At 65.1% G+C, this 57,671-nt stretch carries 51 protein-coding genes (2 of these 51 only partly in view); 11 read left to right on the forward strand and 40 right to left on the reverse strand.

Annotation, left to right across the window (positions count from 1 at the left end):
* From gatA to guaB1, 5 genes are all read right to left on the reverse strand, one after another.
* Positions 1-672, reverse strand: partial view of an Asp-tRNA(Asn)/Glu-tRNA(Gln) amidotransferase subunit GatA gene (gene gatA, locus G557_RS0103960; protein ID WP_028245031.1) — the 5' end (the start) only. Its footprint begins 870 nt before the window's first position; the window shows 672 of its 1,542 coding nt (coding positions 1-672); its start codon is at positions 670-672; the stop codon falls past the left edge of the window.
* A gap of 57 nt (positions 673-729) precedes the next feature.
* Complete coding sequence (gene gatC, locus G557_RS0103965; RefSeq protein ID WP_028245032.1) at positions 730-1,026, reverse strand: Asp-tRNA(Asn)/Glu-tRNA(Gln) amidotransferase subunit GatC; 297 nt, start codon at positions 1,024-1,026, stop codon at positions 730-732.
* Positions 1,027-1,070: 44 nt separating this feature from the next.
* Positions 1,071-2,123: a hemolysin family protein gene (locus G557_RS0103970; RefSeq protein ID WP_028245033.1), complete on the reverse strand. Its 1,053-nt coding sequence runs from the start codon at positions 2,121-2,123 to the stop codon at positions 1,071-1,073.
* Positions 2,123-3,487, reverse strand: a complete 1,365-nt coding sequence (locus G557_RS11585; protein WP_036961087.1) for a hemolysin family protein — start codon at positions 3,485-3,487, stop codon at positions 2,123-2,125. The genes G557_RS0103970 and G557_RS11585 overlap by 1 nt, the downstream gene beginning before the upstream one ends.
* A 70-nt stretch (positions 3,488-3,557) precedes the next feature.
* On the reverse strand, positions 3,558-4,997 hold the full coding sequence (gene guaB1, locus G557_RS0103980; protein WP_028245034.1) for a GMP reductase: 1,440 nt from the start codon (positions 4,995-4,997) through the stop codon (positions 3,558-3,560).
* A 125-nt stretch (positions 4,998-5,122) separates the two neighbouring features.
* Here guaB1 and G557_RS0103985 point away from each other — a divergent pair, with 125 nt between their 5' ends.
* Positions 5,123-8,965, forward strand: a complete 3,843-nt coding sequence (locus tag G557_RS0103985) for a multifunctional oxoglutarate decarboxylase/oxoglutarate dehydrogenase thiamine pyrophosphate-binding subunit/dihydrolipoyllysine-residue succinyltransferase subunit (protein ID WP_084626985.1) — start codon at positions 5,123-5,125, stop codon at positions 8,963-8,965.
* Positions 8,966-9,134: 169 nt separating this feature from the next.
* Here G557_RS0103985 and G557_RS0103990 read toward each other — a convergent pair whose 3' ends face one another.
* Together G557_RS0103990 and G557_RS11590 are read right to left on the reverse strand one after the other, a co-directional pair.
* Complete coding sequence (locus G557_RS0103990; RefSeq protein WP_028245036.1) at positions 9,135-9,374, reverse strand: hypothetical protein; 240 nt, start codon at positions 9,372-9,374, stop codon at positions 9,135-9,137.
* A 1-nt stretch (position 9,375) separates the two neighbouring features.
* Positions 9,376-10,032, reverse strand: a complete 657-nt coding sequence (locus tag G557_RS11590; protein ID WP_051224482.1) for a sigma-70 family RNA polymerase sigma factor — start codon at positions 10,030-10,032, stop codon at positions 9,376-9,378.
* A 102-nt stretch (positions 10,033-10,134) separates the two neighbouring features.
* Here G557_RS11590 and aroA point away from each other — a divergent pair, with 102 nt between their 5' ends.
* The 4 genes from aroA to G557_RS11600 all read left to right on the forward strand — a co-directional run bounded on the left by aroA (position 10,135) and on the right by G557_RS11600 (position 14,743).
* Positions 10,135-11,502: a 3-phosphoshikimate 1-carboxyvinyltransferase gene (aroA, locus tag G557_RS11595; RefSeq protein ID WP_051224485.1), complete on the forward strand. Its 1,368-nt coding sequence runs from the start codon at positions 10,135-10,137 to the stop codon at positions 11,500-11,502.
* Entirely contained in the window at positions 11,499-12,554 is a 1,056-nt protein-coding gene (gene rsgA, locus G557_RS0104005; protein ID WP_245542764.1) for a ribosome small subunit-dependent GTPase A, read from the forward strand. Before aroA ends, rsgA begins: the two co-directional genes overlap by 4 nt.
* A gap of 35 nt (positions 12,555-12,589) precedes the next feature.
* A complete protein-coding gene (locus G557_RS0104010; RefSeq protein ID WP_028245038.1) occupies positions 12,590-13,396 on the forward strand; it encodes an inositol monophosphatase family protein in 807 nt (268 codons plus the stop codon).
* A 135-nt stretch (positions 13,397-13,531) separates the two neighbouring features.
* Positions 13,532-14,743, forward strand: coding sequence for a DUF4192 family protein (locus tag G557_RS11600; protein WP_036961097.1), 1,212 nt, complete (start codon positions 13,532-13,534; stop codon positions 14,741-14,743).
* On the opposite strand, the gene G557_RS0104020 is transcribed toward G557_RS11600, so the two are convergent.
* The 7 genes from G557_RS0104020 to G557_RS0104050 form a co-directional block, all read right to left on the reverse strand.
* Entirely contained in the window at positions 14,733-15,596 is an 864-nt protein-coding gene (locus tag G557_RS0104020; protein ID WP_028245039.1) for an NAD(P)H-hydrate dehydratase, read from the reverse strand. The genes G557_RS11600 and G557_RS0104020 overlap by 11 nt on opposite strands.
* A gap of 2 nt (positions 15,597-15,598) precedes the next feature.
* Positions 15,599-16,942 (reverse strand): M18 family aminopeptidase, encoded by a 1,344-nt coding sequence (locus tag G557_RS0104025; RefSeq protein WP_028245040.1) that lies wholly within the window; start codon positions 16,940-16,942, stop codon positions 15,599-15,601.
* Positions 16,943-16,953: 11 nt separating this feature from the next.
* The gene (ligA, locus tag G557_RS11605; protein WP_051224488.1) at positions 16,954-19,236 is read right to left on the reverse strand and encodes an NAD-dependent DNA ligase LigA; all 2,283 of its coding nucleotides are present in this window, start codon (positions 19,234-19,236) and stop codon (positions 16,954-16,956) included.
* A gap of 5 nt (positions 19,237-19,241) precedes the next feature.
* A complete protein-coding gene (mnmA, locus tag G557_RS0104035) occupies positions 19,242-20,348 on the reverse strand; it encodes a tRNA 2-thiouridine(34) synthase MnmA (protein ID WP_028245041.1) in 1,107 nt (368 codons plus the stop codon).
* 82 nt (positions 20,349-20,430) lie between these two features.
* On the reverse strand, positions 20,431-21,618 hold the full coding sequence (locus G557_RS0104040; RefSeq protein WP_028245042.1) for a cysteine desulfurase family protein: 1,188 nt from the start codon (positions 21,616-21,618) through the stop codon (positions 20,431-20,433).
* A gap of 10 nt (positions 21,619-21,628) precedes the next feature.
* Entirely contained in the window at positions 21,629-22,498 is an 870-nt protein-coding gene (locus G557_RS11610) for a tetratricopeptide repeat protein (RefSeq protein WP_051224490.1), read from the reverse strand.
* Positions 22,495-24,216 (reverse strand): DUF8094 domain-containing protein, encoded by a 1,722-nt coding sequence (locus G557_RS0104050; protein ID WP_028245043.1) that lies wholly within the window; start codon positions 24,214-24,216, stop codon positions 22,495-22,497. The genes G557_RS11610 and G557_RS0104050 overlap by 4 nt, the downstream gene beginning before the upstream one ends.
* Positions 24,217-24,333: 117 nt before the next feature.
* Here G557_RS0104050 and G557_RS11615 point away from each other — a divergent pair, with 117 nt between their 5' ends.
* Complete coding sequence (locus G557_RS11615; RefSeq protein WP_051224493.1) at positions 24,334-25,545, forward strand: AI-2E family transporter; 1,212 nt, start codon at positions 24,334-24,336, stop codon at positions 25,543-25,545.
* A 7-nt stretch (positions 25,546-25,552) separates the two neighbouring features.
* Here the strand turns inward: G557_RS11615 and G557_RS0104060 are convergent, their stop codons facing one another.
* The 9 genes from G557_RS0104060 to rpsB all read right to left on the reverse strand — a co-directional run bounded on the left by G557_RS0104060 (position 25,553) and on the right by rpsB (position 32,114).
* Complete coding sequence (locus G557_RS0104060; protein WP_425414030.1) at positions 25,553-26,305, reverse strand: alpha/beta hydrolase; 753 nt, start codon at positions 26,303-26,305, stop codon at positions 25,553-25,555.
* Positions 26,272-26,877 (reverse strand): aggregation-promoting factor C-terminal-like domain-containing protein, encoded by a 606-nt coding sequence (locus G557_RS14280; protein WP_084626986.1) that lies wholly within the window; start codon positions 26,875-26,877, stop codon positions 26,272-26,274. The genes G557_RS0104060 and G557_RS14280 overlap by 34 nt, the downstream gene beginning before the upstream one ends.
* A gap of 5 nt (positions 26,878-26,882) precedes the next feature.
* A complete protein-coding gene (locus G557_RS14355) occupies positions 26,883-27,449 on the reverse strand; it encodes a transglycosylase family protein (protein ID WP_051224496.1) in 567 nt (188 codons plus the stop codon).
* 57 nt (positions 27,450-27,506) lie between these two features.
* Positions 27,507-28,049 carry a DivIVA domain-containing protein gene (locus G557_RS0104075; RefSeq protein ID WP_028245045.1) on the reverse strand — a complete coding sequence of 181 codons (543 nt, stop codon included), beginning with the start codon at positions 28,047-28,049 and terminating at the stop codon, positions 27,507-27,509.
* 35 nt (positions 28,050-28,084) lie between these two features.
* Complete coding sequence (locus tag G557_RS11630) at positions 28,085-29,002, reverse strand: phosphatidate cytidylyltransferase (RefSeq protein WP_036961106.1); 918 nt, start codon at positions 29,000-29,002, stop codon at positions 28,085-28,087.
* 20 nt (positions 29,003-29,022) lie between these two features.
* A complete protein-coding gene (gene frr, locus G557_RS0104085; RefSeq protein WP_028245046.1) occupies positions 29,023-29,577 on the reverse strand; it encodes a ribosome recycling factor in 555 nt (184 codons plus the stop codon).
* A 25-nt stretch (positions 29,578-29,602) separates the two neighbouring features.
* Positions 29,603-30,322: a UMP kinase gene (gene pyrH / locus G557_RS0104090; RefSeq protein WP_028245047.1), complete on the reverse strand. Its 720-nt coding sequence runs from the start codon at positions 30,320-30,322 to the stop codon at positions 29,603-29,605.
* A gap of 109 nt (positions 30,323-30,431) precedes the next feature.
* Positions 30,432-31,259, reverse strand: a complete 828-nt coding sequence (gene tsf / locus G557_RS0104100) for a translation elongation factor Ts (RefSeq protein ID WP_028245048.1) — start codon at positions 31,257-31,259, stop codon at positions 30,432-30,434.
* Between the two features lie 27 nt (positions 31,260-31,286).
* On the reverse strand, positions 31,287-32,114 hold the full coding sequence (rpsB, locus tag G557_RS0104105; RefSeq protein WP_028245049.1) for a 30S ribosomal protein S2: 828 nt from the start codon (positions 32,112-32,114) through the stop codon (positions 31,287-31,289).
* A 368-nt stretch (positions 32,115-32,482) separates the two neighbouring features.
* Here rpsB and G557_RS11635 point away from each other — a divergent pair, with 368 nt between their 5' ends.
* Positions 32,483-33,007 carry a M23 family metallopeptidase gene (locus G557_RS11635; RefSeq protein ID WP_051224499.1) on the forward strand — a complete coding sequence of 175 codons (525 nt, stop codon included), beginning with the start codon at positions 32,483-32,485 and terminating at the stop codon, positions 33,005-33,007.
* On the opposite strand, the gene G557_RS0104115 is transcribed toward G557_RS11635, so the two are convergent.
* The 12 genes from G557_RS0104115 to rpsP all read right to left on the reverse strand — a co-directional run bounded on the left by G557_RS0104115 (position 32,992) and on the right by rpsP (position 41,719).
* Entirely contained in the window at positions 32,992-33,921 is a 930-nt protein-coding gene (locus tag G557_RS0104115) for a tyrosine recombinase XerC (protein WP_342662180.1), read from the reverse strand. The genes G557_RS11635 and G557_RS0104115 overlap by 16 nt on opposite strands.
* 22 nt (positions 33,922-33,943) lie before the next feature.
* Positions 33,944-35,185 carry a DNA-processing protein DprA gene (gene dprA, locus G557_RS11640; protein ID WP_156877070.1) on the reverse strand — a complete coding sequence of 414 codons (1,242 nt, stop codon included), beginning with the start codon at positions 35,183-35,185 and terminating at the stop codon, positions 33,944-33,946.
* Complete coding sequence (locus G557_RS0104125; protein WP_028245051.1) at positions 35,182-36,714, reverse strand: YifB family Mg chelatase-like AAA ATPase; 1,533 nt, start codon at positions 36,712-36,714, stop codon at positions 35,182-35,184. The genes dprA and G557_RS0104125 overlap by 4 nt, the downstream gene beginning before the upstream one ends.
* Positions 36,711-37,148: a YraN family protein gene (locus G557_RS0104130; protein WP_084626988.1), complete on the reverse strand. Its 438-nt coding sequence runs from the start codon at positions 37,146-37,148 to the stop codon at positions 36,711-36,713. The genes G557_RS0104125 and G557_RS0104130 overlap by 4 nt, the downstream gene beginning before the upstream one ends.
* Positions 37,149-37,270: 122 nt before the next feature.
* Positions 37,271-37,597 carry a DUF2469 family protein gene (locus G557_RS0104135; protein WP_028245053.1) on the reverse strand — a complete coding sequence of 109 codons (327 nt, stop codon included), beginning with the start codon at positions 37,595-37,597 and terminating at the stop codon, positions 37,271-37,273.
* A 7-nt stretch (positions 37,598-37,604) separates the two neighbouring features.
* Positions 37,605-38,288 (reverse strand): ribonuclease HII, encoded by a 684-nt coding sequence (locus G557_RS0104140; protein ID WP_028245054.1) that lies wholly within the window; start codon positions 38,286-38,288, stop codon positions 37,605-37,607.
* Positions 38,285-39,109 carry a signal peptidase I gene (lepB, locus tag G557_RS11645; RefSeq protein WP_084626989.1) on the reverse strand — a complete coding sequence of 275 codons (825 nt, stop codon included), beginning with the start codon at positions 39,107-39,109 and terminating at the stop codon, positions 38,285-38,287. The genes G557_RS0104140 and lepB overlap by 4 nt, the downstream gene beginning before the upstream one ends.
* A gap of 96 nt (positions 39,110-39,205) precedes the next feature.
* Positions 39,206-39,550, reverse strand: a complete 345-nt coding sequence (rplS, locus tag G557_RS0104150) for a 50S ribosomal protein L19 (RefSeq protein WP_028245055.1) — start codon at positions 39,548-39,550, stop codon at positions 39,206-39,208.
* A 137-nt stretch (positions 39,551-39,687) separates the two neighbouring features.
* On the reverse strand, positions 39,688-40,404 hold the full coding sequence (gene trmD / locus G557_RS0104155) for a tRNA (guanosine(37)-N1)-methyltransferase TrmD (protein WP_028245056.1): 717 nt from the start codon (positions 40,402-40,404) through the stop codon (positions 39,688-39,690).
* Between the two features lie 3 nt (positions 40,405-40,407).
* Positions 40,408-41,070, reverse strand: a complete 663-nt coding sequence (gene rimM / locus G557_RS11650) for a ribosome maturation factor RimM (RefSeq protein WP_084626990.1) — start codon at positions 41,068-41,070, stop codon at positions 40,408-40,410.
* Positions 41,070-41,306 (reverse strand): RNA-binding protein, encoded by a 237-nt coding sequence (locus G557_RS0104165; RefSeq protein ID WP_028245057.1) that lies wholly within the window; start codon positions 41,304-41,306, stop codon positions 41,070-41,072. Before G557_RS0104165 ends, rimM begins: the two co-directional genes overlap by 1 nt.
* Before the next feature lie 2 nt (positions 41,307-41,308).
* Entirely contained in the window at positions 41,309-41,719 is a 411-nt protein-coding gene (gene rpsP, locus G557_RS0104170; RefSeq protein ID WP_028245058.1) for a 30S ribosomal protein S16, read from the reverse strand.
* 190 nt (positions 41,720-41,909) lie between these two features.
* On the opposite strand from rpsP, the gene G557_RS0104175 reads away from it, so the two are divergent.
* Positions 41,910-43,043: a glutamate--cysteine ligase gene (locus G557_RS0104175; protein WP_028245059.1), complete on the forward strand. Its 1,134-nt coding sequence runs from the start codon at positions 41,910-41,912 to the stop codon at positions 43,041-43,043.
* Between the two features lie 16 nt (positions 43,044-43,059).
* Here the strand turns inward: G557_RS0104175 and ffh are convergent, their stop codons facing one another.
* Both ffh and G557_RS0104185 read right to left on the reverse strand, forming a co-directional pair.
* Positions 43,060-44,631: a signal recognition particle protein gene (gene ffh / locus G557_RS0104180; protein ID WP_028245060.1), complete on the reverse strand. Its 1,572-nt coding sequence runs from the start codon at positions 44,629-44,631 to the stop codon at positions 43,060-43,062.
* A gap of 76 nt (positions 44,632-44,707) precedes the next feature.
* Positions 44,708-45,856, reverse strand: coding sequence for a 6-phosphofructokinase (locus G557_RS0104185; RefSeq protein WP_211220515.1), 1,149 nt, complete (start codon positions 45,854-45,856; stop codon positions 44,708-44,710).
* A gap of 208 nt (positions 45,857-46,064) precedes the next feature.
* Between G557_RS0104185 and G557_RS0104190 the strand changes: the two genes are divergently transcribed.
* A complete protein-coding gene (locus tag G557_RS0104190; RefSeq protein WP_028245062.1) occupies positions 46,065-46,958 on the forward strand; it encodes an HhH-GPD family protein in 894 nt (297 codons plus the stop codon).
* Between the two features lie 21 nt (positions 46,959-46,979).
* Here G557_RS0104190 and ftsY read toward each other — a convergent pair whose 3' ends face one another.
* Both ftsY and smc read right to left on the reverse strand, forming a co-directional pair.
* A complete protein-coding gene (ftsY, locus tag G557_RS0104195; protein WP_028245063.1) occupies positions 46,980-47,876 on the reverse strand; it encodes a signal recognition particle-docking protein FtsY in 897 nt (298 codons plus the stop codon).
* Complete coding sequence (smc, locus tag G557_RS11655; protein ID WP_051224506.1) at positions 47,876-51,523, reverse strand: chromosome segregation protein SMC; 3,648 nt, start codon at positions 51,521-51,523, stop codon at positions 47,876-47,878. Before smc ends, ftsY begins: the two co-directional genes overlap by 1 nt.
* A 142-nt stretch (positions 51,524-51,665) precedes the next feature.
* Between smc and G557_RS11660 the strand changes: the two genes are divergently transcribed.
* On the forward strand, positions 51,666-56,315 hold the full coding sequence (locus G557_RS11660) for a type VII secretion EssC family protein (protein WP_084626991.1): 4,650 nt from the start codon (positions 51,666-51,668) through the stop codon (positions 56,313-56,315).
* Positions 56,316-56,324: 9 nt separating this feature from the next.
* On the opposite strand, the gene G557_RS14290 is transcribed toward G557_RS11660, so the two are convergent.
* The gene (locus tag G557_RS14290; protein ID WP_084626992.1) at positions 56,325-57,344 is read right to left on the reverse strand and encodes a TIGR00730 family Rossman fold protein; all 1,020 of its coding nucleotides are present in this window, start codon (positions 57,342-57,344) and stop codon (positions 56,325-56,327) included.
* Between the two features lie 81 nt (positions 57,345-57,425).
* Between G557_RS14290 and ypfJ the strand changes: the two genes are divergently transcribed.
* Positions 57,426-57,671 carry the beginning of a KPN_02809 family neutral zinc metallopeptidase gene (ypfJ, locus tag G557_RS0104215; RefSeq protein ID WP_028245064.1) on the forward strand. 645 nt of this gene lie beyond the right edge of the window, so 246 of the gene's 891 nt are visible here — the first part of the coding sequence; it begins with the start codon at positions 57,426-57,428; the stop codon falls past the right edge of the window.

Raw genomic sequence — 57,671 nt, forward strand, 5'->3', positions numbered from 1 at the left:
GGTGTCGAGCACGTTGCGAGCCACCGGGCCAATCTGGTCAAGCGACGAGGCCAAGGCGATCGCCCCCCAGCGTGAGACGCCGCCATACGTGGGCTTGACGCCAACCGTGCCGGTGACGGCTGCGGGCTGACGGATCGAGCCGCCCGTGTCGCTGCCGGTGGCCAGCGGAGCCTCGAAGGCTGCCACGGCCGCAGCCGAGCCGCCGCCCGAACCACCCGGAATACGGTCGGTGCTCCACGGGTTGTGCGTGGGGCCATATGCCGAGTGCTCGGTCGACGAGCCCATGGCGAACTCGTCCATGTTGGTCTTGCCCAGCAGCACAAGGTCATTGGCGCGCAGGCGCTCGACCACGGTCGAGTCGTAGGGCGGCACCCAGCCCTCGAGGATGCGCGAGCCCGAGGTGGTGGGCTGGTCTTTGGTGGTCAGCACGTCTTTGACGGCCACCGGCACGCCGGCGAGCTCAGACAGCTGCTCGCCTGCGGCCCGACGACGGTCGACGTCGGCTGCGGCGGCCAGTGCGGCCTCGCCATTGACGTGCAGGAAGGCATGAATGTCACCCTCGACAGCGGCGATGCGGTCGAGGTGCGCCTGCGTGGCCTCGACCGAGCTCACCTCGCCGCTGGTGATCGCGGTGGCGAGCTCTGCGGCTCGCAGTCTGGTCAGATCTGTCATCGTTTTTCTGGACTCTCTCAGTCAGTGAGTAAAAGGTGCGTGCACAGCGGCGAGCGCTCAGCCTTCGCCAAGAATCGAAGGCACGCGGAACGAGTTGCCCGAGCGGTCGGGTGCATCGGCGAGGGCCTCATCTGGAGTGAGGGTCTCGCCCACCACGTCGGGGCGGAACACATTGGTCAGCGGGATCGGATGGCTGGTGGCCGGTACATCTGGGGTGGCGACCTCGTTCACCGCCTCGACCGCATGCAGAATCTGCCCCAGCTGCGGGGTCAGGTGTTCGAGCTCTTGTTCTGTGAGTGCGATGCGAGCCAGGCTCGCCAGATGCGCGACCTCGTCGCGGGTGATCTCTGCCATGCGCCCTAGTCTAGCGAACCGCTCTGGCCATCGCCGGGCAACACTCAGTGCTGTTCTGGCGCCTCACGCTGCGTGCCGTCGTGCACCTCACCCACCAGCACCTCGATGATGTCTTCAAAAAACAACGCACCCGTGGTGTCTCCGTCGGCGTCGGCCACCCGAGCCACATGCGCACCCTGACGTTGCATCAGCGTCAGCGCATCTTCGAGCTCGGTGTCGAAGCCCACGCTGATCAGCGGGCGCAGCCGACCGGCCGGTATGGGCCGGTCGTGCTGGTCGCTCGGCAGATCGAGCACGTCTTTCAGGTGCACATAGCCCAGCAGCTCGCCCGAGGCATCAGCCACCAGGTATCGAGAAAACCCGTATTCTGCCACGGCGTCTTCGAGATCGTCTGGAGTGCTGGGCGCAGCCAACGTGCGCAGATCGGCCAACGGCACCGCGACATCCTGCGCAGTCTTCTCGGTGAACTCAAACGTGTTGCCCAACGTGCCAGCGCGATCGGCGAGGGTGCCCTCTTTGGTCGATTCGGCCACGATAGAGGCGACCTGATCAAGGGTGAACGCCGTGCTGGCCGCGTGCTCGGGCTTGACTCCGAACATCAGCAGCACCAGGTCGGCGCCCTTGTTCAGCAGCCAAATCACCGGCTTGAAGATCTTGTCAAAGCCGACCAGCGGGGGCGCGAGCAGCAGCACAGCGCGATCAGGCACCGAGAAGGCGATGTTCTTCGGCACCATCTCGCCGAACACCACGTGCAAGAACGACACCAGCACGAGCGTGATCACGAAGGCGGCCACTGAGGTGATCGCGTCGTTCAGCCCCAGCCAGTGCAGCGGGTATTCGAGCAGATGGTGGATGGCCGGCTCTGAGACGTTCAGAATCAGCAGTGAGCAGATGGTGATGCCCAGCTGCGTGGCGGCCAGCATGAGCGTGGCATGTTCCATCGCCCAAAGCGCGGTGCGGGCACGCTTGTTGCCTGCTTCGGCCAGTGGTTCGATCTGCGAGCGCTTGGCGGCGATCACGGCGAACTCGGCACCCACGAAGAAGGCGTTGCCGGCCAGCAGCACGACCAGCCAGATCAGCCCGGCGAAGTCACCCATCAGCGCTCACCTCCTTCGGTCGCGGCACCGTCATCGGTGGCGATACGATGCTCCGCGATCTCGAGCACGTCGGCAGGGGTGAAACGCACCCGGTCGACGCGGCGGCCGTCCATGCGCACCACCACGAAGGAGCCCACGCCCGGCTCGTCAAACCGGTCGCCGACCTCGGGTACGCGACCCAGGCGATCCATCACGAAGCCGCCGAGCGTGTCGTAGGCGCCGTCTTCGGGAATCTCGACGCCAGCCTGATCGACCAGCTCGTCGGGGCGCAGCAGACCAGGCAGCAGCCACTGACCGCCACGCAGCCGCACCACTCCGACGCGCAGGCGGTCGTGTTCGTCGGCCACCTCGCCCACGATCTCTTCGACCAGGTCTTCGAGGGTGACGATGCCAGCCACGCCACCGTACTCGTCGACGACCACTGCCATCTGCAGACTGCGGCCGCGCAGCTCGCCCAACAGGGTGTCGAGCGGCATGGTCTCGGGCACCTTTGCGATGTCAACCATCAGCTGGCGCACCGTGGTACCAGACCGCTGGGCGCGCGCAATGCCCACGGCCTGTTTGACGTGCACCAGACCGACGATGTCGTCAGAGTCAGTGCCGGTGACCGGAAAGCGGGAGAACCCGGTGCGCCGGGTCAGCGCGATCACGTCGAGCGCCGTGTCGTCGGCCGCCACATCGGTGACTCGGGGCCGGGGCGTCATCACGTCGCCGGCGGTGAGTTCAGAGAAGTCGAGCGTTTTGGTGAGCAGGGTCGCGGTCTGCGAGTCGAGGCTGCCGGCCAGTGCCGCGCGTTTGACCAGCGACGAGAGTTCTTCGGCGCTGCGGGCAGAAGACAGCTCTTCTTGCGGTTCGATGCCGAAGCGGTGCAGCACCAGGTTGCTGGTGTCGTTGAGCAGCAGCACCACCGGCTTGAACACCGTGGTGAACACCAACTGCGGCGGCACCACCAGTTTGGCCACGGGCAGCGGCCTGGCCAACGCGAAGTTCTTGGGCACCAGCTCGCCGATCAGCATCGAGAGCACGGTGGCCACGACAACCGCGATGATGCTGGCGACTGTGGTCGCCCACGGTTCGGGCAGGTGAATGTACTCGAACAGCGGGGCCATGAAGGATGACAGCGCAGGTTCGAGGGTATAGCCGGCCAACAGCGTGGTCAGGGTGATGCCCAGCTGCGCACTCGAGAGATGGGTGGAGGTGTGCTTCAGCGCACCGATGATGCGCTTGAGCCCCTTCTCACCCCGCTGCTGCCGCGACTCAAGTTCGGCTCGATCGATGTTGACGAGGCTGAATTCGGCGGCGACGAAGATGCCAGTGCCGAAGGTGAGCAGCAGACCGATGCCCAACAGAATGAAATCGTTCACAGGTGGTGGCCCTCACAGGGTGTGGTGAGGGCCCGGATACTCGGCGCGGGGTCGTCCATGGTCATCGATGCTACCAGCTCTCGGGCAGCGCACGCCCCTCCTCATAGCCGGCAGCCGACTGAATGCCGACCGTCGCCCGCTCGCGGAACTCGGCCAGGGTGCCGGCGCCGGCGTAGGTGGCGGCAGAGCGCACCCCAGCGGTGATCTGATCGAGGATGTCTTCGGCCGACGGCGTCAACGGATCGATGTAGAGCTTGGAGTCGGAGATGCCCTCAGAGAAGATGGCCTTGCGCGCCTGCTCGAGCGGGCTCAGTTTTGCGAAGCGCCCGGCCACGGCCTTCGACGAGGCCATGCCGTAGTTGCGCTTGAAGAGCCGGCCACTCGCATCGCGCTCCACCTCGCCCGGCGACTCGACGGTGCCGGCCAGCCACGAGCCGATCATCACCGCATTGGCACCGGCCGCGAGTGCGAGCGCGACGTCGCGGGGGTACCGCACCCCGCCATCCGCCCAGACGCCTGCACCAATTTCACGGGCGGTGCGGGCCGCTTCGAGCACTGCCGAGAACTGCGGTCGCCCGACGGCAGTCATCATGCGAGTGGTGCACATGGCACCGGGCCCCACGCCGACCTTGACCAGGTTCGCCCCGGACGACACGAGATCTTCAACGCCCTGGGCAGTGACCACGTTGCCGGCGACGACCGCGTGATCGTCAGAGACCTCGCGCACCTGGCGCAGCGCATCGAGCATCTGGTGCTGGTGGCCGTGGGCAGTGTCGACGACGAGCACGTCGACACCGGCCTCGATGAGTCGGTGCGCGCGCCCGGCCACGTCGCCGTTGATGCCGATTGCCGCCGCCACACGCAGACGCCCCTGCGCGTCAAGGTTCGGGGTGTAGACAGTCGAGCGCATCGCCTGCTTCTGGCTGACGGTGCCGAGCACCTGATCGCCATCAAGCACGGCCGCAACCTCGATATCGGCCTCATGCAGGCGGTTGAACAGGGTGGCGTTGTCAGGCACCTCAGACAGCTGCAGCACAGGTTGGTCACCATGCACCAGATCGCCCAGGCGGGCATCGTCGAGCGACCGCGCGAGCACCCGGGCGGGCAGCACGCCCACGAGCTCGCCGCCCTCGCGCTGCACGACGAAGGCGTGGCCTTCAGCAGGCGGCAGGATGCGCCGGGCCTCGGCCACCGTCAGATCGGGGTCGACCACAAATGGCGACTGAAACCGGGGAGACCGCTGCTTGACCCACTGCGCCGAGGCCACCAAGGCATCGTCATCGAGGTCTTGGGGCAGCACGCCGAGCCCGCCGCGGCGTGCCATGGCTGCGGCCAGTCGAGGCCCGGTCACGGCGTTCATGTTCGCCGAGACAATGGGCATGGTCATGCCGGTGACGTCGCCGGTGGCCAGATCGACGCGCAGTCGAGAGCCGACCTCGGAGCTATTTGGCACGAGAAAGACATCGGAATACGTCAGATCGTATTGAGGAGTCGCATCGTAGAAACGCATACCTTTCACGGTACTGCATGAGGCCTGCGACACCTGTCGGAGAACTCGGGCAATGTGGTCACAGGCCCTTTTCAGAACCGTTAGGCTGTTTCGAGTCGACATTTCGATGAAGAGAGGCGATCGTCTTGGCCACCAATGGATCAGACTCGTTCGACCCCCAGTCGTTCGGGGCGAATGAATGGCTCGTGGAGCAGGTTTACGAGCAGTATCTGAAAGACCCCAACAGTGTAGAGAAGGAGTGGCTGCCCGTCATCGAGCGCTACCAGGCCTCAGCCGGTGGTTCCACTCCCGCCGCAGCTACCACGCCCGCGGCATCGACCAGCGCTGCCCCTGCCGCCGCTGCGGCCAGCGACGAGGCAAACGCTGACGGCGATCTGCACTCCACCCCACACGTGGGTCCAGTGCCTCCGGTGCGTGGCGATCTGCCCACTGCCTCTCCCCTGCCGACGGCATCCATTCCGATCGTCGGCGACCTGCCCGTCGCCAAAACGACCAATTTCGCACCAGCGCCCACGCCCATCCCGGCTGATCGCAACACCCAACTGGCCGAGCCGGTGCCACCGGCACCCGTCGACGAGACACTGCAGCCCACGGTGACCCCGCTGCGCGGCCTGCCCAAGACGCTCGCGCGCAACATGGACGAGTCGCTCACCGTGCCCACCGCCACCAGCGTGCGGTCTATTCCGGCGAAGGTGCTCATCGACAACCGCATCGTGATCAACAACCACCTCAAACGCTCACTCGGTGGCAAGGTGTCGTTCACCCAGATCATCGGCTGGGCTCTGGTGCAGGCGCTCAAGCAGTTCCCCAGCCAGAACGTCTACTACGACGTGATCGACGGCAAGCCCTCAGTCGTCGCTCCCGCGCACATCAATCTCGGCATCGCGGTCGACGTGCCCAAGAAAGACGGCACCCGTGCACTGCTGGTGCCCGGCATCAAACATGCCGAGACACTCGACTTCGAGCAATTCCTGACCGCATACGACGAAATCGTCGACAAGGCTCGCAACAACAAGCTGACCGCCGACGACTTCGCCGGTGTCACCATCTCGCTGACCAACCCCGGCGGCATCGGCACCGTGCACTCGGTGCCCCGTCTGATGAAGGGCCAGGGCACCATCATCGGCGCCGGCGCCCTCAACTACCCCGCCGAGTACCAGGGCGCCAGCGCGTACACGCTCGCCAAGCTGGGCGTCTCGAAGGTCATCACTCTGACCTCCACCTACGATCACCGCGTGATCCAGGGTGCTGGCTCGGGTGAGTTCCTGAAGATCGTGCACGAGCTGCTGCTCGGCCAGCGCGGCTTCTACGACGACATCTTCGAATCGCTGCGTCTGCCCTACGAGCCGGTGCGCTGGGTGCCCGACATCTCGGTCAACCCTTCAGACGAGGTCGACAAGGCCGCTCGCGTTCAGCAGCTGATTCATGCGTATCGTGTGCGTGGCCATCTGATCGCCAATATCGATCCGCTTGAGTACCACCAGCGCAAGCATCCTGACCTCGACATTCTCAATCACGGCCTGACCCACTGGGATCTCGACCGCGAGTTCGTCACCGGTGGCATCACTGGCCGGCGCACCAACACACTGCGCAACATCCTCGGGCAGCTGCGCGACAGCTACTGCCGCACGGTGGGCGTCGAATACATGCACATTCAAGACCCCGAACAGCGCCAGTGGCTGCAAGACGAGCTGGAGAAGCCCTACGCAAAGCCCGGGCACGACACGCAGCTGCACATTCTCGGCAAGCTCAATCAGGCCGAGGCGTTCGAGACCTTCCTGCAGACGAAGTTCGTCGGCCAGAAGCGCTTCTCGCTCGAGGGCAGTGAATCGCTGATCGCGCTGCTCGACGAGGTGCTGCAGCGTGCCGCCGCCGACGACCTCGACGAGGTCGGCATCGGCATGGCCCACCGTGGCCGTCTCAACGTGCTCACCAACATCGCCGGCAAAACCTACGGCCAGGTGTTCCGCGAGTTCGAGGGCACCCAGCCCACCCAGACCGGCTCAGGCGACGTCAAGTACCACCTCGGCACCGAGGGGGTGTTCGACGCCGCCGACGGTCGCAAGATCAAGGTGTATCTCGCCGCCAACCCCTCACACCTCGAGGTGGTCAACACAGTGCTCGAGGGCATTGTGCGCGCCAAGCAAGACGCGAAGCCCGAGAAGAGCTTCAGCGTGCTGCCCGTGCTGGTGCACGGTGACGCGGCCTTCGCTGGTCAGGGCTCGGTCTACGAGACCCTGCAGATGTCGCAGCTGCGCGGCTACCGCACCGGCGGCACCATCCACGTCATCGTCAACAACCAGATCGGCTTCACAACCAAGCCCTACGACGCCCGCACCTCGGTGTACCCCACCGATGTGGGTCGCACCATTCAGGCGCCGATCTTCCATGTCAACGGCGACGACCCCGAGGCCGTCGTACGCGTTGCCGATCTGGCCTACCGCTACCGCCAGCACTTCCACGTCGACGTGCTCATCGACCTCGTCTCGTACCGCCGCCGCGGCCACAACGAGGGCGACGACCCGTCGATGACTCAGCCGCTGATGTACGGCATCATCGAGTCCAAGCGCTCTGTGCGCGCTCTCTACACCGAGGCCTTGGTCGGCCGCGGCGACATCACCCAAGAGGAGTACGACAAGGCTCACGCCGACTTCCACGCCGAGCTCGAACGTGCATTCGCCGAGACGCATGCCGCGCAGGCCGAGCCGAGCCAGGCGGCAGGTGGGTCGAGAGACCGTGCCGTGGCCGACATCCAGCTGCCTGAAGCACAGCAGCACGAAGCCGCCGCCGCCGAGCTGGCCTCGTCGCAGCGGTCCACGAGTATTCCGCAGGCGCTCGTCGAGCGCATCGGTGACGCCCACGTGGCCATCCCCGAGGGCTTCACGGTGCATCCCAAGCTGCTGCGTGTGCTCAAGAAGCGCCAGGAGATGTCGCGCAACGGTCACATCGACTGGGCGTTCGGCGAGCTGCTGGCCTTCGGATCGCTGCTGGTGCAGGGTGTACCGGTGCGCTTCACCGGCCAAGACAGCAGACGTGGCACGTTCGTGCAGCGACACGCGGTACTGCACGACCAGAAGAACGGCCAAGAGTGGTTCCCGCTGCTCAACCTCGCCAATGAGCAGGCCAAATTCTGGATCTACGACTCACTGCTCAGCGAGTTTGCCGTGATGGCCTTCGAATACGGCTACTCGGTCGAGAACACCAAGGCGCTGACGCTCTGGGAGGGTCAGTTCGGTGACTTCGCCAACGGTGCTCAGACCGTCATCGACGAGTTCATCAGCTCGGCCGAACAGAAGTGGGCGCAGCGCTCCGGCCTCGTGCTGCTGCTGCCCCACGGCTACGAGGGTCAGGGCCCCGACCACTCGTCGGCGCGCATCGAGCGGTACCTGACGCTCGCGGCTGAGAACAACCTGATCATCGCCGAGCCGTCGAACCCCGCCTCGCACTTCCACCTGCTGCGGCGTCAGGCCTTTACCCGCCCCCAGCACCCGCTGGTGGTGGTCACTCCCAAGTCGATGTTGCGTCTGAAGACTGCCGTGAGCCCGGTCGAAGACTTCACACACGGCCAGTTCGAGCCGGTGCTCGACGAGAGCCGCACCATCGACAAGTCGGGTGTGCGCAAGGTCGTGCTGGTCGCCGGCAAACTCTACTGGGAGCTGCTCGGCGAACTCGAGAAGTCGGGCGACACCTCGGTGGCGCTGGTTCGTCTCGAGCAGTACTACCCGCTGCCTGCTGAACAGCTGCTCAGCGTGCTGGGTTCGTATCCGGCCGATGCCGAGCTGGTCTGGGCGCAAGACGAGCCCGAGAACCAGGGTGCCTGGCCGTTCTTGGCCATACATCTGCGCCAGGTGCTCGGTGACCGCCAGCTGAATGTGGTCTCCCGCCCCGAGGCCGCTTCACCGGCCACTGGCTCGCAGAAGCGCCACAAGCAAGAGCAGGCTGATCTGGTGGCAGCAGCTATCGGCTGATCGTCACAGTGATCACGAGGCCCGTCGGCTCACCAGCCGGCGGGCTTCGCTGTGTCTGGAGTGCAGCACACAAATTCCGCAGGGCCGACGCAATAATGCCAGCAGTGCACCGGGGCGTCGTGCAGACATTGCGTCGCGCCCAGCCGCCCGAGCTGCAGACGCTGAATGGTCAGCGCAGTTCGCGCAGCCGAGCCAGCACGAGCGCCTTCAGCTGCTCTGGGGCACGCTCGCGGCAGCCGCGGATGACCACCTGGCGCAGCACCGACTCAAGCTGGGCGTCGCTGATCTCGCCGAACTCTTCGGCAGTGCTGGCGGGGTTGACCGTCAGCTCTGCCTGCACAGAGGTCTCGACGATCTCGTAGACCTCAACACACTCGGGCTCGACCTGGTCGTCGAAGTGCTCGCTCATGTCAGCCCCGCTTTCTGAGCTTGGCCGCCGGTTCGGGCTGAGGTTTGCCGGCATACTCTGCCAACGCCTTGCGCAAGAGTTTGCGGCCTCGATGCAGCCGAGACATCACGGTGCCGATCGGGGTCTTCATGATGTCGGCGATCTCTTGGTACGAGAACCCCTCGACATCAGCCAACAGCACCGCGAGCCGAAAGTCTTCGGGCAGATCTTGCAGCGCCTGCTTGACCTGCGAATCGGGCATGCGATCGAGAGCCTCGATCTCAGCCGAGCGAGCCGTGGTCGCCGTGGTGGATTCGGCCGCGCCAATCTGCCACTCTTCGAGCGCGTCGATGCTCTCGGTGCCCTTGGTGCGCTGCTTCTTGCGATAGGTGTTGATGTAGGTGTTGGTCAGGATGCGGTACATCCAGGCTTTGAGATTTGTGCCCTGCGTAAATGAGTCGAAGGCCTGAAAAGCCTTGGCATAGGTCTCTTGCACCAAATCTTGTGCGTCTGCGGGGTTGCGCGTCATGCGCATGGCCACACCGTAAAGCTGATCGATCAGCGGCAGCGCCTGCTGCTCGAACAGGTCGCGTTTCGCGTCTGCGGCGCGCTCAACCGCCGCGGGCTCGTGGGGAGCCTGCTCCGCGGAGGGCGTGCGCTCGGGGTCGACGTCTGTCATCGCAGTCAAGTCTACCGACCCAGTGTCGCCCGGGCGGGGCGGGCACAGTGTGCAGCCAGAACTCATGTTCGCCTCCCTTGCAGCCGATACACTTAACAACCGATGCTGATCCGACGCTATTCCTCAGACCACGACGGTTCGAATGCGCAGGGCGACGACCGCCCAGCCTGGGTCGCCCCCACCGTCGAGGCACCCGTGCGCGGCCGAGTCGTGGTGCCGGGCTCCAAGTCTCTGACCAACCGCGAGCTGCTGCTCTCTGCGCTGGCCGATTCTCCCTCGCTGCTGCGCGCACCGCTGCATTCGCGCGACAGTGCGCTGATGACGGATGCCCTGCGCCAGTTGGGTGCCACGGTCACCCCGGTCGGCGAGCACGCCGAAGATCTGCAGATCGATCCGATTGACGACGTGCACGGCAGCGTCTCGATCGACTGCGGCCTCGCCGGCACCGTGATGCGCTTCGTGCCGCCGGTCGCAGCACTCGCGACCGGGCCAGTCAGTTTCGACGGCGACCCGCACGCCCGGCTGCGCCCAATGCGCCCGGTGATCGAGGCGCTGCGCCAGCTCGGTGTTGACATCGCCGATGACGGTCGCGGTGCCCTGCCGTTTACGGTACACGGGGCCGGCCGCGTTGCCGGTGGCCATGTGCGCATCGATGCCTCGGGCTCAAGTCAGTTCATCTCGGCCCTGCTGCTGGCGGCACCACGCTTCGACGATGTCACCGTCATCGAACACGTCGGCGATACCCTGCCGAGTCTGCCGCACATCGAGATGACCGTGGCCACCCTGCATGAGCGTGGGGTGCGCGTCGAGCGCACCGGTGACACCCAATGGACCATTTGGCCGGGCCCCATCGCCGGCCGCGACATCCGGCTCGAACCCGACCTGTCGAACGCAGCGCCATTTCTGGCTGCGGCGCTGGTCACCGGCGGCGAAGTCACCATCGACGGCTGGCCGGAGCACACCACACAGGTCGGCGCACTGCTGCCCGAGCTGCTGGCCGCGTTCGGCGCCGAGAGCAGCTTCGACGGCGGCGACCTGACCCTGCATGGCACGGGTGCGCTGCACGGCGCCGACCTCGATCTCTCCGCCGCCGGCGAGCTCGCCCCGACCCTCGCCGCAGTGGCCGCCCTAACCGACTCCCCCACCACTCTGCGCGGCATCGCGCATCTGCGCGGGCACGAGACCGACCGTCTCGCGGCGCTCGAGAGCGACATCAACGGCCTCGGCGGCAACGTGAGCCAAACCGCCGACGGCCTGGTCATCCACCCGGCCGAACTGCACGGCGGCAGCTGGCGGGCATTCGCCGACCACCGCATGGCTACCGCCGGCGCGATCATCGGTCTGCGCATACCCGGTGTCGAGATCGACGACATCGATTCGACCGGCAAGACCCTGCCCGATTTCCCCGGCATGTGGGCGCGCCTGCTGCGCCCGGCCAACAGCACCATGAGCTGGAGCCTGCCCGAGTGATCAGCCCAGCCGACGACGAACGCGACGCAGCGAGCCTGCGCACCCGGGCATCCGACTGGGAAGACTGGGACGAGTCAGCGGTGCGCACCCGGCCGAACCCCAAGGCCAACCGCCCACGCAGCAAGCGCCGCCCGGCTCACGATGATGCGCAGGAGGCACTGGTCACCGCAGTCGATCGCGGCCGGTACCAGCTGCACGTGTTGGGCTCTGGAGCAGCCGTCACCGCCGCGCGAGCTCGTGAGCTGCGCCGCACCCAGATCGTCACCGGCGACCGGGTGTCGGCAGTGGGTGATCTCAGCGGGGCCGAGGGCAGTCTGGCCCGCATCGTGAGCGTGCTGCCCCGCACCACCGTGCTGCGCCGTTCGGCCGACGACACCGACACCTTCGAGCGCATCGTGGTGGCCAATGCCGATCGCCTGCTGATCGTGGTCGCAGCAGCCGAGCCAGAACCCAGCCTGGGATTCATCGACCGCTGCATCGTGGCTGCGCTCGACGCCGGCATCGAACCTGTCGTTGTGGTCACCAAAACCGACTTGGCATCGTCGCAGCTGGTGCGCGATCATCTCTCGGCGCTCGAGGTGCGAGTAATCGACAGCAGCTTGGCGCATCCTGCCGCCGAAGCTGTGCGCGAGGTCACCCTCGACCATGTCGCGGTGCTGGTGGGACACTCTGGCGTGGGCAAGTCGACGCTGCTGAACGCTGTGGCCCCCGAAGCCGGGCGCGCCACCGGGCACGTCAACGCGGTCACCGGGCGGGGCCGACACACCTCGTCTTCGGCGCTGGCCATCGCCGTGCACGCCGCAGCGAACGACCGCACCGGCTGGCTGATCGACACCCCCGGTGTGCGCTCGTTCGGGCTGGGGCACGTGCAGGCCGATCACATTTTCACGGCTTTTCCTGATCTGGTCGAGCTGGTGCCGCTGGTCGAACGCACTCCCCTGGCCGAGCTCGACGCCGACGCTTTGGCCCAGCGCGTCGCCCCCGAGCTGCATGCCCGCGTGGCATCGCTCGTGCGTATGCTGCGCAATGCCGCCCAACGCGCGCAGTACTGAGCCAGCCGCACCCGCCCGGCGACTACGCTGGAGGCATGTCGTTCTCTCTGTCTGAAGACCTCGCTTTCGCCCGTTCGCTGGCCGACGCCGCTGACGCGGTGACCACCGCGCGATTTCGGGTCGACGATCTCGACGTCAATCGCAAGGCCGACGACTCTGAGGTCACCGACGCCGACTTGGCCTGTGAACGTCAACTGCGCGAGCTGATCGCGGCGGCACGCCCTGATGACACGGTCTACGGCGAGGAGTACGGCGGTCAGCGCGAACCCGGCCGCGCCTGGATCGTCGACCCCATCGACGGCACCGGCAACTACTTTCGCGGCGTACCGATTTACGCCACACTGATCGCTCTCGTCGTTGACGGTGTGCCGGTGGTCGGCGTGGTCAGCGCACCGCTGCTGGCCCGCCGATGGTGGGCTGCCACTGGCCTCGGGGCGTTCGGCGCGTTCAACGGATCGGCGCCCCGGGCGCTTCACGTGTCGGCCACCGAACGCCTCGCCGACGGCTTCGTCAGCGTGGGCAGTCTGCGCGATCAATGGGATCTCACCGGCGACGGCGACGCTGCCCTGCGCCTGATGCGCCTGGCACATCGCTCGCGCATGCTCGGCGACTTTCTGCCGTACATGTTGGTGGCCGACGGGTCGGTCGACGCTGTGGCCGAACCTGATCTCAAACCGTATGACATGGCCGCGCTCGTGCCCATCGTCACTGAGGCCGGGGGCCGATTCACCGACTTCGCAGGTGAACCCACCATCTGGACCGGTACAGCCATCGCCAGCAACGGCGTGCTGCACGACGAAGTGCGCTCGGTCATCCGCGGGCAGGATGCCCCACTCGCCTGATCGGTGACCCTGCGTCGACATTCGCCGCAGGATGCGGCATGGGCAAGTTTTCCACAGGCGCAGATTGCAGGCTGATCTGTCCACAGGCACCCGTTTTCGGTGGTGGCTGGGTGCTCTCGCCATCAGACTCGGGGCATGAACACCTCTGCACACACCGTCCTTCGCCCGTCATCTTCTCAGCAATTTCTGGCTTTAGTGCCCGCGCTCTGCGGTTTTCTGCCCAAGAACAGCATCGTTGTCGTGATGTTCGCCACCGACCCGCACACTCGTCGGCAGCGCAGTCGCGGCACGTTTCGCGTCGACCTGCCCAAAACGCACACGCCTCGAGAGTGCGCCAATCTGATCGATGGGCTCACCACTCTGCTACGCCGCCTCGACAACGTCGAAGCCGTGGCACCGGTCATCTACACCGATCACCGCTTCGCCGATCAGCCACAGTCAAGCATTCCCTGGCGGGGGCTGTGGCCGTCGTTGCAGAGCCGACTGCGCGGCATCGGGCTGATCGTCACCGATATGTGCTGCGTGGCTGCCGACGGCTGGGCCAGTTACCTTGATGACGACGTGCCACCCGGTGGGCGTCCGCTGAGTGACATCGATCACGATCCGCTGCGCTTCGAGGCGCAGATGACCCTCAACGAGCCGCTGACCGATCTCGACGAGGTCGCCACGCTGCCCGCACCTGACCCCGATCTCGTGACCCGGCTCGAGTCAGACCTCGACCAAGCGCTGCAGCCATATCAATCGGCTCGCACCATCAGTGACGTGCTCGGCACGCCCAACGACCCCACGTCTGTCGCTGAGTCTGTCGAATCGGCAGCAGCATTGGCTCATTCCAATGCCGGTGATGTGGCAGACGATGCCAAGCGCCAGCGTCGCCTCAGCGACGATGTGCTGCTTGCTGCGGCGATGCAGGTCGGCATCGTGCGAGAACTGGTACTGATCCACGCGGCTTTCGGCTCGCAGCTGTCTCGCTTGGTGATCGAATGTGCAGTTGGGTTGCAGCTGCCGCTGCCGCCCGTGAGCGCCACCTCTACTCCGCTCGAGCGAGAGTCTCCCGTTCGGGTGTGCGCGCCCATCATCAGGGGCGAGGTGGTGGTCGTGCCGCAACGAGAGCACCTCCATAAGCTGATCGACCGGCTACGGCCGATCTGCGCTGCTCTGCCTCCCGAGCTGCGCTGCGGGCCACAGGCGGCACTCGCCTGGCTCTATTGGGCGCTGGGCCTCACCAGCGTCGCTTGGGCGCATATTGGCCAAGCACGTGAACTCGATCCCGATCATCACCTGCTGACGTTGATCGCCCAGCAGTGTGAACGCGGAGCGCTGCCCAGCTGGGCGGCTAAGCCCTGAGGTCAGCTCGGCTCGCCGCTTCGGTCAGGGCAAACGGAATCGCCTGCGCCAGCTGCACCGGGGTGAACGGATGCGGCGTGTGTCGCCCCGCTTGCCCGTGCAACCATGCACCTGTGGCAGCGGCATCGATCAGCAGATCAGCGGTTGGTGTATGGTCTGCTGCCAGCCCGGCCAGCACGGCACCGATCGCCCCGGTGAGCACATCGCCGGTGCCGGCAGTCGCATGCCACGGCGTGCCCGAGTGCACGGCGACTGTGCGCGTTCCGTCGCTGATCAGCGTCTGTGCCCCCTTGAGCAACACCACCGAGTGAGTCGCCGCCGCGAGATCACGCACAGCGCCGACACGGTCGGTCTGCAGTCGATCGGCAGACGCATCGACGTCGAAGCGAGCAGCAGTGCGGGCAAACTCACCAGCATGCGGGGTGAGCACCCAATGGTGCGCATTGGCCGTCACCGTGGCGGGCTCGACCAGAGCCAACGCTCCGGCGTCAACGACCGCGGGCCGAACGTCATCGTTGAGCATGGTGCGCGCCTGCTGCAGCGTCTGTGCACTGGCCTGTGCCACGTCGATGCCCGAGCCGATCGCCCAAGCGTCAGTGCGCCCGGCCGTGACCACGGTCTCGGGGGCACGGGCGAGCACGACGTCACACACCGCTCGATCACCCAGATAGCGCAGCATACCCAATCCGGTGTGCAGCGCCCCCAGCGAGCTGAGCACTGCTGCCCCCGGAAACGTCGCCGAGCCGGTCAGCAGCCCCAACACGCCACGTGAGTATTTATGATCGTCGGCCTTCGGCCAGCGATACGTGCGCGCAACATCCCCCGCGCCCCAGGTGTGCACATCGTGCCCCATGATCACTCCTGCCCTTCGACAAAGAACGCCGCGATGATGCGCGAGAATGCCTGCAGATCGCCCAGGTGCACGAGCTCTCGCGCTGAGTGCATCGACAGCAGCCCCACACCGACGTCGAGGGTGCGCAACCCCAACCTCGTCGAGGCAATCGGCCCGATAGTCGAGCCGCACGGCACCGAGTTATTCGACACGAAGGTCTGCACGTCAACCCCGGCACGCTGGGCCAGGCCCGACCAGAGGGCCGCACCCGCGCCATCCGTCGCGTAGCGCTGCTGCGCGTTGACCTTCAGCAGCGGCCCCCGACCAGGCTGCGGCTGATGCTCTGGATCGTGGCGCTGTGCGTAGTTCGGATGCACCAAGTGACCAGCGTCGGCAGAGATCAGCCAAGAGTCGGCCTGCGCCCGCAGCCGCTGCTCGTCGGTGGCGCCAAGCGCCGTCTGCAGCCGCTCGAGCACCTCTTCGAGCAACGGCCCACCGGCACCGGTTCGCGTCTGCGACCCGACTTCTTCGTGATCGAATGCGGCGAAGACGATCACTGGTGCGGCTTTTGGTGCGGCAGCATCGGCAGCGGGTGCGACAAGCAGACGCTGGCCACGCGCACCGCCAGCCACCGCGGCCAGGGCCGCCATTCCGGCGTAGACCGAGGTGAGGTTGTCGAGCCGCCCCGCGGCCAACAGCTGCTCTTTTGAGCCAAGCAGCTGCGAGGGCTGTGTGTCGAAGAACATCAGGTCGTGGCCGGTCACCTCGCCTGGTTCGAGCCCAGCGCGCACGGCAAGGTAGTCGATCAGGTCGAGGTCGGGGTCATCGAACGAGGCACCGAGGATCGGCTCAGTGTGCTGCTGCCGGTCGAGAGCGACCCCGTCGTTGATCGATCGATCGAGGTGCACAGCGAGATTCGCAATGCGCGCCAGTGCACCCGTGCGCACCAAGTGCGCCTGGCCACTTCGGTCGAATACGCGTCCGGCGACACCCAAATCACGGTCGAGCCACGTGTTCAGAATCGGACCACCATAAACCTCGACTCCGCCAACTGTCCAGCCAGCTCGGGTATGCGTCGGCTGCGGCTTGAGTTTGAATCCCGGCGAGTCGGTGTGCGCGCCCAACACGTGGAGCGGCGAGGTGGGGCCAGCGGCGGCTGGCACCACCCAAGCGACCACTGCGCCATCGCGCACCAACACGTAACGGCCGGGCGCTTTGGGCCACTCGTCCCGTTCGTCGAGCTGCGCGAACCCGGCAGCGCGCAATCGTTGAGCCACCGCTGCCGCAGCATGATACGAAGTGGGCGACTGCGCCAAAAACGCTCGGAACCCGTCGCTGAAGGCCTCAAGGCCAGGTCGTGTGCTCACTTGCTGCTCCCTCACTGCTGTTGGCCGTCTGCTGCCGGGTCAGCCGACTGCGCGGCCACCTGAGCAACAACCCCCTGTGGGTCGGCGAGAAACTCTGCGAAGCGCTCGGCGGCCACCAGTGGCACACCCAGCTGCTCGGCTTTGGCGAGCTTCGAACCCGCACCGTCACCGTAGACCACGGCAAACGTCTTCTTCGACACGCTCGATGCCGCTTTCGCGCCAAGTGCGATGACTGCCTCCTGCGCAGATTCGCGTGTGTGGCCCGGCACTGTGCCTGTGACCACCACGCTGAGGCCTGCCAGCGGCTTCGGTACGTCGTCTGCAGCTGCCTCGGCGTCGCCCCACACCACGCCAGCCGAGGTCCAGCGGTCGATGATTTCTTGGTGCCAGTCGACGGTGAACCACTCGATCAGCGCCTCGGCGATTACTGGGCCCACCCCATCGACCTCGGCCAGCTGGGCGACATCTGCCGAGCGGATCGCCTCGAGCGAGCGGAAGGCCTGCGCCAGCGAACGCGCGGCCACCGGGCCGACATGGCGGATGTTCAATGCGACTAACAAGCGCCACAGCGGGCGAGTCTTCGCGGCCTCGATGTTGGCCAGCATCTTGTGGGCCAGTTCAGAGGGCACCGCGAACTCATCGCCGTCGAACGGCCCGTCGGGCACGTGCTCTGGGTCGTCTCGGCGGCGCAGCCGTCGGAAGGGCGTACGGATGTCGGGCTCGCCCTCGTCGGTGAGCTTCGGCAGACCAGTCTCAGGGTCGGTCACCTGCACACGCACCGGAAACAGGTCTGCCAACTGCAGATCGAACAGGCCGGCCTCGGTGGTCAGCGGAGGGTGTGCTGGTGCCAGCGGATGCGTCAAAGCCACCGCCGCGACCTCGCCCAGCCCTTCGATGTCGAGCCCTGCCCGCGAAGCCAGATGCTCGATGCGGCCGGCGACCTGTGCCGGGCACGAGCGCGTGTTCGGGCAGCGCACGTCGATCTCGCCGGGCTTCGAGGGTGCCAGCCTCGCCCCGCACTCTGGGCAGTGCTCGGGCATCACGAACGCCCGCTCGGTGCCGTCGCGCAGCTCAGTCACCGGCCCGAGGATCTCGGGAATGACATCGCCCGCTTTGCGCAGCACCACCGTGTCGCCGATCAGCACCCCTTTGGCCTTGACGATCTCTTGATTGTGCAGGGTTGCCTGCCGCACGGTCGAACCGGCCACGTGCACCGCTTCGACCACGGCATACGGCGTGACCCGGCCGGTGCGCCCGACCCCGACGCGAATGTCGAGCAGTTTCGTGTTGACCTGCTCTGGCGGGTATTTATAGGCCACTGCCCACCGCGGCGCGCGCGACGTGGCGCCGAGTTGCGAATGCAGTGCGAGCTCGTCGACCTTGACCACCACGCCGTCGATCTCATGCTCGATTTGCGCACGCTCGGCGCCGTTGCGATCGATGAATGCGTGCACTTGTTCGAGCGAATCGAGCACACGATTGTGCTTGGAGACCGGCAGACCCCACTCGGCGAACAGCTGATAGATCTCCGACTGCCGGCGCACCGGTGCATCTGGCCACGCTCCGAGCCCGTGCACCAGCATCGTCAGCGGCCGTTCGGCGGTGACCCGCGGGTCTTTCTGCCGCAACGAGCCGCTCGCCGCATTGCGGGGGTTCGCGAACGTCTTGCGCCCGGCATCCGCCAGACGCGTGTTCAGCGCATGAAAATCGGCGACGTTGAAGAACACCTCACCGCGAACTTCTACCACGTCAGGATGCCCGGTGCCGGCCAGCTCGAACGGCACGGCCGAAATCGTGCGCACGTTCTCTGTGACATCTTCGCCGACCACCCCATCGCCGCGGGTCGCCGCGCTGACCAGCCGGCCGTGTTCGTAGCGCAGGTTGATGGCCAGACCGTCGATCTTCAGCTCGGTCAGGTAGTGAAAATGGGTGTCGCCCAGAGCGCGCTGCGTGCGCAGCGCCCACCCATCGAGCTCTTCGATGCTGAAGACGTCGTCGAGGCTCAGCATGCGCTCGGCGTGCGTGACCGGAGCGAAACTCGACCGGTCTGCGGCTCCGCCTACGGTGAGCGTCGGCGAGTCTTGGCTCTGCAGATCGGGGTACTGTCGCTCCAGCGCGGCGAGGCGGTGCTGAAGATCGTCGTACTCTTCGTCGCTGACCAGTGAGGTGTTGCGCTCGTAGTAGGCGTCACGCAGCTCGAGAATGCGATCGGTCAGCTGCCTGACCTGCTCGGCAGCCTGGGCATGATCGAGGGGCACGGCCGCTGCGAGGTCGACGTCTGAGGAATCGGTCATGACGTCTATTGTGCCAGTGCTGGCTCGGCCGCGACGGTGCGGTCAATGGTGACCTGACCGAGCACGCGATCGCCGAGGTAGAGCACCGCAGACTGTCCCGGGGCCACACCAAGCAACGGATCGACCAGAGTGATCACCGTCTCGCCCTCGACGGCCCGCACATGCGCGGGCACGGGATCTCCGTGCGCGCGCACCTGCACCTCGACATCGAGCCCCTCGGCAACCTCAGCCGGAGGTGCCCCGCACCACGACTGTCTCGCGCCAACGATCTCACGCACGGCCAGCGCCTCTTTGGGGCCGACCACCACTTCGTGGGTGACGGGGCGCACCTCGAGCACATAGCGCGGGCGACCGTCAGGAGCTGGGCGGCCGATCGACAGACCACGCCGCTGCCCCACCGTATAGGTCTGGGCGCCCTGATGGTGCCCCAGCACGTTGCCCTCACGGTCGACGATCTCGCCCGGTGTGAGATCGACCTTCTCTGACAGCCACCCGGGGGTGTCTCCGTCTGAGATGAAGCAGATGTCATAGCTGTCTGGCTTGCTCGCCGTTTCGAGCCCGCGCCGCGCCGCCTCGGCTCGCACTAAGTCTTTCGAGGGGGTGTCACCCAGCGGAAACAGCGCATGATCGAGCTGCTCTCCGGTGAGCACCCCGAGCACGTACGACTGGTCTTTGGCCCACGCCGCCGCGCGATGCAGCTGCTTGCGCCCGTCGACGGTGACCACCTTGGCATAGTGCCCGGTGCACACCGCGTCGAACCCCAGCGCCAGGGCCTTCTCGAGCAGCGCTGCGAACTTGATGCGCTCATTGCAGCGCAGGCAGGGGTTCGGGGTGCGCCCGGCGGCATACTCCGCGATGAAGTCGTCGACCACGTCTTCTTTGAAGCGCTCTGAAAAATCCCACACGTAGAACGGGATGCCGAGGTGGGCACAGACCCGCTGCGCGTCGGAGGAATCTTCGATGGTGCAGCATCCGCGCGAACCAGTGCGCAGGGTACCGGGCATGCGCGACAGCGCCAAATGCACGCCGACCACCTCGTGCCCGGCCTCGACCATGCGCGCAGCCGCCACCGACGAGTCAACGCCGCCGCTCATCGCTGCAAGTACTCTCATGAATGCCGCCTGTTCATCGCCCCCAGTGTAGTCCGCACATCCCGAGCCGCACAGACCCCGAGCACACGATCTCGGGCACTGCTCAGAAATGCCTCGGCACGCGGGCGCTCATGCCCGCGGCATGTGCTCGCGCGTAGACCTCGGGCAGCACCTCGAGCACCCGATCGACGTCTGCCTCGGTGGTGGTTTCGCCGAGGCTGAACCGCAACGCCGAGCGCGCATCCTCTGCGCTGAAGCCCATCGCCTCGAGCACGTGGCTCGGCTGCGGCACACCTGCCGTGCAGGCAGAACCTGTCGAGGCGCTGACGCCGAACTGATCGAGCAGAAACAACAGCGAATCGCCCTCGCAGCCTGGAAACACCGCGTGGGCATTGGCTGGCAGATGCTCGGTGGCGTGCCCCGTGACCACGGCCTCGGGCACTGTCGCATGGATGCCCGACACCAGCCGGTCGCGCAGCTCGCGCAGGTGGGCGGCTCGCTCGGGCAGCCCGGCCATCGCGTGCTCAGCGGCAACGCCGAATGCGGCGATCGACGGTGCGTCGAGTGTGCCGCTGCGCACCTTGCGCTCTTGGCCCCCGCCATGCAGCAGTGGCACCGCCTGCTGTGTGCGCGTCAGCAGCAGAGCGCCGGTGCCGCCGGGCCCGCCGATTTTGTGCGCCGAGACGCTCAGTGCAGTGACGCCGGCGGCATGCATGTCGATCAGCACCTGGCCATAGGCCGACACGGCGTCGACGTGCACGGGGATCGATGCCGCCGCCGCGAGAGCGCAGACACGCTCAATCGGCTGCACAGTGCCCACCTCGTTATTGGCCCAGAGCACACTGATCAGCGCGATGCGTGCACCCTCACGAACGATTTCGCCCGCCAGCCAGTCGAGGTCGAGTCGGGCCTGATGATCGATCGGCGCCAAGCGCAATTCGGCGCCCTGTGCCTCGGCCAGCCAGCGAGCTGCCTCGAGCGACGCATGGTGTTCACCATCGGCGACGATCACGATCGGGCGCTGCCCACCGGCTGCTCTGGCCCAGTAGATGCCTTTGATGGCCTGGTTGATCGACTCTGTGCCGCCCGAGGTGAAAATGACCTCGGCAGGGTCGGCGCCGAGCGATGCGGCAACTTGACGCCGAGCGGTCTCGACAACGGCACGCACGCGCTGCCCTGCCGCGTGCACCGACGAAGGATTGCCCACGATCTGCGCAGCCTGCACATAGGCGTCGAGCGCGGCGGGCAGCATCGGCGCCGTGGCCGCATTGTCAAAATAGCCAGCGGTCATGAGCGCTGGCTCAGAACAGCAGATTGGCGAGGCGACGCCGGGCGTCGATCACGATCGGCTCGGTGGGCCCGGCCAGATCGAACAAGTCGATCAAACGCTTCTGCAGCGCGGCACGAGCGTCATCGTCGCTCCACAGTGCAGGGGCGAGCAGCGTGTCGAACGCCTGTTGCACTTCGCCTGCTGCCCAGTGGCGATCGGCGCTGTCGAGTGCCTGCTCAAGCGGGGTATCGCCGTGCGAGCCCTCGCCGAGCCGGCGCAGCAGCTGTGCCTGCAGCAGCCCCTGCCCGGCGATCTCGTCGCGTGGGCTGTCATTGAGGATGGCCTGGTACAGCTGCTCGGCACGCTCGGCATCGCCTGCGGTCAGGGCGTCTTCTGCCTCTTGCTGCTGCGGGGTGAGCGCAGGCTCGGCGTCATCGGCTGCGTTCGCGTCGTCAACCGGGATGACCTCGTTGACGCCCTGCTGCGCCGCGACCTGCAGCACCTGATCGAGCACCGGCGCGATCTGCGCCTCAGAGACATCGCCTTCGAACAGCGGCACCGGCTGACCGGCGATCACCGCGATGGTGGTCGGCAGCACCTGCACGCGAAAGGCCTGAGCGATCTGCGGATGCGCGCTGGCATCGACCAGAGCCAGCAGCAGTCGACCGCGATAGCCGTCGACCAGTCGAGTCAGCGCCTCGACATGGGCGAACGAGGTCGGCTCACCCGCAGTCAGCGCGAAGATGACCGGGGTTCGGCGCGACCGTTCAACCGCGGCCGGAAAGGTCTGTTCGTCGACGCTGATCCGCAGCAGCGAGCTCGTCGAGGCAGCAGCGCCGCCCGAAGAAAACTCGTCAAGTCGCACAGCGCCGTGCTCGGAGGGCACATGCTGATCCGTCATTCCAACTCCTTGATCGATGAAAGCACCCAGGAGAAGCCGACCAGCTGAATCTGCTGATCGCCAGACTTTGGCACGGTGAACGCCAGGCTCGTCGAGTAAGTGCGCTCAAGGCCCTTGCTCGTCTCAGATTTGCCCAGCACAGCCGCATCTTCTGCCGGGAGGTCTTTGATGACGCCGTTCGATTCTTTGGGCTTGATCGTCCAAGTCTCGTCGAGTGAGATGACAACGAGGCCATCGCCATCCGCTGTGGTCATCGCCACCGGATCACTCTGTCCCTGCCCATAGTTGACCGTCAGCGTGGCGTTGTCGGCAAAGCCCTCGGTGGCGTTCTGGTCAGCCACTGCCTGACGACGCTGTGCAATGAACTGGAACGAATCGTCGAGGTTGAACTTCGCGGCGTACGCAGAATCTGGGCCGTTTGCCAACACGTCGCCGAACTGCTCGCCCAACAGCTTGGGTGCGACGCTCAGCTGCGTGGTGTCATCACCGAGCACGTTGGAGCCGAGCACATCACTGGGCATGTCAGGCAGGGACGAAACGTGCGAGAGCACCGACAGCACTTTGTAATTCTCACGTGCGGTCGCCTGCTGCAGCACCATCAGGGTGGGTTGGGCATCATCTGCGGCGCCCTTGACGCCGACGATCACGGTGCGTGGAAAGTCGCTGCCGGTCTGTGGCAGAAACAGCGGCACCTGATCGGCAACGATCGGATCGATGGCCGTCTTGTCGGCGTACTTCGACTTCAGGTCGTAGTATCCGACGCGGCTGGCATACGCCTCGCCAGCGAATCGCTGCGAGAGTGTGTCAGCGCTCAGTGCTGCATCGGCGGTATCAGAGACGCTCACGATCTCACTGAGTATCGTCTGAAAGTGCGCTTTCGACACCGGCGGAGCCTCGACATCGGTCTCAGCGGGCGCCTGCGCGGTGTTCGTCGCCGAGACGATCGGCGAGGTGCTGGAGCAGCCCGTGAGCGCAACGGTGACGGCAACGGCCGCACCCACCGCCAATACCGACCGAATGGAGCCGCCATGGCGACGGCGGGTCTTCAGCTCCGACACGTCAGATCGATCGAGGCGGGCGCCTCGATGGCTGCGACGTCTTGGCCCACGGCGGTTGCTGATCACTTCGATCAGCAGCAGCACGAAGCCAGCGATCAGCAGCAGATACCCGGCCACAACCAGCGGGAACGCCCACGGGCGGGGATTCTCGTTGGGCCAGCTCACCGTGATCGCAGACGGGGCTGCGTCAGTGCCGTTGGAGGCAATGATCACCGAGGAGTTCGCTGAGGGCTCGGTCTGCAGCTGCAACTGATTCAGACCTGACTGTTCCTGAATCCACAGATCAGAGCCGACTGGATTGGGTGTGGTCGCCTCGCTGCCCTCAGATGACACGCTGAGATCGGCATCTGTTCCGGTGACATGGTTGGACTGCGCGTCGGCAACCCAGGCGTTCACGTCGTCAGTGGGAGCGACCGCCGCAAAAACCTCGGCCGGGCCGTCAACCGTGATGGTGGCCTTGCCGTCGTGCGCCTTCAGCGTGCCACCGTCGATGACGGTGATCGGCGCCGTGGCCGAACCACCGTTCTCAATCGAGACGGTCTGGGTGATCGTCGATGGTGCTCGCCAGAAAACCTGCTGCCCGAACCCTACGATCAGGGCGAGCGCAGACACGACGAAAAGCACCACTGCCGAATAGAATCGCAATGTCAGGCCCTCCATGTTCTCCATAAGACCCTAGAACATGTGCGTCTTGATTGGAAACCGTGGCCATTGGCGGCCGACGCAACATGTCTGCCCGCCCGGGTACAGTGGTTGCACACGTGAGAAAGGCCGGCAATGTCCGATTCGACACCTGAGACGTCGACTGACGCCCTGCAGCCAGAGCCCACTGCTCAGCTTCCTGAGACACTGGCCCCAGACAGCGAGGCGACCACGCAGCCTGCTCAAGGCTTACGCGCCCGACTTCCGCTGCACATCCATGTGAGCGGCGAGCACATGTTCTCCGTCGGGTTTCTCGCCACACTGGGAGTGCTCACCGCTCTGCTCGTCGGCGAAATGGTGGCCAACAGCTTCTTGGTGATCACGTACATCACCGCTGGTCTGTTCTTCGCGCTGGGTCTCGAGCCGCTCGTGCGGCTGCTGCAACGGATGCGCCTCCCGCGCGGGCTGGCGATCCTTACCGTGTTCTTGGCTTTCGTCGGTACCATCGTCGGCGTTGTCTTCGCGATCACTCCAGCGATCGCAGCAGAAACCGAAGAAGCCATGAACAGCATGCCGGTGATCGTCAACCAAATCGCCTCGCAAGAGTGGTTTCAGACGCTGAACCAGCAGTTCGACGGGTCGTTCAACCAGATGCTCGATCGTGCGCAGGAGTTTGCGAAAGACCCGCAGAATCTGATGCAGGTCGCTGGCGGCCTGCTCTCAGTGAGCGCCAGCATCTTCAGCTTCTTTGGCGGCGCCGGCATCATCATTGTGCTCACGCTCTACTTCATGGCTTCACTGCGCGGCCTGAAGCACGGGCTGATCTCACTGTTGCCGGCCTCGAAGCGTCGCCGTTCGGCGCAGATCATCGACCGAGTTTTCGATAACGTCGGCGGCTATGTCATCAGCCAGGCGATCATTTCGCTGACCAACGCCACCTGTGCCTACATTGCGATGTCCTTTCTCGACATCCGCTTTCGTGAGGTGCTCGCGCTGCTGGCATTCCTGTGCTCGCTGTTGCCACTGATCGGCTCGTCGCTGGCTGCGATCACCGTTTCAACTGCGACCGTGCTCACGCAGATCATCGCAGACCCAGATCACATCAACCTCTGGCCCGCGCTGTTCATCCTCATCTACTACATCGTCTACATTCAGCTCGAGGCGTATGTGCTGATTCCGCGCATCGTCAACCGGGCAGTTCCGATACCGGGCATTTTCGTCGTCATCGCCGTGCTGCTCGGCGGCACTCTGCTCGGCGTGTTCGGCGCGCTGCTGTCGATCCCGGTGGCGGCCTCAGTGATCTTCTTGGTGCAGGAGTTGTGGGTGCCGCGTCAGAACCAACGATGAGCCAGCGTCACCACTGTGTGGGCAGTGGCAGCGCCGCTGGGTTCGTGCAGCGCACCAGCTCGGTGAGCACGGTTCGCGTCTGACGCTCCCCGACCCACAGGTGACGACCACCAGGCACGTCGATCACCGTGGCCTCGGGCACAACGGCAAATCGCCGCCGAGCCTCGTCAGGCCGCAGAAAATCGTCGAGTTCAGGAATCATCGCCACCAGCGGGCGACCACTGCCGTGCCAGCGCGCAAGCTCGGCCTCTGAGGTACGGTGCAGCGGGGGTGAGAGCAGCACGGCTCCGTCTGCGGGATGCTCGAGGCCATATTTGAGCACCAGCTCGGTGCCGAACGACCAGCCGACCTGCCAAAGGTGCGGCAACTGGCGCTCGGCGGCAAAGCGCATGGCGGCATCGACATCGAACCGTTCGCCGATGCCTTCGGCGAAGTGCCCTTCACTGGTGCCGCGATCGCTGGTTGTGCCGCGCGTGTTGAAGCGCAGTACCGCGAGATCGGCGAGAGCCGGCAACCGGAGAGCTGCTTTTCGAAAAATGTGCGAATCCATGAACCCGCCGGCAGTCGGCAACGGGTGAAAAGTGATGAGCGTGGCCACCGGTTCAGCGCGTTCGGGCAGCGCAAGCTCCCCTACTAGAGTGAGCCCGTCTTGGGTGTGCAGCTCAATATCTTCGACTCGCCGAGGCAACTCGGTATTGGCACGGATCTCCTCAGGCACAGCAGCGATCAATACCAGCCGACACTCTGTGAATGCGACCACGCGCCACACGGTGTGCCATAGCGGCCAGAGATGTAGCCAAGCCCCCAGGTAATCTGGGTGGCTGCATTGGTCTGCCAGTCAGCGCCAGCCGAGGCCATCTTGCTGCCCGGCAATGACTGCGGAATGCCATACGCGCCCGAGCTCGAGTTGGCTGCGTTCACTCGCCAGCCGCTCTCTTTCTGCCACAGCTGCACGAGACAGGCGAATTGATCGGTGCCCCACCCTCGTGCCTGCACCTGCTGCCAAGCGACGGCTTGCGCACCGCTTGGGTCGGCGACCACGGCTGCCGTTGCGGCAGAGATGCCAGATGTTGCGGTTGTGCTCGTAGTCTGTGCGACAACGGGCGTCTCGGCACTGACCGATTCACCACCGACTGCGGCTGTACCCACAACGACTGCCAGCGTCTGTGCGTCAAGCGGCTCACCCGTTGCAGCGATGGCCTGCTGCTGAACGTTGGCGATCTCATCGGCGTAGGCAGTGCCGACCCCGCCGACCGAGACGAACAGCAATGCTGCTGCGGCGCCGATCGATGACAGCCGCACGGCTCGGGTGCCCAAGGTGGTGAATCTCATCTGCCTCACCTTCCCATCTTCTTGGTGCACGACGGCCAGGCTCCCCAGCCCTGCGATGCCTGCACTCGCTTGCCGATCTCGATTTGCTGTTCACGTGAAGCGTCTGAGGCGCTGCCTGTTCCGCCGTATGCAGCCCACGTCGACTGGCTGAACTGCAGGCCGCCGTAGTAGCCGTTGCCGGTATTAATGCCCCAATTGCCTGAGGCTTCACACTGTGCAAGGCGATCCCAGACGGCGGTGTCATTGGGGTCGAGACTAGACGATGACGATGACGAGGGTGTGCCTGTCGAAGAAGAGGAGCTCACCGCCACTGTGGTTGAAACCTCGGGCTCGGGAGTGCGTGTCTCGGCCGAGACTGTCTGAACCTCAAGAGCGACACTCTCGGAAGTCAGCGTGGGCCCGATGGGACTCAGAGATTGTCGGTCGAGAGCTCCGGAAGTCTGGGCGACAAAGAGGGTCGATTGAGTGGAGACCGATTCGGCCTCCGCGGGCTTCGCGCCTGCCACCGCTACCGCAGCTAGCGCTGCGATGGCGACGATCGCGCCGGGCTTTGAGATTGCTCGTACTGCCATAAGTCTGCTCAGTCTACCTGACCGAGTCGAATACTGCAGGGAAGGTGACCGCAACCATTATGCAATGGCAAGCATGACCTCAACGGTACGGTCGAGCACAGCGTCGACCTGCGCTTCGGAGTAGCCGTTGCCCTGTCGCACGAAAAGCGCTCCACGCACCTCATCAACCTCGAGCGGCACACCCTCACGGAAGAAGGCGACGATGCGGTCTGCTAAGGCATCGACTTGTTTTCTGGAGTAACCCACGCCGAACAAGCCCACCCGTTGAAAACGACGACCTCGTTCGCGCAGTAACCGGTCAACGATCACCTGAGCTTGTTCTTTTGCCTGATCGCGCCAGAAATCCGCGCCTCGTTCGTCAATCACGCGATCGCGTTCACGTGCAGCAAAGGCATCTTCGAGACGATCGAGAGCTGCATCGACCTGCACCGTGGCGTAGCCCTGGCGCACCATGTCGAACGCCGTCGCTCGCACGTCTTCAGCGGTTACACTCCCACTGGCCTCATCGTAGGCTTCGCGCGCCCGATCGAAGAAGGCATCGACCTGGTCTCTGTCGTAGCCGCGCTGTCGCTTGGGCACTGTCTCGAATGTCGTCGTCACGGTTCCATTCTGCCAAACATTGTCTGTGAACCGGGTCAGATCGCCAGTGAGCCGAGCAAGAGCATGAGAACGAGCACTGCAGGCATCGATGGAATCACCGCATCCAACCGATCCATGAAGCCTCCGTGCCCGGGAATCCAATTACTCATGTCTTTGACCCCGAGCCATCGTTTGAAGCTCGACTCAGCAAGATCTCCTGCGGTTGCGGTGACCATGAGCACGACACCGATGATCAGCCCAACCCACCACGGCAGGCCAAGCAACAGCGACGCGACGAGGGTGCCCGCGATGACCACGCTGACCAACGCACCGGCCTGCCCTTCCCAGGTCTTCTTTGGACTGATTCGAGGAGCCATGGCGTGTCGCCCAAAGAGCACGCCCGCGGCGTATGCACCGGTGTCGTTGCTGACCACGACGATCAGCCCGCCAAGCAGCCAAGTGACCCCATGTTCATGTGCAATGATCACCCCAATCGACCCGATGCCACCAGCCACATACAAAATCGCCCCCAAGCCAGCAATCCATGACAGGTAGGGATGACCCGTGCGACCGGTTGGCAGTGCGCGCACTGCCAAGGTGACTGCTGAGTAGATCAAAAAGGCGACACCGAGCCCAGCCCACAAGCCTGGCGACTCCCACTTATATGCCGCAAAGGGAATGCCGAGAGACAGTGCCCCCGCGAACCACGACATGATGTGCAGATCGCGGTGATGAAGCCCTTGCCCGATCTCGGCTGTCGCGAAGAAAGCCCCGATGGCAGCCACCGCAGTGAGCAGCCACAAGTCGACCAATGCAGCGATCAGCACGATACCGCCGAACAACAGTGCGACGAGAATCGCCACTGGCAGATTGCGACCAGCACGTTGCTCAAGACGCTGGTTGGCCTGCTCGACCTGCTCGACGAAGTGTCGAGCCTGCGCCTCGCGCTGCCTCCTGCGTTCAGATGCCTTCACGTGTCAGTCTCGCCTCGGGGTCAGACCTCGAGCAGCTCGCTCTCCTTACGAGCCAGCGACTCGTCGATCTGCTCGATATAGGTCTTGGTCAGCGCTTCGAGCTCTTTTTCGCCACGCGCGATGTCGTCATCACCGATCTCGCCCTTAAGCGCATCGAGCTCGTCTTTGGCCTTGCGACGGAGATTTCGCACAACGACTCGAGCATCTTCTGCTTTGGTGCGCACTAGCTTCACGTATTCGCGGCGGCGCTCTTCTGTGAGCTCCGGCAGCACGACACGCACGATGCTGCCGTCGTTGGTGGGGTTCACGCCAAGATTCGGCTCATTGCGAATGGCCTTCTCGATCTCGTGCAGCGCCGACTTGTCGTAGGGCGTGATGATCAGCGTGCGCGCCTCAGGATTCTGCAACGAGGCAAGCTGCTCGAGCGCCGTAGGAGTGCCGTAGTAGTCAACGGCGATCTTCTGGAACAGAACCGGGTTGGCGCGCCCAGTACGCACCTGTGCAAAGTCGTCGCGTGCCACCTCGACTGCTTTCGCCAGCTTCGTCTTGGTGTCGCTGATGATTTCGTTGATCATTGCTGCTCCTTCGCCTGCGGTGGTGTCAGCCCTCTGCGCTGACCAGGGTGCCGATTTCGGCTCCCTGAATGGCTCGTGTGATGTTCTCGATGTCATCCATGCCGAAGATGCGCATGGGCAGAGCGTTGTCCATGCACAGGCTAAAGGCGGTGGAATCAACCACTTTGAGACCGCGCACCAGCGCGTCATTGTAGGCGATGCGCTCAATCTTGGTGGCGGTGGGGTCTTTCTTGGGATCGGCGGTGTAGACGCCGTCAACGCCGTTCTTCGCGAACAGCACTTGATCGGCACGGATCTCGAGGGCGCGCTGAGCCGAGACCGTGTCGGTGGAGAAATATGGCAGGCCTGCGCCGGCACCGAATACCACCACGCGACCCTTTTCAAGATGACGGATGGCACGCAGCGGAATGTAGGATTCGGCGACCTGCGTCATCTGAATCGCAGACTGCACACGAGTGTCGACACCTGCCTGCTGCAGAAAGTCTTGCAGGGCCAGTGCGTTCATGACGGTACCCAGCATGCCCATGTAATCAGCACGAGCACGATCCATACCGCGCTGCGAGAGTTCGGCGCCTCGGAAGAAATTGCCGCCACCAACAACGATCGCCACTTCGACCGTACGCGAGGCGATGGCCACCTGACGCGCGATGGCGCTGACGACATCGGGGTTGACTCCCAAGCTACCAGCGCCAAAAGCTTCACCCGAGAGTTTCAGCAGAACTCGACGACGTCGTTCGATGGTCACGCGTATCTCCTTCGATCAGGTCGGCCCGCCGGCCGATGCTCAACTGCTGGGTGTGTGCCACGGGGTGCTCAGCCGTGTGAAGACACACAGCTGAACACCCCGTGGACGACTACTGTCCGACGCGGAAACGCGCGAAGGCGTTGACCGTCAGACCGGAGTCTTTGAGCACCTGAGCGATGCTGAGCTTGTGGTCGCGTGCGTACTCCTGGTCGGGCAGCACAACCGTCTTGAAGAAGCCGTTGAGGCGACCCTCGACGATACGAGAGATGGCCTGCTCAGGCTTGCCCTCGTTACGTGCAGTCTCTTCGGCCAGACGGCGCTCGTTGTCGACCTGGTCTGCGGGCACCTCTTCGCGGGTCAGGTACTGCGGATCAGCGAACGAGATGTGCTGGGCGATCGAGTGCGCGGTCTCGGAGTCGTCACCTGCGTAGCCGACGAGCACGCCGAGCTGCGGGGGCAGATCGGGGCTGGTGCGGTGCAGGTAGACAGCGAAGCGGTCGGCCTCGATCTGGGTCAGGCGACGCAGCTCGAGCTTCTCGCCGATGATCGCACTCACGTCGGTGATCAGATCTTCGACAGTCTTGCCCTCGACCGGTGCAGCCACGGCAGCGGCAAGGTCAGCAGCGCCAACCTCGGCGACGGCGGTCAGCACCTGCTCGGCAAGCTCGATGAAGCGCTCGTTCTTGGCCACGAAGTCGGTCTCGCAGGCCAGCTCGATCAGGTAGCCCTTGCGGCCGTCGACCTTGGCTGCGATCAGCCCGTTGGTCGTGGTGCGACCCTCGCGCTTGGCCACGCCCTTCAGGCCCTTGACTCGCAGCAGCTCGACGGCCTTCTCGACGTTGCCCTCGGCCTCGTCGAGGGCCTTCTTGCAATCAAGCATGCCCGAGCCGGTGCGCTCGCGCAGTGCCTTCACATCAGCGGCAGTGTAGTTCGCCATTATTCAGAGTCCTCTTGTTCTCTCAGATCACTTCTCGTCGGTGGTGGGCTCAGCAGCCGCCTCAGGCGCAGCCTCAGCAGCCGGGGCCTGAGTGTCACCCTGAGCGAGCAGCTCGCGCTCCCACTCGGCCAGTGGCTCGGCTGCCTCGTTGGAGTCGTCTTTGCTGTGGCGCTCGACGAGGCCGGCAGCAGCAGCGTCAGCAACGATCTTGGTCAGCAGCGAGACTGAGCGAATTGCATCATCGTTGCCCGGGATCGGGTACTGGATGTCGTCGGGGTCAATGTTGGTGTCGAGGATGGCGACCACCGGGATGCCGAGCTTCTTGGCCTCTTGAATGGCCAGGTGCTCTTTGTTGGCGTCGACGACCCACAGAGCCGAGGGAGTCTTCGACAGGTTGCGGATGCCACCGAGGGTCTTCTCGAGCTTGTCTTTCTCGCGCTTGAGAATCAGCAGCTCTTTCTTGGTGCGCCCCGAGCCGGCAACATCATCGAAGTCGATCTCTTCGAGTTCTTTCAGGCGCTGCAGGCGCTTGTGCACAGTCGAGAAGTTGGTCAGCAGACCACCAAGCCAGCGATGGTTGATGTAAGGCTGGCCGACGCGAGTTGCCTGCTCAGCAATGGCCTCCTGAGCCTGCTTCTTGGTGCCGACGAACAGAATCGTGCCGCCGTGAGCGACCGTCTGCTTGACAAAGTCGTACGCGGCATCAATGTAGCCGAGCGACTTCTGCAGGTCGATGATGTAAATGCCCGAGCGCTCAGTGAAGATGAAGCGCTTGACTTTGGGGTTCCAGCGGCGGGTCTGGTGCCCGAAATGCACGCCGCTGTCAAGCAGCTGGCGAATGGTAACGACGGCCATGACCGTGTCTCCTGTTCTGCGTATTGCACGCATATTGCGGTTGGTCGCGGATCACCGGTCGGCGTCCGCCCTGGTGTCTGGCCGCACCTCCGCCACTTTCGTGGACCGGTGGAAGTGCGAGATATTCAGACACGCGAAGTCAGCAGGGCACAGCCCTGCCGCTCTTCCAAGCATATCCCAGCGCGCCGAGTCGTGTCACTTCTGACTCGCTGTACACAGGCGGCGATTTCGACGAATCCGTGCACAACCTTGACACAGGCCTAGCCCAGGCCGCGCACCCCCGCCACGCTGTGAATATGAATCGCTGCCGACTGCCCCAGCCCCAACCAGTCTCACTCCCGGCCGGCGCGAAGCCTCCGGAGTGGTTGGTGCTCACCGTATTGCTCGTCACTGCCATTCTCTGCGGACACGCCTTCAGTGCAGCCGCCGCCCTCGAGCAGGCCGACGTGCCTTGCGACGGTGCACCGTGCTGGAGTTGGCCGCTCGCTGGCCCGGTCACCGTGTCGCGCGACTTCGAGGCACCCCCACACCCATATGGAGCGGGCCATCGGGGCCTCGACCTCGCCGCGACCTCCGGCTCCCCTGTGCTCGCGGTCGACGATGGCGTGGTCTCCTTTGTGGGCTGGGTGGTCGATCGACCAGTGCTCACCATCACCCATGCCAACGGATGGCGATCGAGCTTTGAGCCGGTCGACTCACCACTGGTGGTGGGTGAGGTGGTGGCTCGGGGCCAGACCGTCGGCACAGTGGCAGACCTCCCCCATGGCTCGGGGCGTGCGCTGCACTTGGGGGCCCGCCTGGGCGACGAGTATGTGTCTCCCCTGCTGCTGATCGAGGGCCTCGAGCATTCGGTGCTCCTGCCGCTGCCCCAAAGTCATCAGGCCCGCGGGTGAGCCTGCAGGTATGCCGAGGCCAGCTGTGCACTTGAGACGTGCGTGTAGATCTGTGTGGTGCCGATGCTCGCGTGTCCGAGCATCTCTTGCACTGTGCGCAGGTCTGCTCCGCCGTCAAGCATATGCGTGGCCGCCGTATGACGAAACGAGTGCGGCCCGGCTTCACGTGCTCCTGGCTGTGCAGCGAGGGCATCTGTCACCACACGCCGCACGCTCCGTGCACCCATGGCCGTACCAGTGTCGCCGATAAACAGTGCATGCCCACGATGTTGCGGCAGCGCGTGATCTGCCCGCGCCATCAACTGCCCACGGGCCTGCACGAGGTACTGCTGCAGGGCTCGACCGGCATCTTCACCGAAGGGCGCAACCCGTTCACGATCGCCCTTGCCGATCACGCGCACCGTGCGCCGATCAAGGTCGAGATCGTCGACGCTCAACCCAGTGAGCTCAGATACACGCAGGGCCGAGGCATAGAGCAGCTCAAAGATGGCCCAGTCGCGCACCAGCGTCGGCTCACCTGTCTGGGCTGCCGCGCCCGCATCATCGAGCAGACGTCGCATGGTGGCCCGCGAGTGCACCACCGGCAGCGTGCGACCACTGCGGGCTGCCTGCAGACGGGCAGCCGGATCGGTCTCGACCAGCTGCTGCTCGTAGAGCCAGCGCCCAAATGAGCGTGCAACTGCCGAGCGATGTGCGAGCGTGCTTCGTGCCAGGCCACGCTGCTGCCCTTGCCACAGCCAGTCGCGGAGATCATCGAGGCAAAGCGCCGCCACATCGTCGCGCACTTGTGCACGGCACTGAGCGGTGAAATCACCCAGTGCACTGCCGTAGGCGCGAATCGTGTTGTTTGACAGGCGACGTACGTCACGGTTCCACACTGTGAAGGCCTCGACTGCCTGAGCAAGGGTGATCATGCGTCCAGCATGCCACGCAGGGTCAGGATTGTTGCGGAGTGCGCCGCCAGCGCGGGTCTGGGGCATCGTCGCAACGGGCCTGCTCAAGCAGGGCCAGCTCAGCGAGCCCTGCACGCACCGTCGACTCGTCGAGACCGCTGAGGCGGGCCAGGTGCAGCACCGTACGCGCATGTCGATCGTCGAGCGCGTCAAGAAGCCTCACGAGCTCGGCTCTGAGCCCTTCGCGCTCGTCATACTGCAGCAGGGGTTCAGCGGTCAGCAAGCTTAAGACGTCTCGGGCGTCGGTGACGAGTTGGGCCAGGCCATCGCGAATCAGTCTGTTGGTGCCTACTGATGAGGCGGAGTGCACGCTGCCGGGTACCGCACTCAACGGGCGACCAAGCTGCGCTGCATGGTGTGCGGTGTTCAGCGCCCCAGACCGTGCCCCCGCCTCGACGACAATGGTCACCCCGGCAAGCGCAGCAATGATTCTGTTGCGGGCGAGAAAGCGCCAGCGAGAGGGAGCGATGCCCGGTGCCTGCTCGGCGATCAGACAGCCCTCGGCTGCGATACGGCGCAGCAGCGCCTCATTGCCTGCAGGGTACAGTCGGTCGATGCCGCCGGCGAGCACGGCGATTGTGCGCCCGCCGGCAGCGAGTGCACTGTGATGGGCCTGTCGGTCGATGCCATAGGCTCCGCCTGAGACGATGACGAACTGTTGAGCGGTCAGCTGCTGTACGATCTCGGCACACACCTCGACCCCGTAGTTTGTGGCGGCCCGAGAGCCGACGATGGCAGCAGTACGAGCTTGGTCAAGAAGTGAGACGTCACCGACCGCCCAGAGGCACGGCGGTGCGTGCACCCCCAAATCGTTCAGACGGCTGGGCCACATCGGATCACTCGGCAGCAGCAGGCGCGCGTGCAGCGAGGTCGCTGAGCGAATCGCCTGCACCAAAGCCCCATCGTCAAAGCGGGGTCGCCAGCGTCTCAACGCGGCGCGCAGATCGCCGCCATGTTCAGTGGCCAGCGAAGGCGTGGCTTCACTGCGCAACCAGCGTGCCACCTGGTGAATGCCATCGATCAGACCGAATCGTGCGATGAGGCTGCCAGCCGAGCCATCTCCGGGTTCGATGAGCCCCGACCACCAAATGGCCGCGAGCGCCTCTTGCGTAAGCTCAGCCTCGAGAGCGTGGCCAGCTCTCAGCTGTGCGATGTCATTGAGCAGTTGCTCCACCTGGCTGTCATCGAGCCCGTGCACTCGTGAGAATTCCTGCAGAACGCTCATGCTGCTGCCCTCCGCCATTGCAGCGCCTGCGCGATGTGTGCCGGCTCAGGACGATCTGCATCGGCAAGATCGGCGATCGACCAGGCCACACGCAGTGCGCGGTCGTATCCACGAAGAGTGAGCAGTCCTCGGTCGAGCGCATTGTCGAGCGTTGCCGTCGCTGTGGGTGCCAGCCGCAGCGCCGACCGCAGCACGTCTCCGGGCACATGTGCATTGACAGCCACGCCGAAGGGCTCTAGCCTGGCCGCCGCGCGAGCACGTGCGGCAACGACCCGTTCGCGAGTTGCTGCGCTCGTCACTCGCACGTCGTCTGCACGCTCGATATGGCGCACACGCTGCATACGCACCTGCACATCGATGCGATCAAGCAATGGCCCGCTGAGTCGACGCAGGTATCGCTGTCTGACCTGAGGGGTGCACGTGCACGCCACATCAGTGCTCATCGCGTTGCCACACGGGCACGGATTGGCAGCCAACACGAGCTGAAAGGAAGCGGGAAACTCACTGACAGCCGCGGCACGGTGCACGATGATGCGCCCTGATTCGAGGCTCTGCCGCAGGGAATCGAGTACCTCTGAGCGAAACTCGGGTGCCTCGTCAAGAAAGAGCACACCATGGGTGCTCAACGATGCCACGCCCGGACGCGGGATGCCTCCACCACCCAGCAGCGCGGTGATCGTCACACTTTGATGCGGTGCCTCAAGTGGTGGCAGACGCACCAGACTCTGCACACCTGTCTGGGTTGCCAGCGAACGCAGTGCCGTGGCTTCAAGTGCTTCTGCTCGGCTGAGCGGCGGCAGCACACCCGGCAGGCATTTGGCCAGCAGCGTCTTGCCTGCGCCGGGGCTGCCGACCATGAGCATGTGATGACGACCTGTAGCTGCCACAATCAGGGCCTCGACTGCCTCGGGCTGTCCGATGACGTCGGCCAGATCACCGAGGTCTTCAGGTGCTGGAGCACTCGGCGCGGGTTGAAGGTCAGGTTCGTCTGACTCAGACAGCGCCTCGCCGCCAAGGTCTGCCCCCAACGATCTGGCCAGGTCTCGCAAAGAGGCTGCACCCTGAACCTCGAGACCGTCGACGAGTCTGCCCTCAGCCAAGTTTGCGCGCGGCACAATCACCCGAGAGGTCTGCTCTCGCACGGCCAGCACGCTGGGCAGCACGCCCCGTACCGGCAGAATGCGCCCGTCGAGTGAGACCTCGCCGATGACGACGACATCAGCGTCACGTTCTTCGTGCGGAACAGCGCCCTGCGCACGCAAGATGGCCACGGCAATGGCTGCGTCAAAAGCTGTACCGTGCTTGGGCACGCCGGCCGGGGCCAGGTTCACCGTCACACGTGTGTCAGGAAAACTCAGACCGGAATTCGCGAACGCCGCTCGCACCCGGTGCTCGGCCTGGCTCACGGCAGTGTCTGCCAACCCCACGATGCGCATGCTGGGCAGCCCCGAGCTGATATCGGCCTCGATGTCGACGAGCGTGCCGCTCAGGCCGCGCAGAGAGACGCTGTGCACTCGTCCGAGACTCATCGCAGCGCCTCACGATGCTCGATGCTGATCTCGCCGGCACGAACCCGCACACCCACAGCATCGAGGCGAACCCGAGCCGGGCTGATCGAGTGGCTGGCCAGCCACAGCCCGATGAGTCGCCGCAGACGATGCACCTTTCGTGCGGTGATCGCTTCAAAGGGCGACCCGAATCGCTCTCCGCTGCGGGTCTTCACCTCGACGAACACCAAGGTGTCGCCATGCCAGGCGATGATGTCGATCTCACCATGGCGCGAACTTCGCCAGTTGCGGGCGACGATTCGGTAGCCCTTGTCGGCCAGAAACGAGGCGGCAATTTGCTCGCCCCGCTCGCCGAGGGTCAGTGTGTGACCGTCTGCTTGGGCGTGGTTGTTTTCGCCGATGGCCTGCTGGGGCTCTGGCGAGCGATCTGGGGTCAATTGGGTGCTCTGCTGCATGCGCCCAGTCTCTGCGCCGAAATACGCCCAGAAAAGGGGTGAGCGGCGACTGTGGAGAAATTCACCACAAATCGCGCCTGTGCAGAATCAGTCGTCGATGTCGAGAAATGACACCCTGTCGATCACTGTTCGTCGAGAGAGAGCTCGCTGGGCAGCTCGAGGTCGTGAGCGGTGAGCTCCTCGACGTTGACGTCTTTGTAGGTGATCACGCGCACCTGCTTGGCGAAGCGATCAGATCGGTAGATGTCCCACACCCACACATCGGTCAGCGACAGCTCGATGTAGAAGTCTGCCCCCACATCACGTCGTTCAAGTTTGACCTCGTTAGCCAGATAGAAGCGCCGCTCGGTCTCGATGACGTACTTGAACATATGCACGACATCGCGGTACTCGCGGTACAGGGCCAGCTCGGCCTCGCGTTCGTAATCGTCGAAATCTTGGGGTTCCATCGCTCCCTCACTCTACCCGGTCTGTGCTCGCATGCAGCCAGCTGCGCCGATGCAGCGGGGTCACACCAAGCTGTGCAATCGCTTCGTAGTGGGCACGCGATCCGTACCCTCGGTTACGCTCCCACCCATAGCCAGGAAACGCCTCGGCCATGCGCAACATGTGGTCGTCACGTTCAACCTTGGCCAGAACGCTCGCCGCAGAGACGATGGCACAGTCACGGTCGGCCTTGGCCCGAACCTGCACAGTGACTTCGAGCCCCGGGTCGACGATCTCTTTCAGCCCCGCACTCAGCCAGTCAGACGTGCCGTCGAGAATCACCGCAACCTTCGTGCCGTCGGCCAGCTCGGGCATCCCGCGCAACACCCGGGCGACTGCGGTGACCGCAGCATCACGCAGGCAGGCCACGATACCGTCGGCGTCGACGCGTTCGGCATCGAGTGACGTCACCGACCACGCGCGCACCCACTGCCCCACCGGCTCAAACAACGCATGTCGTTTGGTGTCACTGAGCATCTTCGAGTCGCGCAGCCCGGCCGGCCAAGCCACCAAGGATGGCCCAATCGCCGCCGCCGCCACGGTCACCGGCCCGGCGATCGCGCCGCGCCCCACCTCATCGCAGCCGATGACGACGTCTGCCCCAGACTCGAGCAGGTCACGCTCGAGCTCGAGCGTCGGGTCACAGACGGTCACTGGGCATCCGCCGATGCCGTGTCGGGCACCTGATCAAACACGTCGTGGTGAGCATCGATGCCGCCGAACCGTTCGAACGGCCAGGTCACCAAAAAGGCGCGCCCGACCACATTTGACACCGGCACAGTGCCCTCACCTGGGTCATCGGTGTGGAAGCTGGAATCGCGAGAGTTGCCACGGTTGTCGCCCATGACCCACATGGAGTCTTCAGGCACCTGCACATCGAAGGTGCGCACGCATGGCGTCGCGCCGGCGGCAATGTAAGAAGTCTCATCAATCGCCACACCGTTCACGGTGATCTGTTCGCCGACCGCAGCGCACACGATATGGTCGCCGCCCAGCGCGATGACGCGTTTGACCAGATACTGATGCGAATCAGAGTCACCCAAGCCAACGAAGGTCAGCGCTGACTGCAGTGTACCAAGCACGCCGCCTGTCTGCGCCGGAGGGTTCGACAGCCAGCCACCGGGGTCGCTGAACACCACCACATCGCCACGTTCTAGCGACAGCGGCGTGGGCGAGAGTCTGCTCACCAGCACACGGTCGCCGACCTCGAGCGTCGGTTCCATCGAGCCCGAGGGAATGTAGAACGTGCGCACAACATACGCTTTGAGCAGTGTCGAGATGAGCACGGCCACCACGATGATGACCAGCAGATCGCGCACACCCTGCCAGAATGAGCGTGGCCGTGGTGCCTCGGCTTCTTCGGCTCGAAGCTCGCGACGAGTGGGCTGTTCGGGCAGCGGCGGTTCGGCCGATTCGACGACGTCAGAGGTGTCGAGCGGCTCGACCGAACGGGGATCGGTCTCGTCTGCGCTCATGAATCGGCCTTCCTGATCAGTGCATAGAAAGTATGACAGAGGCCAGTGCGACACCAGATTCACCGGTGCCCCACTGGCCTCAAAAAGCTCGGGAGATCAGCGCTTCTCGCGGATCTTCGCAGCCTTGCCGCGCAGCTTGCGCAGGTAGTACAGCTTGGCACGACGCACGTCGCCACGCGAGACCAGCTCGATCTTGTCGATGACCGGCGAGTGCACGGGGAAGGTGCGCTCGACGCCGACCTGGAAGGAGATCTTGCGAACGGTGAAGGTCTCACGCACACCAGCGCCCTGACGCTTGATCACAACGCCCTGGAACACCTGGATACGGCTGCGGTTGCCTTCGATGATGTTGACGTGCACCTTGACGGTGTCGCCGGCGCGGAAGTCGGGAATGTCGCTCTTCAGGGACGCTGCGTCAACCTGATCGAGGATGTTGCTCATGCTGGGTTCGCTCTCTGTGCCTGCCGCAGGTCAGTCACGGACTCTGTGTTTGTCGGTTGCGCCGACCCGATGCTCCCCCACGGCAGAGGCTGGGCCAAGACACAGTCACTTAGTCTCGCATAAAAAAGGGGCGCAAATCAAATGTGCGCATCCGGCGCGTCGTCAGGATGCTCACTCAGCAGATCAGGACGCATGCGTTGAGTGCGCTCGAGACTGGCCACCTGCTGCCACTCGGCGATCGCCCGATGGTTGCCCTGGGTGAGCACCTCGGGCACATCGAGACCGCGCCAGCTGGCCGGTTTTGTGTAGCTGGGGTGCTCAAGCAGACCGCGATTGTGCGACTCTTCGTCGAGAGACTGCGGGTTGCCGATCACGCCTGGAATGAGCCTGGCGACGGCCTCGACGACCACGAGTACGGCGACCTCGCCACCGTTGAGCACGTAGTCGCCAATGCTGATCTCACCGGCGCGCCAACGCGCGGCCGCGTAGTCGACCACGCGCTGATCGATGCCCTCGTAGCGCCCGCAGCAGAATACGAGGTGCGCTTCAGCAGACAACTGCTGGGCACGTGCCTGAGTCAGCACGCTGCCGGCCGGTGTGGTGAACAGCACGAGCGGATCGTAAGCATCGGCGAGCACGGTGTCGAGCGCCTCGCCCCACGGCTCGGGTTTCATCACCATGCCTGCGCCGCCGCCGTACGGAGTGTCGTCGACAGTGCGATGCACATCGTGGGTGAAGTCGCGCAGCTGGTGCACTCGCACATCGAGCTGCCCGCGCTCAACCGCCTTGCCGACCAGCGATAAGCGCAGCGGTTCGAAGTATTCAGGAAAGATCGAGATGATGTCGATGCGCACGGGTCAGTGTTCTGTGGTCTGGGATGCGGCTGCGGCCGCCGCCTTCGCCTCGCGACGCGCCTTCTGCTCGAGCACGAATAGGCCGGTCTCTGCCTCGGCGAGGTCAGCCTCGGGCACTTCGTCGGCTTCTTGCTCACCGTCGTCGGCAGGCTCGAACAGGCCGCCGGGCGGGGTGATGGTGACTTCGCCTTTGACAATGTCAACCGCGGGCACAAATGCACCGATGAATGGCAACAGCACCTCAGCGCCATCGGTGGTTTTGAGCGCCAGCACATCTTGCGCGGGAAGGTGATCGACACGCACCACTTCGCCCACCGGCTGGCCGTCTCGCACAACAGTAAGACCCACCAGCTGGTGGTCGTACCAGGCGTCGGCCTCTTCGGGCAGCTCGGTCTCGTCGTGTTCGATGGTCAGGATGGCCTTGGTCACCGACTCGGCCGCGGTGCGGTCGCCGATGCCCTCGAAGAAGGCCACAGGATGGCCGTTGTACCAGCGCAGCTCATTGAGCTTCAGCTGTCGGCCGTGCCAGTCGGAGGTTTCTGGAACCTGCAGATCAAAGGTCGCCCCAGAGACCAGACGCCGCTCGGGCTCATCGGTGTAGAGCTCAATTTTGAGCCCCCCTTTGAGCCCGTGCGGCTTGGTGAGGCGTGCGATGCGCAGCTGCATTATGCGTCGGTGTCGACGATGTTCACCCGCACACGGCGTGAGCCGGCAAGTGCATCGACAACGGTGCGCAGCGACTGCGCGGTGCGACCGGAACGGCCAATGACACGGCCCAAGTCGTCGGGTGCGACGCGCACTTCGATGACATCACCCCGCGAGGTGTTGCGCTCGTCGACGAGCACGTCATCGGGGTGTTCGACAATACCTCTGACCAGGTGGTCAACAGCCTGTTCCAGCATGCTCAGGCCTCGGTGGTCTCAGCAGCGGCGTCAGCCTCGGCGGGAGCCTCTTCGGCCTTCTTCTCGGCCTTGGGCTGGATGACCGACTTCTTGCCGGCGTCAGGGGTGAAGGCGGTCTTGGCCTCGGGGGTCTGCACCTTGCTGGCGGTGTCTTTCTCGCCCTTGAACGCAGCCCAGTCACCCGTGAGCTTCAGCAGCGCGAGCACCTGCTCAGTGGGCTGAGCACCGACCGACAGCCAGTACTGAGCGCGCTCGCCGTCGATCTCGATGAGCGAGGGGTGCTGCGTGGGCACGTAGCGACCGATCTCTTCGATGACACGGCCATCGCGCTTGGTGCGCGAATCGGCCACGACCACACGGTACTGCGGGGCGTGGATCTTGCCGAAGCGCTTCAGACGGATTTTGACAGACACAATTCTCCTGTTTTGACACTGTGGGGCGAACCCTGCCGGCAGGAGTGGGCCCAACCGACGCAAAGCTCTGATGGTCGCGCAGGCACCGGAGTTAGAGGGTCTGATGCCAGCACGGATATCGACTCACCATTCTGCCACAAATACCGTCGTGTGGTGAAATGTGGCACACCGCACCCGCTACGCTGAGGACATGCGCATCGACTTTGCACAGTCAGAACGCTCGACCATCGGTGTCGAGTGGGAGGTCGTCGTGGTCGATCGCGAGACTCGAGCACCCGTTCCTCGTGCCGACGAACTGGCAGATGCTCTCGAGGGCACGCCCGAGCACCGCAGACTCAGCAAAGAGCTGTTGCGCAACACTGTCGAGATCGTCACCGGTGTGCATCACCGCGTCGAGGGCGCACTCGCCGAAATCGACGACGTCGCCCAAGCGCTGCGCAGGCAGGCAGACCGGCGCGACCTCGGCATCCTCTGTGCCGGAACCCACCCGTTTGCCAAAGCCTGCGAGCAGGAATACACGCACAACGAGCGCTATCAGAAACTGATCGACCGCACGCAATGGTGGGGTCGGCTGATGTCGATCTACGGGCTGCACGTACACGTGGGCATCGACTCGGTCGACAAGGCCATGCCGATGCTCAATGCTCTGCTCTACTACCTGCCGCACCTGCAGGCACTCAGCGCCTCCAGCCCGTGGTGGGAGGGAGTGAACACCGGGTACGCGTCGAATCGCGCAATGATGTTCCGCCAGCTGCCGACCGCCGGCCTGCCGGTGCAGTACCCCGATTGGAGCGGGTTCGAGGAGTATGCCACCGGCGCCCTGAAGACTGGTGTGATCGAAGATCTCAATGAGATTCGGTGGGATGTTCGGCCCGCACCGCGTTTCGGCACGCTCGAGAGTCGCATCGCAGACGGTGTGCCGACGCTCCTCGAGATCGGGGCACTCACCGCCTTCACACAGTGCGCCGTCGACGATCTGAATCAGCGTCTGAGTGACGGCGAGACCTTTGACGCCCTACCCTCGTGGGTGGTGCGCGAGAACAAGTGGCGCGCTGGCCGATACGGCCTGCCCACCGTGTTCATTGCCGACTCCGACCTCAACGAGCGCAGCGTGGTCGAAGATACGTGGCGCCTGCTCGAGCAGTGGCAGCCCGTGGCTCGCCGCCTGGGCTGCGAACGTCAGCTGGCCGACGTCGAGACGATCATTCGCGGCGGAGCGAGCTACCAGCGACAGTTGCGGGTGGCCTCACGCAACAACGACGATCTCACGACCGTCGTTGACGCTCTGGTGGCCGAGTTCGACGCCGGCGTGCCGCTGCCCTGAGGCAGCTGGCACGCGGTCACTTCTTGAAGAGCCCGCCGAGGCCGGGAATCTGATCCGGATCGATGGGTGGCGTGCCGCCACCAAACGCGGAGCCGCCGAATGACTGGCCGGGCGCGCTGGTACCGGTGCTCGCACCGCGCTGCTCGGCCGCAGCCTCCTGCGCAGCCCGCTTTGCCGGATTGCCGCTGCGAGCTTTCGAGGCCTGCTTGCCTTTTTTGCCCTTCTTGACGGCCTTGCGACCGCCGTGGCCCAACGCACCCATGCCCGGGATGTTCGGCACGCCACCGCGGGCGACGCTTTTCATCATCTTGGCGGCCTGCTCGAAGCGCTGCACCAGCTGGTTGACCTCGCTGACCGTCGTGCCCGAGCCATTGGCGATGCGCAGGCGACGGGAGCCGTTGAGCAGCTTGGGATTGTTGCGTTCGGCTTTGGTCATCGACTGGATGATGGCCTCAGTGCGAGTGATCTGTGACTCGTCGAACTGATCGAGCTGAGCCCGCATGCTCGCCGCACCCGGGATCATCGACAGCATTTTCTTCATCGAGCCCATCTTCTTGAGCTGCTGCATCTGCTCGAGAAAGTCGTCGAGAGTGAAAGCGTCGCGCGCGATCTTGTCGGCGACCTTGCGGGCCTCTTCTTCGTCGAAGGTGCGCTGCGCCTGCTCGATCAGGGTGAGTACGTCGCCCATGTCGAGGATGCGCCGGGCCTGGCGATCAGGATGGAACACCTCGAGGTCTTCGAGACGCTCGCCCGTCGAGGCGAAGAGGATCGGTTTGCCGGTGACACTGACCACCGACAGCGCAGCACCGCCGCGGGTGTCGCCGTCGAGCTTGGAGAGCACCACGCCGGTGAAGTCGACTCCTTCGTTGAACGCCTGAGCTGTGGCCACTGCGTCTTGACCGATCATGGCGTCGATGACGAACAGCACTTCGTCGGGGTCGACCGCCTTGCGGATGTCGCCGGCCTGCTTCATGAGCTCGGCGTCGACGCCCAGTCGACCGGCGGTGTCGATAATCACCACGTCGTGCTGCTTGTCGCGCGCGAACGCGATCGACTGCTTGGCGACCTTGACTGGATTACCCTTGCCGTTGCCGGGTTCAGGAGCGAACACCGGCACATCGGCCTGCTCGCCGACCACCTGCAGCTGCTGCACCGCATTGGGGCGCTGCAGGTCACAGGCGACCAGAATCGGAGTGTGGCCCTCGCCGCGCAGATGTCGTGCAAGTTTGCCGGCGAATGTGGTTTTGCCGGCGCCCTGCAGACCCGCAAGCATGATGACCGTCGGTGGTTGCTTGGCAAAGCGCAGACGACGGGTCTCGCCGCCGAGAATCGCAGTGAGCTCTTCATCGACGATCTGCACCACCTGTTGGGCGGGGTTGAGCGCCTGGTTCACCTCATCAGAGAGCGCGCGCTCACGCACTTTGGCGGTGAAGTCTTTCACCACGCTGAGCGCGACGTCGGCGTCGAGCAGCGCGCGGCGGATCTCGCGGACCGTGGCGTCGACGTCAGCCGGCGACAGCTTGCCCTTGGTGCGAAGGTGCTTGAACGTATCGACGAGACGTTCGGAGAGATTCGAGAAAGTAGCCATATCGAAGCGATTCTACCTGAGAATGATGGCCGACAACGGGCCACCGTGAGGCATGCGTCGTTCGGCCATCGGCGCCCTAGCCGAAGAGCACCCGCACCTCGTCATAGCGGCCGCTCGGCACCGACTTAGTCTCGGCCAGCGCGTCGAAGTCGACACTGACGATGTCTGTGCCCGCGAGCGCCACCATGCGCCCCCACTGACGACGAGCCACCAGCTCGATGACCGCGATGCCGAGCCGAGTGGCCAGCACGCGGTCGAATGCCGTCGGCACTCCCCCGCGCTGGATGTGTCCCAGCACGGTGGCCCGGCTCTCCACGCCGGTGCGCTCTTCGATCAGTGGGGCGAGCACCTCGGCGATGCCACCGAGCCGCGGGCGCCCAAAGCCGTCGAGCCCCTTGTCTGAGTACGCCTGAGCCTGTTCGGGCAGCGTGAACCCCTCGGCCACCACCACCATGGGCGAACGACCACGGGCTCGCACCGCGCTCACCCATTCGCAGATTTGATCGAGACTCTCCGGAGCCTCGGGAATCAAAATGGCATGCGCTCCGCCCGCGGTGCCGGCGTGCAGAGCGATCCAGCCGGCGTTGCGCCCCATCACCTCGAGGATCATGCATCGCTTATTCGCATTGCCTGTGGTGCGTAGACGATCAATAGCCTCCGTGGCAATCGAGACTGCAGTGTCGAACCCGAATGAGTAGTCGGTGCCATCGAGATCGTTGTCGATGGTTTTCGGCACCCCGACGATGGGCAGGCCGTCGTCTTGCAGCAGATTCGCCGCACGCATAGTGCCGTCGCCGCCGATGGCGATTACCGCGTCGATCTCGTGTTCGCGCAGGCTGGCCAGAATTCGCTCCGGCTGCCCGTCGGGAGTGCGATAGGGGCCGATGCGCGAGGTGCCGAGAATGGTGCCACCCTCTTTGGCCAGGCCTCGCACCCGAGTGCGATCGAGCTCGACATAGTCGGCCTCGATCAGCCCACGCCACCCGTCGAGAAAGCCAACGAACTGTTGACCGTAAACCTCGGTGCCCTTGAGCACCGCCCCGCGGATGACCGCGTTCAGACCCGGGCAGTCGCCGCCTGACGTCAAGATGCCGACGCGCTTGGGCACATTGCCCCGTGCGCCGAACGGCAGCGGTGGCGGCACTGGCAGCACACCCTCGATACCAGCGGCGGGCCGCGGCGAAGTGTTCGGTTGAGGGGAATGCACGTCATCGCGATCTGGCATCGCGGCCTCGCTCTCTCACAGTTCGGGTGCTTTCTGCACTGCCAGCCTAGCTGAGCGGGCAGCCTGTACCTTTCTGCCCATCGATCGCCCTCTGCTGCGCACCTCGCCGCGATGCGTTCGCCGTGTTGGCGCGGCGCGTCTCATAACTGCGCCCCCAGACGCCGCGATCGATGGGCAGGAGTGTACAGCGGCGACGTACAGTGGACGGATGGCCTCCCCGAACCCGCCTGCCGACACCGCTTTCACCGCCGCGGTCAGCGCCTGGTATCTCGACCAGCGGCGCGATCTGCCGTGGCGCGCCGATGACGCCACTCCGTGGGGCGTACTGGTCAGCGAGTTCATGTTGCAGCAGACTCAAGTCGATCGCGTGCTGCCGAAATGGCACGAATGGATGCGCGCCTGGCCAACCCCGACCGACCTTGCCCAAGCGGGCGCGGGCGAGGCCATTCGCGCGTGGGGCCGGCTCGGCTACCCGCGACGCGCCGCCTGGCTGCATGCGGCCGCGCAACAGATCTGCGCAGAACACGACGGCCAGGTGCCCAACCGCTTGAGCGATCTGCTCGCGCTCAAAGGCATTGGCGACTATACGGCACGTGCGGTGCTGGTCTTCGCCTTCCATCAGCGACATCCCGTGGTCGACACCAACGTGCGCAGAGTCATTGCTCGAGCGATCGGCGGGCACGCCGAGCCAGGCTCGCCGAAACCGGCGGCTGACCATGCGCAGACCGAGGCCATCCTGCCGAACGACCCCGAATCAGCCCGCATCGCGTCATATGCACTGATGGAACTCGGCGCGCTGATCTGCACCGCGCGCTCGGCAAAGTGCGACGTATGCCCGGTGCAGCATATGTGTGCGTGGGTGGCGGCGGGCAGTCCCGCGCACAGCGGCCCCAAGCCCCGGCGTCAGGCTCGATTCGAAGGCAGCGACCGTCAGGCGCGCGGCCGCATCATGTCGAGACTGCGCGCCAGTGAGCAGTCGGTCGCCCAGGAGGCTCTGTTGCAGGATGCCCCAGACCGACAGCAGGCCGAGCGTGCGTTGGCCTCGCTGGTTGCCGACGGCCTAGCTGTGCGCACCAGAGACGGCGAGTACCAGCTGCCCTGAAGGCTGCGGCTCGCGCTCGACTCAGCCGACCAGCTCGGCGGCGAAGGTGTTGGCGTTGAAGGCGGCGACGTCGTCGATGCCCTCGCCGAAGCCGATCAGCTTGACTGGAATGCCCGTGGTCTGCTGCACCCCCACCACGAAGCCGCCCTTGGCCGAGCCATCGAGTTTCGAGAGCACGATGCCGGTGACCCCGGCATGATCGACGAAGGCCTGTGCCTGGCTGAGGCCGTTCTGCCCGGTGGTGGCGTCGAGCACCAACAGCACCTCGTTGATGGGAGCCAACTTCTCGACGACACGGCGAATCTTGGTCAGCTCGTCCATCAGGCCGGCCTTGGTCTGCAGGCGTCCGGCGGTGTCGATGATGACCACGTCGGCGTCGGTGGCGATCGCATGCTGCACCGACTGATAGGCCACTGAGGCGGGGTCTTGGCCCTGCTGCTGAGGGCGCACGATATCAGCGCCAGCGCGCTGTGCCCAAGTGGCCACTTGTTCGACGGCTGCCGCGCGGAACGTGTCGGCAGCACCGACAACCACGCGTTTGCCAGCCCGGGTGATGAAGCGCGCGAGCTTGCCGATCGTGGTGGTTTTGCCCACACCGTTGACGCCCACGAGCAGCACCACGGCCGGCAGCAGCCGACCTGTTTCGGGGTCAGGAGAGCGGGTCAGACGCAGCGTGGGATCGTTGCCGGCCAGTCGCTCGGCGAGCTCGTCGCGCAGCACGTTGCGCAGCTCGCGCTCGTCAGCGATGGCCAGCCGTGCAGTGGCCTCGCGCACATTCGTCACAATCGACTCGGCGGCATCGGCGCCGAAGTCGCCCAGAATCAGAGAGTCTTCCAGCGACTCCCAGCTCTCATCGTCGATCGGTCGCGCGCCGGTGAACAGCGAGCGCAGCGATCCGCGGAGTGACCATTTGGCCATCAATGACTCCCATCGTCATGAGATGCCGGGGTCTGCTGCCCGGCATCGGAGTTTTCTTCTCGTTCAAGGCGCTGCCCGACCACCGCAGAGACACCATCTTGACGCATCGAGACGCCGTACAGGGCATCGGCGATCTCCATGGTGCGTTTCTGGTGGGTGATCACGATCAGCTGAGAGTCGGCGCGCAGTCGCTCGAACACCGACAGCAGGCGCCCAAGGTTGGCGTCGTCGAGGGCAGCCTCGACTTCGTCCATGATGTAGAACGGGCTCGGTCGAGCGATGAAGATCGCCACCAGCAGGGCGACCGCAGCCAGCGATCGCTCACCGCCCGAGAGCAGTGAGAGTCGGTCGATCTTCTTGCCCGCCGGGCGGATGGCCACATCGATGCCCGTTTCGAGCGGGTTGTCGGGCTCAGTGAGGGTCAGCGCTCCTCGGCCGCCGGGAAAGAGCACGGGGAAGATCTCATCGAACGCCCGTCGCGTGTCTTCGAACGCGGCAGTGAAGATGTCCTGCATCTTCTCGTCAAGCTCGGCGCTGATCGCCAGCAGATCTCGCCTGGTGTTCTGCAAGTCGGTGAGCTGTTCACTCATATACGTGTATCGCTGCTCGAGCGCGGCGAACTCTTCGAGCGCCAACGGATTGACTCGACCCAAGCGAGTCAGCTGACGTTGCGCTTTGACCAGACGCAGCCGCTGCTGCTCGCGGTCAAAAGCGACCGTAGCCACGACGCTCTCACCGTCAGCCGGAGCCTCGGTCGGTGCACCGGTCTCATCGCGATTGACGATCTGTGCGCCGTCTGCCCAATCACCGGTGAGCGGGATGGGCTGGTGCGGCCCGTACTCGGCCACAAGCACATCGATATCGACGGCGAGCTCGGCCTCAACGCGCTCCACCGCGGCACTGCGCCGCAGCTGCAGTTCATTCTCACGCAGGTCGAGACCGTGTGCGCGCTCAATCAGCACGCCGAGCTCGTTCTGCGCTGCGCTGATCTCGGCGCGCACCTCGCCCAGCCGGGCATGCTGCTGGCGCCTGCGCACGTCTGCCTCGGCCACGATCAACCGTGCTTGATCAAGACTCACACTGATGTGTCGCAGCACCTCGGGCAGCAGCTGCTGCAGGTGCTCGGCGCGCTCCAGCTGGATGCTGCGAATCGCCTGCGCACGCGCCTGCGCCTGCGCCTGCGCCTTCATCTGTTCGGCTTCGCGTTGCAGCGTCTCAGCCCGGCGCTGCTCAGCCTTGGCCCGCTCGCGCACTGTCTCGACGGCAACACGTGCCTCAAGCTCAGCAGCCCTAGCCTCTTCAAGCGACAACGCCGCAGGCTCACGATCAATGTCTCGGCTGAGCGGCTGAGGCCGATCGTCGAACTCGGCGAGCGCTCGACGAGCGCTCGCTGCCTCCTCCTCAAGTGCGGCCAGGGAACGCTCCGCCTCGGCGCGCTGCTCGGTGACGCGGTCGAGCTCGGCTTGCGCCGCCTCAGCCTGCGCCCGCAACGAGCTCAGTCGTTTGGCACTCTCAGCAGCGTGGGCATCGTGTGCGCGCAATGCGGCCAGCGCCTCGTCGCGCGTTGCACGAGCCTGCACCCGCCGCTGTTTCATCTGCTCGAGGGCCTCGGCCAGCTGCTCGGTCGCCTGCTCAGCCTCTGCGGATGCCGTGGTCGCCTCGTCGCGTTCGGCCAGCAGCTGCAGGCGCGAGCTGCCCAGCTCACCGCCACCGCGCAAGACACCGGCCGCGACCACATCGCCGTCTGGCGTGACCGCCTGCCATCCCGAGGGCAGCGCAGCCACCACTGCGGCAACATCGCCCTGGCTATCGACGATCACCGTGGTCGCCAGCAGCGCGAGCATCCCACTGGGCCCAGTGACGACTTCGAGCGCGTGCTGCACATGCGAACGCTGCCCTTGCGGCAGGGCATCGAGCACGCGTTCAGCCACAGGCGCAGCCGCCTGCGCGACAACGGCTGTGACCTGGCCCAGGCCGTTGGTGCGCGCAGTGCCGAGCGCGTCAAGCCCATGTGGCAGGGTGTCCACGACGACGGCCTCGGCGAGCGCACCCAACGCTGCCGCGACGGCAGCCTCATGACCAGGTGCGACGCTCAGTGCGTCGGCGACCAATCCCTGCACCCCTGCGGCATCTTCAGCCAGCAGCGCGGCCGAGCCGTCTCTGGTATCGAGAGCCATGCCCAGCGCCTGTGCCCGAGCGCGCTGTGACTGCGCCTCAGAGCGCGCCTTGGCATGATGATCGCGCAACTCGGCGAGCTCACGGTCGAGCGCATCGAGCGCCGCAGCCGCCTCACTGTACGCCGCATCGAGAGTGGCGGCCGCGTCGTTGTCGCCGCCCTCGCCAGCGCTGCGCTGCGCCTCAGCGAGCGCTTGGGCGCGTGCGTCGCGACGTTCGGTTGCCTCGGTGATGGCCTGTTGACTGCGAGTCAATTGCGCAGCGGCCGTCTCAATGCGCCCGACCGCCAGATCGACGGCGTTGGCAAGCTCGGTGCGACGCAGCTCATGTCGCGAGATGAGCGCCGACTGCTCGGCGATCTGAGCGTCAACGGCCTGCAGCGCCTCGAACCTCTGCAGCGTAAGTGCCCTGGCCGCGTCGAGGGTGGCTGACTGCTCGTGAGCCTGCTCAGTGAGCTCTCGGGCAGCCACCTGCGCGGCCTGCGCCTCGGCGAACTTGGCCGGCGCGTCGAGATCGAACGCCTGCGGCTGACTCGACAACAGCGCCACACGCTGACCTGTCAGTGACTGCAGCGACCTGAAGCGCTCGGCTTGGGTTTCAAGGCGACGAACGACATCCCGCGCCCGCTCGAGCTCATCAGAAACCGTGGTGCGCTCGAGTTCGGCCAGCGCGGCCTTGAGCTCGTCGACCCGCGCACGCAGACGCTGCTGCTGATCAGTGGTGTCTCCGTGGCTGCGCCCGAGTGCCGCCAGATCTTCGTCGATAGCCACGATTTCGGCTGCGAGCAGGCGAGACTCAGCATCGCGTACCTCCGCCTGAATCTGCTGTGCAGATCGCGCCACCTCGGCCTGAGCGCCAAGCGGTTTGAGTTGGCGACGCAGTTCGCCGGCGAGATCATTCACCCGCTGCAGGTTCGCCTCCATGGCCTCGAGTTTGCGCACGGTGCGCTCTTTGCGCCGCCGATGCTTGAGAATGCCCGCCGCCTCTTCGATGAAGCCGCGCCGCTCGACCGGGGTGGCACGCAGCACTTGGTCGAGTTGCCCCTGCCCGACGATCACGTGCATCTCACGCCCGAGGCCAGAGTCGCTCAGCAGCTCTTGCACGTCGAGCAGGCGACACGACCGCCCGTTGATGGCGTATTCGCTGCCGCCGGAGCGAAAGAGTGTGCGACTGATGGTGACCTCGGTGTAGTCGATCGGCAGCGCACCGTCGGAGTTGTCGATGGTGAGCACCACCTCGGCTCGACCGAGTGGCCCCTTCTTCGCGGTGCCGGCGAAGATCACGTCTTCCATCTTGCCGCCGCGCAGCGTTTTGGCGCCCTGCTCGCCCATCACCCAGGCGAGCGCGTCAACCACGTTCGACTTGCCCGAACCATTGGGGCCCACGACCGCGGTAACACCAGGTTCAAATTGAAAAGTGGTCGCGTGCGCGAACGACTTGAACCCCTTGAGGGTCAGCGTCTTCACATACACGGCGGCGGGTCTCACTTTCGGTCGGCGACAGGGTGCCTCGAACCAGCGGGCACACTCTGTCTCTAGGGTACCGGGTGCTCTGCCGCACCACCGGTTCTGCACAGGCCGAAGGCTGCGCGCTTTTCTCCACAGACCCCGATGGATGCCCCAGCACGCCCTCGCCTCGACCTACGCTGGCAGCCCGCCCACTTCGATCTCTCGCACCCAAGGAAGGCAGATGCGCATCCCCTGCACCCTCGACGCCACCGGTCAGTGCCGCGATATCGTGATCACCACAGACACCGGCACGATCATCGGCGAGATCGCCGACCGATTGCGGGCTCATCTGTCCGGCACCTCCACACGGCACGACCAACCTGTTCAGAGTGCCACGCCAGCGACGCTGTGTGTGCGGCTCGCAGGCCACGGCAAGCCGGTCATCCTTGATCGACACCGCACCGTGGGCGAGTCGGCTCTGCAGCCGGGGTGCACCGTCACCCTCGTTGACGAGGCCGCACCAGGGGTCGAAGCCCGGCGACAGTATCCCCTCGCCGCGCAACTGGTCGAAATGTCAGCAAACCGCTCCCACGGTCTGGTCACCGGTGAGAATCTCATCGGACGAGACCCCGAACTGCGCGTGCATCTTGCCAGCCGAGATATTTCACGACGCCATGCAAAGCTGGCCATCACCGAAGACGGCACCGCCAGCCTGCACGATCTCGGCAGTGCGAACGGCGTGCTGGTCAACGGCAGCCCCATAACCTCTGCGCCGATCCGAGACGGCGAAGTGATCACTCTCGGCACCCGCAGGCTGCGGTTCATGCGCATCGCTGCACCGCACGCGACCAACACTCGTGAAGCGCTGCTCACCCCGCGCACGCCCGTGATTCCCGCCCCGGCGGTCGTACCTCGGTTCACTGCCGAACAGCATCAGCTGCCCACGCCCCCACAGCGCCGCCGCAGCACGCGTCTGCCGATGCTGGCTGCACTTGTACCGGTGCTTGGCGCAGTGGCGATGTACACGCTCACGAGGTCTCCATACAGTCTGCTACTTGCCGGCATGGCTCCGTTGGCGCTGCTGGCCAGCTGGCTCGACAATCGAGTGGTGTCGAGCCGCGAACATCGACGCGAGCTCGCAGCGTTCTGCAGCGCGATCGACCGACTCGAGGTCGATCTGCGTCAGTCGCAACAGCGCGAGCGCGAGGTGCGACACCGTGCGAGCCCGGCCGCAACCACACCGCTGTGGCAACGCCGCCCCGAGCATCGCACCTTTCTCGAAGTGCGTTTCGGCCTCGGAACCGATCTCAGTCTGACCGAGACACCAAGCATCGAACGCGCAGAACTGCCAGATGAGGTGTGGGCCAGACTGGTGGCGCTGCGCGACCGGTTCGCCACCATCACCGACGTGCCGGTGGTTGAGCATCTGCTCTCTGCCGGGTCAATCGGTATCGTCGGCACCACCGAGGCCGCGCACGATGCGCTGCGCGCGCTCATCATGCAGATCGCTGCATCGCATTCGCCGGCGGATGTCGTGCTCGCCGCATTCTGCCCGTCGCCTGCACTGCCCGGGTGGCAGTGGCTCAAATGGCTGCCGCACACCGCATCGCCGCACTCTCCCGTCGTCGGCGACCACCTCGCCAGCACATCAGAAGACGCTGCCGCCCTGATGCGTCGACTCGAAGAGGTGGTCGGCTCCCGCTCCGGTGCGAAAGGGCAGCTGCGCTCACACCTGCCGGCCGATGACCGCCCGGTGCATCATCACACTCAGGCGGCCGCTCCGCCCGAGCACATGCCAGTCGTGATCGTCGTGGTGATCGGTTCGCCTGATCTCGACCTGGCACGCCTCGTGCATCTGGCCGAGATCGGCCCCGATCACAGCGTGCACCTGCTCTGGCTGACCCACCGCACTGCCGAGCTACCTGCGGCCTGCCGCTCCTGGCTGCACATCGAGGCCGATCTGACCGCTGCGTTACACAGAGTGCGTTCAGCCAGCCATACCCCAGTCACAAAACTCGACCGACTCGATGCGCACCAGGCAGGCACGCTCGCCCGCGCGATGGCACCAATGACCGACGCCGGAGCGCTGATGCTCGATGAGAGCGACCTCCCCACCCGCATCCGGCTCAGCGAGCTGACCGACGCCGATCTCGGCGAGCCTGCGGCGATTGCCCGCCGTTGGGCTGCCAACGATTCGATCATGTCTGCCTGGCACCAGACTCGCGCGACCGCAGCATCCCACCGTTCGGCAGCGCCGACAGGTCTGCGAGCGAGCGTTGGAGCAGGTGCATTGGGCGCCTTCGACATCGACCTGCGCACACAAGGCCCACACGCGATTCTCGGCGGCACAACCGGCAGCGGCAAGTCAGAGTTCTTGCAAACGTGGATCATGGCGATGGCAGCCGAACACTCCCCTGACCGCCTCACTTTCCTGCTCGTCGATTACAAAGGCGGAGCAGCCTTTGCCGAGTGCGCCGATCTGCCGCACACCGTGGGGCTGGTCACCGATCTCGACACACACCTGGTGCAGCGCGCGCTGATCTCACTGCGTGCCGAACTGGCCCGGCGCGAGCGCCTGCTTAACGAGGCCGGGGCCAAAGACCTCCGCAGCATGGAAAGTCGACACGATGCTCGCACACCGCCGATGCTGGTCATCGTCGTTGACGAGTTCGCTGCGCTCGCAGCCGATGTGCCAGAGTTCGTCACTGGCATCGTCGACATCGCAGCCCGAGGTCGTTCGCTGGGGCTGCATCTGATCTTGGCGACACAGCGCCCATCTGGCGTGGTCGACGACAATCTGCGTGCCAACGCCAATCTGCGTGTGGCGCTGCGCATGGCCGACGTGCAAGACAGCACTGATGTGTTGGGCAGCGCCGATGCCGCACATTTTCCGCCTGAGGTGCCCGGTCGTGCTGCGGTTCGTGCGGGCCCTGGCCTGGTGCAGCACTTTCAGGCCGCCTACGTCGGCGCTCCGCTGTTGAAGCGCCGAGAAGTGCCAGACATCAGCATCGCCGACCTGCCGTTCGGCACCGGCGAGCATTGGCCGACGCCCGGCACCACTGTTCCCGTGCCACCTACGGCAGTGCGCGAGATCGAGGCGATGCGCGACGCCATGTGCACCGCCGCCGACAGACTTGGCCTGAGCAGACCACGCCGACCTTGGCTCGACGCACTCCCGGCGGCGATCAGCCTATCGCCGAGTGATGCAGGCACCGACGCTGGGCTTGTGCTCGGGCTAGCCGACGACCCGGCGCACCAGCGGCAGCTGCCCTACGTCTGGTCGCCGAGTGCCTGTGGTCATCTGCGTGTGATCGGTGGTGCTGGCAGCGGAAGATCACAGGTTTTGCGAACCATTGTCTGGCAGCTGGGCTGTCGCACCAGCGCACTCGAACCCACTGAGGTCTATGCGATCTGCGCCAGCGCCGCGCCGCTCGAAATGATCGAGGTGCTGCCCATTGTCGGGTCGGTGATCGAAGCCGACGACCGCGAGCGCGTAGAGCGTCTGCTGCGACTGCTCGCAACCACTCTGCAGCAGCGCCTACAGCTGCTGCGTGCTGCGCGAGTGTCCAACATCGATCAGCTGAGCAACGGCCCGCCGCCACACATCCATCTGCTTATCGATGATCTGCCTGCGTTGCAGCAGAGGTATGAGTTCTCGCGCGGCTTCGACGTGATCAGAACGATTACCGAGCTGTGCACAGCGGGCCGCAGCGTTGGCATCCATGTGATTTTCACCACAGATCGCCCCAGCGGTCTGCCGACAGCGATCGCCTCCGCAGTAAACGACACTCTCGTGCTGCGGCTCCCTGATGCCGCGCTGACCGCCATGCTTGAGGTCAGCACTGAGGCGCTCGCGCAAGCGTCGCCCGGCCGCGGCATCGTGGTGGGCGGCAGCTGTCACGGTCTCGAGGTGCAGGTGGGGCTGCCCGAACGAGCCGCCACCGCAGCTGAACAGGCGCAGATATTCACCGCTTTAGCCGAGCGCCTGCGCGCGGCCGAGGTACCCAGCGCACCGAGCATCCGTCGGCTGCCCGATTCGATACCGCTGTCGTCTCTGCCAGAAGTCGATGAGCACGGTGCACCGGTTTTCGGCCTTGCCGATGACTCGCTCGCCCCGCTGGGTCTGCCGGTCGGTGAGCCGTTGCTCGTGTTGGGGCGCACGCAAGATGAGAACGCCACTGCGTTGGGTGTGCTCGCTCGAGCCGTGCACACCGCGGGGCCGCACCGCCGAGGCGTTCTGCTCGCCCCCGGGCCCACGCCACTTGCACAGGCGATCCCCTGGCACCGCATCGCGACAAAAGAGACCGCTGTCGATGCCGCGCTCAAAGAACTCCTCGGAGCAATCACTCCAGAGCTGCCACAACGCCCTACGCTGGCGCAGTTCGACACCACCGCCTGGCTCACCGACGATGACTGGCTCTCCCCTGCCACAACGAGTGCGGCACATGCACCAGCCCATCTGCCACAGAGCATGCAAGCCGCGCTTACCGGTGACGACCTCTTCGTGGTGATCGAGCGGGCGGCCGACTTTGCCGGCGCCACAATCGAACCTCGCCTGGCCGAGTTGATCGCGCACTGCCGCCGACAGGGCATGACCTGCATCGTGGATGCCGACCCTGCGGTGTTGCCGACGGCTTGGGAATTGCACGGCGCGGCTCGCACCATCAGATCAGGTCTGCTGCTGCGGCCCGATCCCGACGACGCCGACCGTTATCTGCGAGCGAATCTGCCGCCCGACGACTCAGCGCATTGGCCGCCAGGTCGCGGCTGGCTGGTCACCGGCGGTGTGTCGCGCCTCGTGCAGGTGGCCCGATGAACGTGGCGTTCAGCGTCGTTCGGGCGTGCGTGCCTGAGCCAGCGGCAGCAGCGTCTCGAGGCTCAGCGGGGCGACCTCAACCCCCGCGGCCCCAGAGATCAGATCTTCAGGAAAGGCCCACACCAGCTCTTCGATCTCATGATCGGCTCGCAGCTGCGAGGCCGTCTGCTCGTCGATGCTCAGATAGTAGGCGTCAGCGTCGACGTGTGTGTCGGCCTCATTCAGCGCCGCCGCGTGGAAGCGCCCAAGGTGTTCTAAACGCTCAGGGTCAATGCGCAGACCCAGCTCTTCGTGCACCTCGCGCACCACCGCCTGACGGGGCGTCTCGTCAGCCTCGAGCTTGCCGCCGCACTGCATGAACCCGGTGGTGCCCCGTTTACGCACGAGCAGCGTGCGTCCGTGGCTGTCGTTGAGCACCAGTGCGGCAATGCGCAGCACCATGTCGCGGGCGTCACCGCTGCGCGCCCATTTCTCGGTGGGCGCGTGGTAGCGCTCGAACGCGTCGAGCACCTCCGCGAATGAAGGCGACACTGTGACCATGCGCACATACTGCGGCCGGATGAACCCATCGGTTGCAGCGCGCGCAAAGAAGGCCGCGAGGTCGTCGTAGTAGCCGTTGACGTTGAGCAATGCGACAGGTTTGTGGTGCAGGCCGATCTGCCCCCATGTCCACTGTTCGGCAATCTCCTCGAGTGTGCCCGACCCTCCAGGCAGCGCTACAAAGGCATCGGAGAGTTCAGACATTCGCGCCTTGCGCTGAGCCATGGTGTCAACGACCTCGAGCTCGGTGAGCCCTGGGTGAGCGATCTCGCGGTCAGCCAGGTTACGGGTGATCACGCCGTGCACGCGGCCGCCAGCCGCCAGTGCCGCATCCGCCACCCGGCGCATGAGCCCCACGCTGCCGCCGCCATAGACCACCGTGATGCCACGTCGTGCCAATGTGGTGCCGACCTCGGTCGCCGCCTGCGCATACCGTGTGTCATCGCCGCTGCTCGACCCGCAGTAGACGGCCACTGCTCGAATTCCCATCAAGCCAGCCTACCCAACCACGCACCACAGCCCGATCACAGAATTGCTACCGTTGAGACACCAGCCGGAGAGGGATTCCCCATGACGTTCAACAACAACGCCAATATCGAGAGCGATGACGTTCAGAAGCGCCGCGGTGGCGGCCGCACCGCCATGATCGGCGGCGGCGGCGTGCTGGGGCTGATCGTGGTCGCACTCGTCAGCCAGTTCTTGGGCGTCGATGTGTCGGGCGTGGTCGGCGGGCTCACCGGCGACAGCAACACCTCGACCACGAGCACCGATCTCTCCGCCGACCTTGACAAGTGCAAGACCGGTGCCGATGCCAAC

Origin of the sequence: Pseudoclavibacter soli DSM 23366 (genome assembly GCF_000423505.1) — a bacterium.
GTDB classification, from domain to species: domain Bacteria; phylum Actinomycetota; class Actinomycetes; order Actinomycetales; family Microbacteriaceae; genus Pseudoclavibacter_A; species Pseudoclavibacter_A soli.

What these genes read in the sequence shown, in the direction of transcription:
- gatC (WP_028245032.1), bottom strand. Translation starts at nt 1,026, where the DNA reads ATGGCAGAGATCACCCGCGACGAGGTCGCGCATCTGGCGAGCCTGGCT.
- G557_RS0103970 (WP_028245033.1), bottom strand. Translation starts at nt 2,123, where the DNA reads ATGGGTGACTTCGCCGGGCTGATCTGGCTGGTCGTGCTGCTGGCCGGC.
- guaB1 (WP_028245034.1), bottom strand. Translation starts at nt 4,997, where the DNA reads ATGCGTTTCTACGATGCGACTCCTCAATACGATCTGACGTATTCCGAT.
- G557_RS0103990 (WP_028245036.1), bottom strand. Translation starts at nt 9,374, where the DNA reads ATGAGCGAGCACTTCGACGACCAGGTCGAGCCCGAGTGTGTTGAGGTC.
- G557_RS11590 (WP_051224482.1), bottom strand. Translation starts at nt 10,032, where the DNA reads ATGACAGACGTCGACCCCGAGCGCACGCCCTCCGCGGAGCAGGCTCCC.
- aroA (WP_051224485.1), top strand. Translation starts at nt 10,135, where the DNA reads ATGCTGATCCGACGCTATTCCTCAGACCACGACGGTTCGAATGCGCAG.
- G557_RS0104010 (WP_028245038.1), top strand. Translation starts at nt 12,590, where the DNA reads ATGTCGTTCTCTCTGTCTGAAGACCTCGCTTTCGCCCGTTCGCTGGCC.
- G557_RS11600 (WP_036961097.1), top strand. Translation starts at nt 13,532, where the DNA reads ATGAACACCTCTGCACACACCGTCCTTCGCCCGTCATCTTCTCAGCAA.
- G557_RS0104020 (WP_028245039.1), bottom strand. Translation starts at nt 15,596, where the DNA reads ATGGGGCACGATGTGCACACCTGGGGCGCGGGGGATGTTGCGCGCACG.
- ligA (WP_051224488.1), bottom strand. Translation starts at nt 19,236, where the DNA reads ATGACCGATTCCTCAGACGTCGACCTCGCAGCGGCCGTGCCCCTCGAT.
- mnmA (WP_028245041.1), bottom strand. Translation starts at nt 20,348, where the DNA reads ATGAGAGTACTTGCAGCGATGAGCGGCGGCGTTGACTCGTCGGTGGCG.
- G557_RS0104040 (WP_028245042.1), bottom strand. Translation starts at nt 21,618, where the DNA reads ATGACCGCTGGCTATTTTGACAATGCGGCCACGGCGCCGATGCTGCCC.
- G557_RS11610 (WP_051224490.1), bottom strand. Translation starts at nt 22,498, where the DNA reads ATGACGGATCAGCATGTGCCCTCCGAGCACGGCGCTGTGCGACTTGAC.
- G557_RS0104050 (WP_028245043.1), bottom strand. Translation starts at nt 24,216, where the DNA reads ATGGAGGGCCTGACATTGCGATTCTATTCGGCAGTGGTGCTTTTCGTC.
- G557_RS11615 (WP_051224493.1), top strand. Translation starts at nt 24,334, where the DNA reads ATGTCCGATTCGACACCTGAGACGTCGACTGACGCCCTGCAGCCAGAG.
- G557_RS14280 (WP_084626986.1), bottom strand. Translation starts at nt 26,877, where the DNA reads ATGAGATTCACCACCTTGGGCACCCGAGCCGTGCGGCTGTCATCGATC.
- G557_RS14355 (WP_051224496.1), bottom strand. Translation starts at nt 27,449, where the DNA reads ATGGCAGTACGAGCAATCTCAAAGCCCGGCGCGATCGTCGCCATCGCA.
- frr (WP_028245046.1), bottom strand. Translation starts at nt 29,577, where the DNA reads ATGATCAACGAAATCATCAGCGACACCAAGACGAAGCTGGCGAAAGCA.
- tsf (WP_028245048.1), bottom strand. Translation starts at nt 31,259, where the DNA reads ATGGCGAACTACACTGCCGCTGATGTGAAGGCACTGCGCGAGCGCACC.
- rpsB (WP_028245049.1), bottom strand. Translation starts at nt 32,114, where the DNA reads ATGGCCGTCGTTACCATTCGCCAGCTGCTTGACAGCGGCGTGCATTTC.
- G557_RS0104115 (WP_342662180.1), bottom strand. Translation starts at nt 33,921, where the DNA reads ATGATCACCCTTGCTCAGGCAGTCGAGGCCTTCACAGTGTGGAACCGT.
- dprA (WP_156877070.1), bottom strand. Translation starts at nt 35,185, where the DNA reads ATGAGCGTTCTGCAGGAATTCTCACGAGTGCACGGGCTCGATGACAGC.
- G557_RS0104125 (WP_028245051.1), bottom strand. Translation starts at nt 36,714, where the DNA reads ATGAGTCTCGGACGAGTGCACAGCGTCTCTCTGCGCGGCCTGAGCGGC.
- G557_RS0104130 (WP_084626988.1), bottom strand. Translation starts at nt 37,148, where the DNA reads ATGCAGCAGAGCACCCAATTGACCCCAGATCGCTCGCCAGAGCCCCAG.
- G557_RS0104135 (WP_028245053.1), bottom strand. Translation starts at nt 37,597, where the DNA reads ATGGAACCCCAAGATTTCGACGATTACGAACGCGAGGCCGAGCTGGCC.
- lepB (WP_084626989.1), bottom strand. Translation starts at nt 39,109, where the DNA reads ATGAGCGCAGACGAGACCGATCCCCGTTCGGTCGAGCCGCTCGACACC.
- rplS (WP_028245055.1), bottom strand. Translation starts at nt 39,550, where the DNA reads ATGAGCAACATCCTCGATCAGGTTGACGCAGCGTCCCTGAAGAGCGAC.
- rimM (WP_084626990.1), bottom strand. Translation starts at nt 41,070, where the DNA reads ATGCAGCTGCGCATCGCACGCCTCACCAAGCCGCACGGGCTCAAAGGG.
- G557_RS0104165 (WP_028245057.1), bottom strand. Translation starts at nt 41,306, where the DNA reads ATGCTGGAACAGGCTGTTGACCACCTGGTCAGAGGTATTGTCGAACAC.
- G557_RS0104175 (WP_028245059.1), top strand. Translation starts at nt 41,910, where the DNA reads ATGCGCATCGACTTTGCACAGTCAGAACGCTCGACCATCGGTGTCGAG.
- ffh (WP_028245060.1), bottom strand. Translation starts at nt 44,631, where the DNA reads ATGGCTACTTTCTCGAATCTCTCCGAACGTCTCGTCGATACGTTCAAG.
- G557_RS0104185 (WP_211220515.1), bottom strand. Translation starts at nt 45,856, where the DNA reads ATGCCAGATCGCGATGACGTGCATTCCCCTCAACCGAACACTTCGCCG.
- G557_RS0104190 (WP_028245062.1), top strand. Translation starts at nt 46,065, where the DNA reads ATGGCCTCCCCGAACCCGCCTGCCGACACCGCTTTCACCGCCGCGGTC.
- ftsY (WP_028245063.1), bottom strand. Translation starts at nt 47,876, where the DNA reads ATGGCCAAATGGTCACTCCGCGGATCGCTGCGCTCGCTGTTCACCGGC.
- G557_RS11660 (WP_084626991.1), top strand. Translation starts at nt 51,666, where the DNA reads ATGCCCCAGCACGCCCTCGCCTCGACCTACGCTGGCAGCCCGCCCACT.
- G557_RS14290 (WP_084626992.1), bottom strand. Translation starts at nt 57,344, where the DNA reads ATGGGAATTCGAGCAGTGGCCGTCTACTGCGGGTCGAGCAGCGGCGAT.